Origin of the sequence: Methylosinus sp. RM1 (assembly GCF_011378635.1) — a bacterium.
In the GTDB taxonomy this organism is placed as follows: Bacteria; Pseudomonadota; Alphaproteobacteria; order Rhizobiales; family Beijerinckiaceae; genus Methylosinus; species Methylosinus sporium.
Window position 1 is genome coordinate 110,242 of record NZ_WOVC01000006.1, and the last position, 56,743, is coordinate 166,984.

General features: G+C 66.0%; 50 protein-coding genes (2 of these 50 running past the window's edge). 24 read left to right on the plus strand and 26 right to left on the minus strand.

The window, feature by feature from the left end; genetic code table 11:
- A protein-coding gene (locus FMZ75_RS05920) for a hypothetical protein (protein WP_246728795.1) crosses the window boundary here: on the minus strand, window positions 1-207 show its 5' portion. It extends 576 nt beyond the left edge of the window; only the first 207 of its 783 coding nucleotides appear in the window; the start codon lies at window positions 205-207; its stop codon lies off the left edge, out of view.
- Between the two features lie 422 nt (window positions 208-629).
- Between FMZ75_RS05920 and FMZ75_RS05925 the strand changes: the two genes are divergently transcribed.
- From FMZ75_RS05925 to mobA, 3 genes are all read left to right on the plus strand, one after another.
- Window positions 630-6,074, plus strand: coding sequence for a GH36-type glycosyl hydrolase domain-containing protein (locus FMZ75_RS05925; RefSeq protein WP_166141682.1), 5,445 nt, complete (start codon window positions 630-632; stop codon window positions 6,072-6,074).
- A gap of 124 nt (window positions 6,075-6,198) precedes the next feature.
- A complete protein-coding gene (locus FMZ75_RS05930) occupies window positions 6,199-7,065 on the plus strand; it encodes a hypothetical protein (RefSeq protein ID WP_166141683.1) in 867 nt (288 codons plus the stop codon).
- Window positions 7,066-7,088: 23 nt separating this feature from the next.
- Window positions 7,089-7,715 carry a molybdenum cofactor guanylyltransferase MobA gene (gene mobA / locus FMZ75_RS05935; RefSeq protein WP_166141684.1) on the plus strand — a complete coding sequence of 209 codons (627 nt, stop codon included), beginning with the start codon at window positions 7,089-7,091 and terminating at the stop codon, window positions 7,713-7,715.
- Here mobA and lepB read toward each other — a convergent pair.
- The 3 genes from lepB to FMZ75_RS05950 all read right to left on the minus strand — a co-directional run bounded on the left by lepB (window position 7,703) and on the right by FMZ75_RS05950 (window position 10,489).
- Complete coding sequence (lepB, locus tag FMZ75_RS05940; protein WP_166141685.1) at window positions 7,703-8,419, minus strand: signal peptidase I; 717 nt, start codon at window positions 8,417-8,419, stop codon at window positions 7,703-7,705. The genes mobA and lepB overlap by 13 nt on opposite strands.
- An 84-nt stretch (window positions 8,420-8,503) precedes the next feature.
- On the minus strand, window positions 8,504-9,535 hold the full coding sequence (locus FMZ75_RS05945) for a cysteine synthase A (protein WP_108917795.1): 1,032 nt from the start codon (window positions 9,533-9,535) through the stop codon (window positions 8,504-8,506).
- Window positions 9,536-9,598: 63 nt separating this feature from the next.
- The gene (locus tag FMZ75_RS05950; RefSeq protein WP_166141686.1) at window positions 9,599-10,489 is read right to left on the minus strand and encodes an aldose 1-epimerase family protein; all 891 of its coding nucleotides are present in this window, start codon (window positions 10,487-10,489) and stop codon (window positions 9,599-9,601) included.
- A gap of 213 nt (window positions 10,490-10,702) precedes the next feature.
- Between FMZ75_RS05950 and FMZ75_RS05955 the strand changes: the two genes are divergently transcribed.
- The 6 genes from FMZ75_RS05955 (at window position 10,703) to FMZ75_RS05980 (ending at window position 18,225) form a co-directional block, all read left to right on the plus strand.
- The gene (locus tag FMZ75_RS05955) at window positions 10,703-11,827 is read left to right on the plus strand and encodes a hypothetical protein (protein WP_166141687.1); all 1,125 of its coding nucleotides are present in this window, start codon (window positions 10,703-10,705) and stop codon (window positions 11,825-11,827) included.
- Window positions 11,828-12,060: 233 nt separating this feature from the next.
- Window positions 12,061-13,881, plus strand: a complete 1,821-nt coding sequence (gene recJ, locus FMZ75_RS05960; protein WP_207783305.1) for a single-stranded-DNA-specific exonuclease RecJ — start codon at window positions 12,061-12,063, stop codon at window positions 13,879-13,881.
- A gap of 272 nt (window positions 13,882-14,153) precedes the next feature.
- Entirely contained in the window at window positions 14,154-15,107 is a 954-nt protein-coding gene (locus FMZ75_RS05965; RefSeq protein WP_166141688.1) for a septal ring lytic transglycosylase RlpA family protein, read from the plus strand.
- Window positions 15,108-15,245: 138 nt separating this feature from the next.
- Entirely contained in the window at window positions 15,246-16,436 is a 1,191-nt protein-coding gene (locus FMZ75_RS05970) for a D-alanyl-D-alanine carboxypeptidase family protein (protein ID WP_216280408.1), read from the plus strand.
- Window positions 16,433-17,152, plus strand: coding sequence for a dTMP kinase (gene tmk / locus FMZ75_RS05975; RefSeq protein WP_166141689.1), 720 nt, complete (start codon window positions 16,433-16,435; stop codon window positions 17,150-17,152). The genes FMZ75_RS05970 and tmk overlap by 4 nt, the downstream gene beginning before the upstream one ends.
- Window positions 17,149-18,225, plus strand: a complete 1,077-nt coding sequence (locus tag FMZ75_RS05980; RefSeq protein WP_166141690.1) for a DNA polymerase III subunit delta' — start codon at window positions 17,149-17,151, stop codon at window positions 18,223-18,225. Before tmk ends, FMZ75_RS05980 begins: the two co-directional genes overlap by 4 nt.
- Window positions 18,226-18,295: 70 nt before the next feature.
- Here FMZ75_RS05980 and FMZ75_RS05985 read toward each other — a convergent pair whose 3' ends face one another.
- Window positions 18,296-18,877 carry a hypothetical protein gene (locus tag FMZ75_RS05985; RefSeq protein ID WP_166141691.1) on the minus strand — a complete coding sequence of 194 codons (582 nt, stop codon included), beginning with the start codon at window positions 18,875-18,877 and terminating at the stop codon, window positions 18,296-18,298.
- Between the two features lie 422 nt (window positions 18,878-19,299).
- Between FMZ75_RS05985 and FMZ75_RS05990 the strand changes: the two genes are divergently transcribed.
- The 7 genes from FMZ75_RS05990 to mazG all read left to right on the plus strand — a co-directional run bounded on the left by FMZ75_RS05990 (window position 19,300) and on the right by mazG (window position 25,896).
- Entirely contained in the window at window positions 19,300-19,857 is a 558-nt protein-coding gene (locus tag FMZ75_RS05990) for a DNA-deoxyinosine glycosylase (RefSeq protein ID WP_246659979.1), read from the plus strand.
- 68 nt (window positions 19,858-19,925) lie between these two features.
- Window positions 19,926-21,500 (plus strand): methionine--tRNA ligase, encoded by a 1,575-nt coding sequence (gene metG / locus FMZ75_RS05995; protein ID WP_255461788.1) that lies wholly within the window; start codon window positions 19,926-19,928, stop codon window positions 21,498-21,500.
- Window positions 21,501-21,542: 42 nt separating this feature from the next.
- Window positions 21,543-22,028: a hypothetical protein gene (locus tag FMZ75_RS06000; RefSeq protein ID WP_166141692.1), complete on the plus strand. Its 486-nt coding sequence runs from the start codon at window positions 21,543-21,545 to the stop codon at window positions 22,026-22,028.
- Between the two features lie 13 nt (window positions 22,029-22,041).
- The gene (locus tag FMZ75_RS06005; protein ID WP_166141693.1) at window positions 22,042-22,842 is read left to right on the plus strand and encodes a TatD family hydrolase; all 801 of its coding nucleotides are present in this window, start codon (window positions 22,042-22,044) and stop codon (window positions 22,840-22,842) included.
- Window positions 22,839-23,636 (plus strand): MBL fold metallo-hydrolase, encoded by a 798-nt coding sequence (locus tag FMZ75_RS06010; protein WP_166141694.1) that lies wholly within the window; start codon window positions 22,839-22,841, stop codon window positions 23,634-23,636. Before FMZ75_RS06005 ends, FMZ75_RS06010 begins: the two co-directional genes overlap by 4 nt.
- Before the next feature lie 487 nt (window positions 23,637-24,123).
- Window positions 24,124-24,780, plus strand: a complete 657-nt coding sequence (locus FMZ75_RS06015) for a cold-shock protein (protein WP_108917785.1) — start codon at window positions 24,124-24,126, stop codon at window positions 24,778-24,780.
- Window positions 24,781-25,077: 297 nt separating this feature from the next.
- Window positions 25,078-25,896: a nucleoside triphosphate pyrophosphohydrolase gene (mazG, locus tag FMZ75_RS06020; protein WP_166141695.1), complete on the plus strand. Its 819-nt coding sequence runs from the start codon at window positions 25,078-25,080 to the stop codon at window positions 25,894-25,896.
- Window positions 25,897-25,927: 31 nt separating this feature from the next.
- On the opposite strand, the gene FMZ75_RS06025 is transcribed toward mazG, so the two are convergent.
- The 11 genes from FMZ75_RS06025 to dusB all read right to left on the minus strand — a co-directional run bounded on the left by FMZ75_RS06025 (window position 25,928) and on the right by dusB (window position 37,044).
- Window positions 25,928-26,581, minus strand: coding sequence for a glutathione S-transferase family protein (locus FMZ75_RS06025; protein WP_166141696.1), 654 nt, complete (start codon window positions 26,579-26,581; stop codon window positions 25,928-25,930).
- A gap of 9 nt (window positions 26,582-26,590) precedes the next feature.
- Window positions 26,591-26,917, minus strand: a complete 327-nt coding sequence (locus FMZ75_RS06030) for a multidrug efflux SMR transporter (protein WP_142864242.1) — start codon at window positions 26,915-26,917, stop codon at window positions 26,591-26,593.
- Window positions 26,918-26,972: 55 nt separating this feature from the next.
- Window positions 26,973-28,367, minus strand: coding sequence for a GTPase HflX (gene hflX, locus FMZ75_RS06035; protein WP_207783306.1), 1,395 nt, complete (start codon window positions 28,365-28,367; stop codon window positions 26,973-26,975).
- A 93-nt stretch (window positions 28,368-28,460) separates the two neighbouring features.
- The gene (gene hfq, locus FMZ75_RS06040; protein WP_018265371.1) at window positions 28,461-28,730 is read right to left on the minus strand and encodes an RNA chaperone Hfq; all 270 of its coding nucleotides are present in this window, start codon (window positions 28,728-28,730) and stop codon (window positions 28,461-28,463) included.
- Between the two features lie 260 nt (window positions 28,731-28,990).
- The gene (locus FMZ75_RS06045) at window positions 28,991-30,355 is read right to left on the minus strand and encodes a sigma-54 dependent transcriptional regulator (protein ID WP_142864253.1); all 1,365 of its coding nucleotides are present in this window, start codon (window positions 30,353-30,355) and stop codon (window positions 28,991-28,993) included.
- A gap of 12 nt (window positions 30,356-30,367) precedes the next feature.
- Window positions 30,368-32,653 carry a PAS domain-containing sensor histidine kinase gene (locus FMZ75_RS06050; protein WP_166141697.1) on the minus strand — a complete coding sequence of 762 codons (2,286 nt, stop codon included), beginning with the start codon at window positions 32,651-32,653 and terminating at the stop codon, window positions 30,368-30,370.
- A 53-nt stretch (window positions 32,654-32,706) separates the two neighbouring features.
- Window positions 32,707-32,985: a type II toxin-antitoxin system RelE/ParE family toxin gene (locus tag FMZ75_RS06055; protein ID WP_166141698.1), complete on the minus strand. Its 279-nt coding sequence runs from the start codon at window positions 32,983-32,985 to the stop codon at window positions 32,707-32,709.
- Window positions 32,985-33,209, minus strand: coding sequence for a hypothetical protein (locus tag FMZ75_RS06060; protein WP_142861541.1), 225 nt, complete (start codon window positions 33,207-33,209; stop codon window positions 32,985-32,987). Before FMZ75_RS06060 ends, FMZ75_RS06055 begins: the two co-directional genes overlap by 1 nt.
- Window positions 33,210-33,233: 24 nt before the next feature.
- A complete protein-coding gene (ntrC, locus tag FMZ75_RS06065; RefSeq protein ID WP_108917927.1) occupies window positions 33,234-34,712 on the minus strand; it encodes a nitrogen regulation protein NR(I) in 1,479 nt (492 codons plus the stop codon).
- A 25-nt stretch (window positions 34,713-34,737) separates the two neighbouring features.
- On the minus strand, window positions 34,738-35,976 hold the full coding sequence (locus FMZ75_RS06070; protein WP_246728797.1) for a nitrogen regulation protein NR(II): 1,239 nt from the start codon (window positions 35,974-35,976) through the stop codon (window positions 34,738-34,740).
- Between the two features lie 63 nt (window positions 35,977-36,039).
- Window positions 36,040-37,044: a tRNA dihydrouridine synthase DusB gene (gene dusB, locus FMZ75_RS06075; RefSeq protein WP_166141699.1), complete on the minus strand. Its 1,005-nt coding sequence runs from the start codon at window positions 37,042-37,044 to the stop codon at window positions 36,040-36,042.
- Between the two features lie 146 nt (window positions 37,045-37,190).
- Between dusB and FMZ75_RS06080 the strand changes: the two genes are divergently transcribed.
- Window positions 37,191-38,396 carry a bifunctional 2-C-methyl-D-erythritol 4-phosphate cytidylyltransferase/2-C-methyl-D-erythritol 2,4-cyclodiphosphate synthase gene (locus FMZ75_RS06080; protein ID WP_166141700.1) on the plus strand — a complete coding sequence of 402 codons (1,206 nt, stop codon included), beginning with the start codon at window positions 37,191-37,193 and terminating at the stop codon, window positions 38,394-38,396.
- A gap of 48 nt (window positions 38,397-38,444) precedes the next feature.
- Here FMZ75_RS06080 and katG read toward each other — a convergent pair whose 3' ends face one another.
- Window positions 38,445-40,622, minus strand: coding sequence for a catalase/peroxidase HPI (gene katG, locus FMZ75_RS06085; protein WP_166141738.1), 2,178 nt, complete (start codon window positions 40,620-40,622; stop codon window positions 38,445-38,447).
- 189 nt (window positions 40,623-40,811) lie between these two features.
- Between katG and FMZ75_RS06090 the strand changes: the two genes are divergently transcribed.
- The 4 genes from FMZ75_RS06090 (at window position 40,812) to FMZ75_RS06105 (ending at window position 44,788) form a co-directional block, all read left to right on the plus strand.
- Complete coding sequence (locus FMZ75_RS06090) at window positions 40,812-41,711, plus strand: hydrogen peroxide-inducible genes activator (RefSeq protein WP_166141701.1); 900 nt, start codon at window positions 40,812-40,814, stop codon at window positions 41,709-41,711.
- 151 nt (window positions 41,712-41,862) lie between these two features.
- Window positions 41,863-43,668, plus strand: a complete 1,806-nt coding sequence (locus FMZ75_RS06095; RefSeq protein ID WP_246728798.1) for a methyl-accepting chemotaxis protein — start codon at window positions 41,863-41,865, stop codon at window positions 43,666-43,668.
- 48 nt (window positions 43,669-43,716) lie between these two features.
- Window positions 43,717-44,136: a hypothetical protein gene (locus tag FMZ75_RS06100; RefSeq protein WP_166141703.1), complete on the plus strand. Its 420-nt coding sequence runs from the start codon at window positions 43,717-43,719 to the stop codon at window positions 44,134-44,136.
- Between the two features lie 151 nt (window positions 44,137-44,287).
- Window positions 44,288-44,788 (plus strand): CinA family protein, encoded by a 501-nt coding sequence (locus FMZ75_RS06105; protein WP_166141704.1) that lies wholly within the window; start codon window positions 44,288-44,290, stop codon window positions 44,786-44,788.
- Here FMZ75_RS06105 and FMZ75_RS06110 read toward each other — a convergent pair.
- Window positions 44,773-45,243: a type II toxin-antitoxin system RatA family toxin gene (locus tag FMZ75_RS06110; RefSeq protein WP_018265360.1), complete on the minus strand. Its 471-nt coding sequence runs from the start codon at window positions 45,241-45,243 to the stop codon at window positions 44,773-44,775. The genes FMZ75_RS06105 and FMZ75_RS06110 overlap by 16 nt on opposite strands.
- A 114-nt stretch (window positions 45,244-45,357) precedes the next feature.
- Between FMZ75_RS06110 and FMZ75_RS06115 the strand changes: the two genes are divergently transcribed.
- The gene (locus tag FMZ75_RS06115) at window positions 45,358-45,762 is read left to right on the plus strand and encodes a DUF488 domain-containing protein (RefSeq protein WP_166141705.1); all 405 of its coding nucleotides are present in this window, start codon (window positions 45,358-45,360) and stop codon (window positions 45,760-45,762) included.
- Here the strand turns inward: FMZ75_RS06115 and lipA are convergent.
- From lipA to FMZ75_RS06135, 4 genes are all read right to left on the minus strand, one after another.
- The gene (lipA, locus tag FMZ75_RS06120; RefSeq protein ID WP_166141706.1) at window positions 45,689-46,663 is read right to left on the minus strand and encodes a lipoyl synthase; all 975 of its coding nucleotides are present in this window, start codon (window positions 46,661-46,663) and stop codon (window positions 45,689-45,691) included. The two genes, FMZ75_RS06115 and lipA, sit on opposite strands and share 74 nt — an antisense overlap.
- A gap of 9 nt (window positions 46,664-46,672) precedes the next feature.
- On the minus strand, window positions 46,673-46,981 hold the full coding sequence (locus FMZ75_RS06125) for a GlsB/YeaQ/YmgE family stress response membrane protein (protein WP_166141707.1): 309 nt from the start codon (window positions 46,979-46,981) through the stop codon (window positions 46,673-46,675).
- Window positions 46,982-47,184: 203 nt separating this feature from the next.
- Complete coding sequence (dnaE, locus tag FMZ75_RS06130) at window positions 47,185-50,652, minus strand: DNA polymerase III subunit alpha (protein ID WP_166141708.1); 3,468 nt, start codon at window positions 50,650-50,652, stop codon at window positions 47,185-47,187.
- A 212-nt stretch (window positions 50,653-50,864) separates the two neighbouring features.
- Entirely contained in the window at window positions 50,865-51,206 is a 342-nt protein-coding gene (locus tag FMZ75_RS06135) for a phasin family protein (protein ID WP_018265355.1), read from the minus strand.
- Window positions 51,207-51,472: 266 nt separating this feature from the next.
- On the opposite strand from FMZ75_RS06135, the gene FMZ75_RS06140 reads away from it, so the two are divergent.
- Complete coding sequence (locus FMZ75_RS06140) at window positions 51,473-53,170, plus strand: SPOR domain-containing protein (protein ID WP_166141709.1); 1,698 nt, start codon at window positions 51,473-51,475, stop codon at window positions 53,168-53,170.
- A gap of 56 nt (window positions 53,171-53,226) precedes the next feature.
- On the opposite strand, the gene FMZ75_RS06145 is transcribed toward FMZ75_RS06140, so the two are convergent.
- Complete coding sequence (locus FMZ75_RS06145) at window positions 53,227-53,952, minus strand: DnaJ domain-containing protein (RefSeq protein WP_166141710.1); 726 nt, start codon at window positions 53,950-53,952, stop codon at window positions 53,227-53,229.
- Window positions 53,953-53,964: 12 nt separating this feature from the next.
- Complete coding sequence (locus FMZ75_RS06150) at window positions 53,965-54,669, minus strand: VWA domain-containing protein (RefSeq protein ID WP_166141711.1); 705 nt, start codon at window positions 54,667-54,669, stop codon at window positions 53,965-53,967.
- 164 nt (window positions 54,670-54,833) lie between these two features.
- Between FMZ75_RS06150 and FMZ75_RS06155 the strand changes: the two genes are divergently transcribed.
- Complete coding sequence (locus FMZ75_RS06155; RefSeq protein WP_166141712.1) at window positions 54,834-55,388, plus strand: DUF2478 domain-containing protein; 555 nt, start codon at window positions 54,834-54,836, stop codon at window positions 55,386-55,388.
- Here FMZ75_RS06155 and FMZ75_RS06160 read toward each other — a convergent pair.
- On the minus strand, window positions 55,367-56,317 hold the full coding sequence (locus FMZ75_RS06160; protein ID WP_166141713.1) for a DUF817 domain-containing protein: 951 nt from the start codon (window positions 56,315-56,317) through the stop codon (window positions 55,367-55,369). The genes FMZ75_RS06155 and FMZ75_RS06160 overlap by 22 nt on opposite strands.
- Before the next feature lie 8 nt (window positions 56,318-56,325).
- Window positions 56,326-56,743: the final stretch of an amino acid ABC transporter substrate-binding protein gene (locus FMZ75_RS06165; RefSeq protein ID WP_108917928.1), read on the minus strand. The gene runs 593 nt beyond the window's last position; 418 of the gene's 1,011 nt are visible here — the last part of the coding sequence; its start codon lies off the right edge, out of view; it ends in the stop codon at window positions 56,326-56,328.

Sequence of the window (56,743 nt, forward strand, 5' to 3'; positions counted from 1 at the left end):
GGCACGCCGCATCGCTCCGGCCAGATTGGCGACGCGGGTTTCCTTGGTCTCCGTCGAGAGGGCGCGCTGGCCCGAGCCGCTCCGCTCGACGGCGGCGGCCCGCCTGTCGGTCACGAGGGCCGCAGCGGCGGACGCATCGCCGGTCGTCGCCGCTTGGCTGTCCCTTTTCGACTCGTCCATCTCACTCATTCGCACGAAAGACCGCATGGAGTTGCTCATTCATTATACCCTGTCGCGACCGAGATTCGACCGGAAAGCGCCGGGCGCCGTGACGCTTCGGCCGGCGTTCCTCATCTCCTGTATCGCACCATTATCGGCGGCGGCCTTCGCCTTGTTAGACCACAATGGCGGATAAAACATGACCGTCGTTACAGACCCGCCAATAGGGTATCGGGAATAATACTTATAATTCGACGTGAATATTACGCGATCCAGCCTCTGTACCACAGTGGCCTCCTCGTCATCCATCGATGCGAGCGGCGGCTCCGCCGACAGCAGAGCTTGCGGAAGAGTCGACATTTGCGCCGCCTTCCGGCAAATCTCCGGCCGACGAGAGAGCGGGCGCCCGCGATTCGTGCGCAGGAGGAGGCCGCCGCCCGCCGCAGGCCGCGCGCAAGCTGGAGACCCATATGGCGCCTCATGACGCCGGCCTGCCGACGGTGGGCGCACGCTTCGGACGGATCGCATTCGGCTCGATCTGCTCGCTCGTCTCGATCATGGAAGCCGCTGGCGGCAGGGAGCATATGCTCGTCGCCGGATTTTTCGCAGCGACCGCCATGCTCCTCATGCGGCCGGCGCCGGGGCGCATTCGCCAAGGAGTCGATTTCGCGCTCGATTTCTGCGCAATAGGCGGGCTCGCCCTCCTTTGCGATCCGTCCGGCGTGCTCTGGCGTGCGCCGGAGACGCTGTCCAGCCTTTTCACATTGACGCCGATCGGCGCGGGCTCCGCGGTCGGCCTCTATCTCCTCGGCGTCTCCATTCTTCCCGGATCGCCTTTCGCGCTGCGCGCGGCGCTGTTCCTTTTCCCCTTCCTGTTCAGCCTCCTGGTCGCGCTCGGCTCACGGGTCATCGGCGAATTGGGCGGACTGCTCTTCCTCGGCCTCGATGTTCCGCAGACGGCGCGCGTCGTCGCGGCGCGGACGCTCATTGTTTTTCTCTTGAACGAGGCGGTCATCGTCGGCGCGCCGCTGGCCCTCGGCCGCTATCTGCCGCAGCAATGGCGCCCGCATGGCGTGCTGTTCCTCGCCGCGCTGATCGCCGCCGTCACGCCGGAGATTGCCAGCCTCGGCGCGCATCCGCATGTCGCCTTTTTGCCGGCGCCGGTCGCCATCATCGTCGCAGCGCTGCTCGCCGCTGCCGCGCAGGCGGGCCTTTGGGGCGAGACCTATCTCGTCACCCAGGCCATGGCGGGAATGCTGCGCGGGACGCCGTCTCTGCCCGTCATCGTGCTCAATGATTGGAAGACGGGCGCCGCCAAGGGCGCCGTCTATGGCTTCGTCTTCATGGCGCTGCTGCTGGTCGCCGGGCTGATCGTGAGCTTCCCGCCGGCGCTCGGATTTCTCGTCGCGGCGGGGCCGGTCGGCGGCGCGCTCATCGGCGCCGCGACCTTCCCGCTGCTGCGCGCCATCGTCGAAAGCACGGATTCGACGCCGCCCTTCTACGCAAGGCTGCGGCATGAATATGAGCGGATCGCCAATTTCCCGCGCGGCCTCGTCGCCGGCGCGGCGGTCGGTCTCGCGCTGCTCTTCGGCCTGCCGGGCGAGGACGGCGGCGCGCGTTTCCTCTTCGGCGCCGGGGCGGGGATTCTCGCCTATGCCGGCGTCGACATGGGCTTCGATCTCTACGCGCTTCAGCAGAAGCGCCGCCAGCATTTGCGCAGCTGGCGCGTCTATGCGCTCGGCGCGCTCCTCGGCGGTCTCGTCGGCGGGGCGGTGGCCTGGTATCTCGACGCCGAGCAGCTCTCGACGATCACCAAGAAATTCTTCGCCTATATCTCGCTGAGCTACGCCGCCGACGGACGGCCGGTCGCCGATTATGTGATCCGCCCGCTGTTCTCCAAATGGGGCGCGACAAATCTCGGCTTCGTCGATGGCGGCGTTCGCCTCTTCTTCGACGAGTCGCTGTCGGGCGTCATTCAATGGGTGTTCGCCGCACCCTTGTTCTCGATCAATCTCTTTTTCCTGACGGCGCTGGTGCGCCGCAGCCTCGCGCCTTTGCGCCAGCTCGCGAGCTGGGAAGGTCTCGACATGCTGGTCGAGAATGCGGTGCGCGTGCTGCGCTGGGGCCTATGGATGGCGCCGGTCATCTATTCCTTCCTGAAGGCTTCGCCCGATCCCGCTTGGTACAATCAGGACGGCCTCATCCGCACCGGCGTCGCCATATGGATGAATCACGCGCTGCCGGACCAGGATTTCCGCGCCTGGAGCCTCGATATTTTCACGGCTCTGCTCGCCTATGACGCGATCCGCGTGCTGATCTGGTTCGACCATATGGGTCTGCGCGTCGCGACCTTGGTGAACCTCTCCTTCGTCGGCGGCGATGTCGCCGACGAGAAGGCCGCGCGCTTCATCGGCAAGGCGCAGAAGAGCCGCGCCATTCCGGAAGGCCTGCGCCGCTTCGCGACCTGGGCGCCGCTGCTGCTGCCCTTCTACATTCCGCGCGGCGCCGAATGGGATCAGGCCTGGAGCGCGGCCGAGCGCATGACGCATCTGAGGCCGCCGTCCTATTCCTATCTCATGGGCGGCTATATGGCCTATGCGGGCGCGCTCTCCATCGCGCTCGTGATCTTCCTGCTGATCCAGCTCGCCAAGGCCGGCAAGCTGCCGCTGGAAGGCATCACCGGCGCCGGCGGCGCGCCCGGCTCCAAGCCCTTCGAGCTGACCAATGGCCTCGTCACCAGCCAATGGTTCGAGGATGGCCAGGGCGCTATGCGCGTCGAGGGCGTCGCCCGCGGCGGCCCGCCGATCGATCTCACCCGCCGGCCGGACGATCACGCCCATCCGCGCGGACGCTTTCTGTTCTTCCGCGAGGAGGGCCGCGATCTCTGGTCGCTCGGCTCAGCGCCGACCTGCGTTCGCTGCGAGAAGGTCTCGCTGGAGAGCGAGGGCTGCACTTTCCTCTATTTCCTGACGGAGCAGGGCGGCTTCGCCATAGAAGCGAAGATTTTGCTCGCGCCCGACGAGGCCGTGGAGATCACGCGGCTGCGCCTCGTCGATCTCGAGCAGCGCCCGCGCAAGATCACGCTCGCGACGCTGCGCGAATGGGTGCTGAACGAGACCGGCGTCGAGCAGCGCGACGCCGCCTATAACGCCATTCACATCGGCACATGGTTCGTCGGCGGGCTGAATGCGATCATCGCGCAGAACCGCCTGCTGAAGGGCGGCGCGCGCCGCGACGTCGATCGGCGCCTCTCGCCCGAGGTCGGCTTCCATGCGATCGGCGCCAGCGAAGGAACGCGGCTTCGCCTCATCGGCTATGAGGATGTGAAGGCGCGTTTCTACGGCCTCGGCGCCGCCGGCGCGCCCGACAGTTTGCGCGACGGCGACAAGCCGCGCGATCCGTCCGACGAAGGCTTGCTGTTCGGCTTCGAGCCGATCGCCAGCCTGCGCGCTGAGCTGGAGATCGCGGCCGGCGGCGCGGCGGAGATCGTCATCGTCGACGGCTGGGCGCGCGACATTGGCGCGGCGACGCGCATGATCGCCGAGCATCTCTCCCGCGACTTCGATTTCGCGAGCGTGGAAACGGCGCTAGCGCGCAAGCGCGCGCTGCTGCACCCACCGGCGCCGGCCGAGCATCGCTACGCCTTCGCCGAGGACGGCCGCAGCCTGACGCTACGTCCCGACACGCCGCGGCTCTACGCCCATGTGATCGCCAATGCGGTGGGGCAGGGCGCGGTGCTCGGCAATCATGGCGACATTTATTCCTTCCACGGCAATTCGCGGCTCAACAGCCTGACCCCCTTCCGCATGGGCGAGGGCCGCATGACGCCGGCGGGCCAGGCCATTTATGTCTATGACCTCGCCCGTCAGGACGCGCATTCGGCGACCTTCGCCCCGCTGCGCCGACGCGACGCCGAGCATGAGGTCGAGTACGGCCTCGGCTATGCAATCTATCGCTCGAGCCGCGACGCTCTCGAGCTCGAGCTGACCGTCTTCGTCCCGCCGGACCAGCCGGTCGAAATCAAGCTGCTGCGCATTATCAACGGCCGCGATCACGAGCGTCTGCTGCAGATCACCCCGGCGATGGAGATCGTCCTCGCCGAGACGCCGAACGAAAGCCTCGGCCGCGTCGAGGCTGTCGCGGGCGAGAATGAGCGCGCGCTCTACTTCCGCAATCCCGATAATAATTTCGTCCAGGGCTGGGCCTTCGTCTCCACCTCGGTTCCGGCGGAATTCGCCGAGACCTCGCGGCGGCGCTTCCTCGGCCATGAGAGCCGCGATCCGGCGCTTCCCTATATGGTCGAGCACGGCCATCCCGACGCCGGCGCGCCGGAGCATCAGCGCAAGGTCGCGAGCTTTTCCGGCGCGATCGACGTTCCCGCCAATGGCGAGTCGCTCGTCGTCGTCGCCCTGGGGCAGACGCCGACGCTCGAAAGCTCCAAGATTCTCGCCACGCTCGCCAGCGATCCGGCTTACGCCACACGCGCGCTGGAAGAGACCAAGCGCGATTGGGAGCAGCGCCTCAGCGTGCTGCGCGTGAAGACCAATCGGCCGGAATTCGACCGGCTGGTGAACGACTGGCTACCCTATCAGCTGCTCGTCTCGCGGCTCTGGGGCCGCTCCGGCCCGGCGCAGCGCTCGGGCGCGACCGGCTATCGCGACCAGCTGCAAGACGTGCTGCCGCTCATCCATCTCGCGCCGGAGCTCGCCCGCGCGCAGATTTTGAAGCACGCCGCGCATCAGTTCATCGAGGGCGATGCGGTGAAATGGTGGCATGACGCGCCGGACGGCGGCTGCGGCATCGCCGACCGCACCCATGCCTCCGACCCGCATCTGTGGCTGCCTTATCTGACGGTCCGCTATGTGAAGGGAACCGGCGACGACGCCATTCTCGACGCGATCGAGCCTTTCCTCGAGGCGGAGCCGACGCCGCCCGACCGGGAAGGAAACGCCAGCGTGCCGCTGACCTCGCGCGACAAGGACACGTTGCTCGGCCATTGCGCGCGGGCCATCGACTATTCGCTGGATCGCTTCGGCGCCCATGGCCTGCCGTTGATGGGCACGGGCGATTGGGACGACGGCCTCAATCTGCTCGGTGCGCAGGGACGCGGCGAGAGCGTTTGGGTCGGCTTCTTCCTGCATGGAATTCTGGCCGATATCGCGCCTTTGTTCGAGGCGCGCGGCGACGCCGAAAGGGCGGCCCGCTATCGCGCGCGCGCCGAGGCGCTACGCGCCGCGCTCGATTCCTGCTGGCGCGGCGATCGCTTTCTGCGCGCCTATGCGGATGATGGAAGCGAGGTCGCGCCGATGAGCGCCATGACCGCCTCCTGGCCGATCCTCTCTGGCGCGGTGGATTTCGCGCGCGGCAAGGAGACGCTCGACAATGCGCTGGCGGCGCTCGCGCGGCCGGATCGCATATTGCTGGTGACGCCTTTCTTCGACGAGAACTCGCGTCCCTATCCAGGCCGCAGCGCCGAATATCCGCCGGGCGTGCGCGAGAATGGCGGCCAATATTCGCATGGCGTCTCCTGGCTGATCGACGCGCTGACGCGCCTCGCGCTGGAGGCCGCCGCGCGTGGCGATCACGCAGAATCCGACGCGCTGTTCGCGCGCGCGTGGGACGCATGGTTCGCCATCTCGCCGTTGTCGCGCCTCACGACGCCGAAGCAGGCCGATATTTACGGCCTCGCGCCGCATCAGCAGCCGGCCGACGTCTATGAGGGCGAGGGCTATGAAGGCCGCGGCGGCTGGAGCTGGTACACGGGCGCCGCCGCGCGAATGCTGTCCGCCGCCTATGGGCTGCTCGGCTTGGAGATGATCGACGGCGAGCTCAGGCTGCGTCCCGACGCCTTCGAGTCCAAGGGCGAGTTGAAGCTCGAGAGCGTCACTTGGCGCGGAAAGAGCTTCTCCGCCTGAAGCGTATCTTTTCACCATGAATCGGCGTCCGCGGCGCGGACGCTTGTGGACAAATTGATTTCATTTTAGCGTTTCGTAGCTCGATCGGCAGCTTGTGTTCGGGCCTCGATGCGGCGTTTTCTTCATGAGTTCATGGGCGCGTATCTGCTCCTGTGTCGCGGCGCTGTCGTTTCTACAATCGACGGCGTGCCGCGCCGGCGCGTTTCTGCAAAAGCCGGGCGAGGGGATCATCATCCTCTCGACGAGCTTCGCCGACGCCCATAAGGCCTATGACTCGCGCGGCAAGCTCGTCGCCGCGCCCTCCTATGCCAAATTCGAGACGCAGGCCTATGTCGAATATGGCCTCATCGACGAAATCACCTTCGTCGCAGAGTCGAGCTACATGCGCTTCCGCGGCGCGAACGAGCAGCGCCAGCTCGAGCAATTGCAATATCTGACGGCCGAAGCGATCGCCGGCGCGCCGCTCTATCTGCCGCCCGGCCTCGGCGGCGGCGCACGTTACGAGGGGCTCGGCGCAGGCTGGATCGGCGCCCGCCTGCGGCTGCTCGAATGGGGCGCGACCATTCTCTCCGTGCAAGGGAGCCTGCGCGCGGCGACGCCCGCCGCGCAGACCTATCTCGATATGAAGCGGCGATTGCAGGAGGATGTACGTCTGCAATTGGGCTGGCCTGTCGAGATTTTCGGTCTGTCCGGCTTCGGCGACATGCAGCTCGGCTATCGCTCTCTCGGCCAGAGCGGCGACGAGCTGCGCGGCGAGACGACCTTCGGCCTTCGGCCCGTCGATGGCGTGCTGCTGCTGGCGCAGAGCTTTCTCTCCTTTTCTCCCTGGAGCGGATCGGCGCCTTTCATGTCCTCGCAAAAAGCTCAGGTGAGCGCGGTTTGCGACGTCACAAGCGAGATCGCCGTGCAACTCGGCGTCCGCGCCTCGCTGCGCGGCGTCAATGATTCGGCCGAGCGCGGCCTGCTCGGCGCCCTATGGTATAGGTTCTGAGAGGAACCGCGGGCGAGGGGAAGATGACACGCTGTTTCGGACTCATTCTGGCCGGCGGCCAAGCGCGGCGCATGGGCGGCGTCGCCAAGCCACTGATCGAGGTCGGCGGCGCGCCCATCCTCGAGCATGTCGTGCGCCGGCTCGCGCCCCAATGCCTGCGCCTCGCGCTCAACGCCAATGGCGATCCGGCGCGCTATGCCGCCTTTCATCTGCCGATCGTGCCGGACGAGGTGGAGGGTTTCGCGGGGCCGCTCGCTGGGGTGCTCGCCGGGCTCGACCATGTCGCCGCCAATTTCCCGGATGTTCCGCTCATGCTGAGCGTTCCGGCGGATACGCCTTTCGTTCCGCTCGATCTCGCGGCGCGGCTCGCCAGCGCGCGCGCCGCGGCGAAGGCGGAGATCGCCGTCGCCAAATCGGCCGACCGCGTGCATCACGCCGTCGCTCTATGGCCGGTGGCGCTGCGCGAGCCGCTGCGTCATGCGCTGGTGAAGGAGGATTTGCGCAAGGTGTCGGGCTTCATCGAGCGCTACGCCAATACGCAGGTGGATTGGAGCGATGCGCCCTATGATCCGTTCTTCAACGTCAACCGGCCGGAGGATGTCGAGCAGGCCGAGCGCATAGTGGCGAGCCTGCCGCCTCAGCGCTCATAGTAAGTCTTGATGCGGCCGAGAATCCTGTCGATCGGCACGAAGCCGACGCCGCCTTCCATCCTCGTCTGCCGGGAATCGGCGGAGTTGTCGCGATTGTCGCCCATTACGAAAACATGACCCGGCGGGACGACATACTGCCGCGTCCGTCCCCAGGGCGTCTCGAGCGGCTCCCCCTGGCCATCGACCGCTTCGAAATGCCAAAAGTAACGTCCCTCGGGCAATTGCTCGGCGACCGCGACGAGGAGATAGCGGCTCGCTTCCGGATATATGCGCACCGGACGGCCGACGACTTGTCGCGGCACGATCGCGTCATTGATCCACAGCTCGTTGCGTTCGAGCCGCACGCGGTCGTCCGGCAGTCCGATAACCCGCGACATTCGCTCTTGTCCGCCATCGGTCAAGAACATCACCGCATCGCCTCGGATGGGCCGAAGGTTCGGCCATCTGCCCCATCGCGGCGCGTGATCCCAATCATGACTATAACGACTGATCCCGTAGGCGAGCCGCTCGAGCGTGACGAACCCGCCGCGCTGGACGCTCGGCTCCATGTTGCTATCACTCACATAGACCAAGCGAAAAACCTGCCCGATCCCGAGAATGCAAAGACTGATCGTCAGCAGCAATAGAAAACCGAAGCTCGCGGCGCCGATGAATAATCTACGGTCGGCTGCGTCGAGTGTCTTTTGTGTGTCGGCCTCGCTCATGCGCAAGCCCTCGAACGATCCGTGAAGAACATCCCATCATGCACGTCACGCTCGAAATTGCTCGATGAATCTCGTCGTGCTCCCTCACACAAACCCCGGATCGATCGTCCCCGTCCGCTCGAGCCAGGCCGGCGTCGGCAGATTCTGCCCGCGTAGGAAATCGAGATTATAGAGCTTGGAGGCGTAGCGCGTGCCGAGATCGGCGAGGATGGTCACGATCGTATGGCCCGGCCCCAGCTCCTTGGCGAGGCGGATCGCGCCCGCGACATTGACGCCCGAGGAGCCGCCGAGCAGCAGGCCTTCATTCTCGGCGAGATCGAAGAGAATGGGCAGCGCCTCCGTGTCCGGGATCTGATAGGCGAGATCGATCGGCGCGCCCTCGAGATTGGCGGTGATGCGGCCTTGGCCGATGCCCTCGGTGATGGAGGAGCCCGAGGCCTTCAGCTCGCCGGTCGTATAATAGGAATAGAGCGCCGCGCCGAGCGGGTCGGCGATGGCGATTTTCACGGAAGGCTTGCGCTCCTTCAGCGCAATGCCGATGCCGGCGAGCGTGCCGCCCGTGCCCACCGCGCAGACGAAACCGTCGATCTCACCCTCCGTCTCGGCGAAAATCTCCGGCCCGGTGCCGCGAATATGGGCGTCGCGATTGGCCACATTGTCGAATTGATTGGCCCAGATCGCCCCTTCCGGCGTCTCCTTCGCCAACCGCTCCGCGAGGCGGCCGGAGAGCTTCACATAATTATTGGGATTGGCGTAGGGGACGGCCGGCACCTCGACCAGCTGCGCGCCTTGAAGGCGCAGCGTGTCCTTCTTCTCCTGGCTCTGCGTCTCCGGGATGACGATGACGGTGCGGAAACCCAGCGCATTGGCGACCAGCGCGAGGCCGATGCCGGTATTGCCGGCCGTGCCCTCGACGATGGTTCCGCCCGGCTTCAGCGAGCCTTCCGCTATGGCGGCCTGGACGATGGAGAGTGCGGCGCGGTCCTTCACCGAGCCGCCCGGATTCATGAATTCGGCCTTGCCGAGAATGCGGCAGCCGGTGGCCTTGGACGCCGCCTTCAATTCGATGAGCGGAGTATTGCCGATCGCTTCGATGACATTGGCGGCGAATTTCATGTCGGACCCGTCCTTTGAGCGCTCAGAATTCGCGCTAGCCTATGGAGATAGAGGAAGCAAGGATTATTCCTCGCGAGGCGGCTCGCCACGCGAGAGGCGAAAGGTCGCGGCGTGGACGGCGCTCTCGCCGGGCGCGAGAATCCGCATCGACGGCTTCTCGTAGAGATCGCCGGAAAAATCCTCCGGGTCGCCATGGCCTGTCCAGGCCTCGATGCAGAGAAATGGCGCCGGCGGCAGCGACCAGAGCGCGATATGAGGAAAATCCTGGAGCTCGATCGCGAGAACGAGCCCGTCGCCATTGTCGTAAAGGAGACGGCGGCTCGCGGCGCCCAGAAAGCACAGCGCCTCTTTCTCGAGGAGCGCCGCCGAGAGCGGCAGCCTCTTTCCGGCGAGCGGAATCGCGCGACGTCGGTCCGAGAACAGCCCGCCCGGCGCGATGACCGGGACCTCGCGGTTTTCCTCCCGATCGAAATGGATGGCGTGCGGGAAGGGGGAGCCGTCGAGCGGCCAGCGGAAGCCCGGATGCAGCCCGCAGGCGTAGGGCAGGGGCCGCGCGTCCCGATTGGCGGCGGCGAGGGAGACGCGCAGCTCGCCCGGGCGCAGCGCGAAATGCGCCTCGAGGCGAAAGGCGAAAGGATAGAGAGAACGCGTGTCCTCGTCCTCCTCGAGGACGAGGCGCGCCTCGTCCGCGCTCCGCTCGAGAAGGGCGAAGCGCTTTCTCCGCGCGAAGCCGTGCAGGCCGAGCGGGAACGTCTCTCCGTCGACCCGCGCACGCCCGTCCCGCGTCCAGCCGACCACAGGAAAGAGCAGCGGCGCGGTCTGCGGCCAAACGGAGGGCTGCGGCGTCCAGATCGCCTCGACGCCGCCCGCGCTCCAGGAGCGGAGCTCGGAGCCGACCAATGAGATTTCGGCGACGTCGAGAGAGCCGGCCGTCAAGCGAATCGTATCCATCATTCGGGGATCGTAGCGAGCCGGGCCGTGGTCTGGGAGCGACTTCCCGGCGTCTTGCGAAATCCGGGGGGACGGCGCATTTTTCGCGTCATGGTTCGCGCGTGCGCGCGATGCAGACGAGCCGGGACATTTCCGGCTCGCCCGCCGCGAGCGGTCACGACGGGCCGTCGCGCTCGAAAGGTTTCCTCGCCTATGTATTTCAGCCGTTCATGGATTATGATCTCCGCGCTCGCGCTCTGCGCGCCGGCCGCCGCCGCGCCCACCCGCGAGCCCGCCTCCGCTCCGCGCCCAGACGGACCGCCGATGCGCGTGACCATCGTGCGCGGCGCCTATCCGGGCTGTGAGCCGAATTGTGAAGAATGGATCGCCGCGGAAGGGCGGATCGGGAAGCAGTCGCCGGCGCTGTTCCGCGCGGCGATCGACGCCGCCGAGCCGCGCAAGCCGCCGATCCTCATTCATTCGGGCGGCGGCGACGTCGATTCCGCCATAGCGATCGGCCGGCTCTTGCGCCAGAAAGGATTCCAGGTCGCGGTCGCGCGCACGGAATTCCTCGCCGAAGCCGCGCCGACGGCCGCCGAACCGGCGCGTGGAAAAATCAAAAAGCCCGAGCCGCCGCGCGCCAGGGGGTTCGCGCGCAGCCTCCAAGCGAGCTGCGCCTCCGCCTGCACGCTGATCCTCGCCGCCGGAACGCGGCGCTACGTCGGGCCGACCGCGCTCGTCGGACTTCATGAGATCGTCGTGCCGGAGACGACGGTCACCCAGACGATGCGCTATTACCGGATCCGCACGCTCACCAAGGGCGGACGCGTGGTCTCGAAAGAAAAAGTCTTCGTCGGCGAGAAGAATTTCGTTCGCCACATCGGCCGCTCGAAACCGACGCCCGAGACCTATCGGCGCGTGCGCCGCTATCTCGCGGAAATGGGCGAGACCAAGGAGGTCGTCGATCTGATGATGACCGCCCCGCCCGAGAGTATGCGCTGGCTGACCCGCGCCGAGCTCGTCTCGACGAAGCTCGCGACCGACGAGCGCGGCGGGGAATCGCTGGTCGCCTATGTCCCTCCGCCGCCGCCACCGCCGAAATTCGCTGTCCGGCCGATCTACGAGACCTTCGTCGCGCTGCAGCGGGAGACGGCCGCCTCTTCTCACGCGCCGCCGTCGTCGCCGCCGTCGCCGCCATCGATCCGGCCGCCGAGCTGGCTCGAGCTCAATCGCGATTGGGCGCTTCCCGCGGGCCTCTCCGGCGGCCTGCTGCTGCTGCTCATCCTATCGAGCCTCTTCAGAACCTTGCGCGGTCCCGAGCCGCAGCGATGGCGCCCGCCCGTCGCGGGCGACGCGCCCTGACGCCGAGGAGCGCGAATGGCGGGAGCGGCGTGGCGCGTGGCGGTCATCGGCAGCGGCGGCCTTTTCATCGGACGACCTCCGCACGGGACATCCCGGCCGATCGCTGAATGGCGAGGAGAGGGACACAGCGGATTTTCGGGGGATCGGCGGGCGCGGCGCGCCTTGTCTCATTGACCGGCCGCATGGCCGCGGCGATGCTCAGCAGACGATTCCCTCTCGTCTCCCGAGTCTCGATGCTGGACAAAATCGCCGGAAACGACCGGCCGCCTTTCCTCGGCGTCGAGCGCTCCGTTTCGGGGCGCGTCTGGCGCGCGCGGCTGCGGCCGCAGGAGGAGGCCCAGGCGAGCGCCATCGCCCAACTCCACGGCCATGGCGATCTTCTCTCCCGCGTGCTGGCCGGGCGGGGGATCACCCAGGAGACAGCGGCGACCTTTCTCGCCCCCACATTGCGCGAACTAATGCCCGATCCGCTCGTCCTGCAGGAAATGGATGCGGCGGTCGAGCGCCTCGCCCGCGCCGTCGAGGCGGGCGAGCAGATCGCCCTGTTCGGCGACTATGACGTCGACGGCGCGGCCTCTTCGGCCCTCTTCGCCGAATTTCTGGAGGCGGCCGGCTGCCCGCGACCCTTCCTGCACATTCCCGACCGCATTCTGGAAGGCTACGGCCCCAACGTCGAAGCGATCGCCGATCTACGGGCGAGGGGGGCGAACCTTCTGGTGACGCTCGACTGCGGCACGACGAGCCACGCCGCCCTCGCCTCGGCCCGCGCGTCGGGTCTCGACGTCATCGTCGTCGACCATCATCAGGCGCCCGAGCTGCTTCCCGAGGCGATCGTCGTCAACCCCAACCGCGCCGACGACCTCTCCGGTCTCGGCCATCTCTGCGCGGCCGGGGTCGCCTTCATGACGTTGGCGGCGCTGGCCCGCGAGCTACGCCGGCGCGGACATTGGACCGACGCCCGGCCGCAGCCCGATCTCCTCGCGGGGCTCGATCTCGTGGCCCTGGCCACGATCGCAGACGTCGCGCGTCTGCACGGCCTCAACCGCGCCTTTGTGGCGAAGGGCCTCGCGGTCATGCGGGGCCGCGCGCGCATCGGCCTTTCGGCGCTGCTGGACGCCGCCCGGGTGGACGGGCCGCCGCGCGCCTATCATCTCGGCTTCGTTCTGGGCCCTCGCATAAACGCCGGCGGACGCATCGGCGACGCGGCGCTGGGGGCGCGGCTGCTGACGCTGCGCGATCCCATCGAGGCGGCTCGCATCGCCGCCGAGCTCGACCGGCTGAATGTCGAGCGGCAGGCGCTGGAGAAGGCCACTCTGGAAGAGGCGGAGGCCGAGGCGGATCGACAAATGATGCGCTCCAACCATCTCTCCTGCCTCGTGGTCGCGGGTGAGGGATGGCATCCGGGCATCGTCGGAATCGTCGCCTCACGGCTCAAGGACAAGTTCAAGATTCCCGCCTTTGTCATTGCGAAGACAGGGGAAGTCTGCTCAGGCTCAGGCAGAGGCTCGAGCGGCGTCGATCTCGGCCGCACGGTGCGTATGGCCGTCGACGAGGGCCTTTTGCAAAAGGGCGGCGGTCACGCGATGGCGGCCGGCGTCACGCTGGCGCGCGATCGAATCGACTCCTTCCGCGCCTTTATGAACGACGCGCTCGAGGATGACGTCGCGCGCGCGCGCGACGTCGATGCGCTGCTCGTCGACGGCGCGCTGACGGCGCGCGGCGCGAGCGTCGATTTCATCCGCGGGCTCGAGCGGGCGGGGCCCTTCGGCGCCGGCAATCCCGAGCCGCTCTTCGTTTTTCCCGACCAGCGCATCGTCGATTCGGCGGTGGTCGGCTCCTCCCATGTGCGGGCGCGGCTGCAATCGGGCGACGGGGCGCGGCTCGACGCCATCGCCTTTCGCGCCGTGGGAACGCCGATCGGCGACGCTCTGCTCGACGGACGCGGTCGGCTTCTGCATGTCGCCGCCCGACTCGGAGCCAATGTGTTTCGCGGCTCCGAGCGCGTGGAGACGCGGATAGCCGATCTCGCCCGGCCGGATCGCGAAACATGGTGAACACCGCGCTACGCCTGGAGATCGCAGGACAATTGCGGCGTCGAACGCCGCATATGCCGCAATTTGGTCGCAATCTGCCTCTCTCATTGCAAAGCTCGAGGATGCGGGAGAGGGAGCGCGCGACGCGTTAACTCTCGAGTAAGTCGGGCGCGAGACATTGAGGCGTGCGGTCGCGCCAATTCGAGGTTTTCGGAGCCCGCCGCCGGCGTCGTTCCGCAGGTCGAGCGTTGGAAGCGAGCCGTCCCCCCATTTCGAGCGAATGCGCGCCTGACATGAGATCGAGACTGCCGGACTTTCGCATTTCCATCGCGCTTCTCGGCCTTTGCGCGCTGGCCGGGTGCTCTTCCGCCCCGCCCGCCGTTCAGAAGGTCGCGCGCGCGCAGATCGACCCGCGCTATGGCGTGGCGCCGAGCCCGCGCGTCGTCGCCGATGGCGAGGAGGTGCCGCGCGGCGGCGGCTATTATATGGTCGGCAAGCCCTATCAGATCGCCGGCAAGACCTATTATCCGAGCGAGAAGGCCTATTCGGCGACCGGCCTCGCCTCCTGGTACGGGTCCGATTTCCACGGACGCAAGACGGCGAATGGCGAAGTGTTCGACAGCGCCTCGATCAGCGCCGCCCATCCCACTCTGCCGCTGCCGAGCTATGCGCGCATCACCAATCTGCGCAATCACCGCTCCATGATCGTGCGCGTCAACGATCGCGGCCCCTATCATGGCGGGCGCGTGATGGATGTGTCGCGGCGAGTCGCCGAGGCGCTGGAATTCTACCGCGTCGGCACGGCGCATGTGAAGGTCGATTATGTCGGCCGCGCCGCACTCGCCGGATCGGACGACGCCAAGCTGCTCGCCACGCTGCGCGAGGACGGCCGGCCGGCGACGCTGCCGGGCGGCGCGCCGATCATGGTCGCGACCAATCTGCGCGAGCCGCCGGCCCGCGTCGCTCGGCTCGAGCGCGCGGAGGAGACGCAGCCGGAGCGCGCGACCCTGTCCCGCGCCGAACCGCGAGAAGAAGAGATCGCCACTCGCGCCGAGGCGATCGACATCGAGAGCCCACGGCGCGCCGAGCCGCGCGCCGTCGAGAAGGAGCCGGTCTCGACCATTCCGACTCCTATTTCTTCCAAAGCCTTGGCCATGGCCAAGAGCGCGCCCTTGCCGCCGTCGCGTCCCTTCGATCTCGGGACCGCTTCCTCGCGCAATGTCCGGCTGAGGCAAGCGCTCAATTAACCTCGATGCCGCGGGCGCCGTCCGAGCGTCGCGCGAGGCCGTTGCTTTCTGCCGCCCGACGCGCCACATTTTAGCGGAACTCATTGCGTGGGGCCGTCGACGCGCTCCGACGGCGTTTCGAACGAAGGCGAAAGACGCGTGCCTGTCTCCCTTCCCAAATCCCTCATCCGCCTCGGCTTTGTCGCGGCGGCTCTCGCCATCGCGCCGGCGGCGGCCTTGGCTCAAGGCTTCCAGACCAGCGCCCCGCACGCCATTCTCGTCGATGCGGGAACCAGAACAGTGCTGCTCGAAAAGGGCGCCGACGACTATGTGACGCCGGCCTCCACTGTGAAGATCATGACCGCCGAAATCGTGTTCCGCGAGATCGCCGAGGGGCGGCTGAAGCTCGACGACGAATTCTCCGTCTCGGAGCACGCCTGGCGCAGCGGCGGCGCGCCCGCCGGCGGCTCGGCCATGTTCCTCGCGGTCAACAGCCGGCCGCGAGTCGAGGATCTGATCCGCGGTCTCGTGATCGACTCCGGCAATGACGCCGCGATCACGCTCGCCGAGGGCGTCGCGGGATCGGAAGAGGCGTTCGTCGGCCGCATGAACAAGCGCGCCTCCGAACTCGGCCTGACGAAGTCCGTTTTCGGCAATCCATGGGGGAAGGCCGGGCCCGACCAGAAGGTGACGCCGCGCGAGATGGTTCAGCTCTCGGCGCATGTCATCAAGACCTATCCCGACCTCTATCGCTATTTCGGCGAGAAAGAGTTCACCTGGAACAAGATCAAGCAGCAGAACCGCAATCCGCTGCTCACCATGAGCCTCGGCGCGGATGGGCTCAAGACCGGCAATATAGACGATTCCGGATTCGGCATGGTGGGCTCCGCCGTGCAGGACGATCGCCGTCTCATCGTCGCCGTCTATGGGCTGCGCACGGCCAAGGACCGCGCCGAAGAAGCACGCAAGCTGCTGCAATGGGGCTTCCGCAATTTCGAGGAGAAAGCGCTGTTCAAGGCGGGCGAGACCGTCGGCACGGCGCAGGTCTATGGCGGGACGGCCGGGACCGTGCCGCTGACCTCTCCGAACGACATCAAGGTGCTGCTGCAGCGCGGCGGCTCTGAGAAGCTCTCCGGCAAGATCGTCTATGAGGGGCCGCTGATCGCGCCGATCGAGGCGGGGACCAAGGTCGCCAAGCTCGAGGTCCGCCGCGGCTCGACGGTCGTGCTGGAGCAGCCGCTTGAGGCCGCAGAGACCGTCGAAAAAGGTTCGCTGGCGAGCCGCGCCTTCGACGCGGCCTATGAATATGCCGCGGGCGCCATTCACAACAAGCTGTCGAAGAAGCAATGAGCGCAGAGCCGCCGCTCGGCCCGGCGCGTGGGCAGGACAAGGGCCGCCCCGGCAAGTTCATCACGCTCGAGGGCGGCGAGGGGGCCGGCAAGTCGACGCAGATGCGCCGCTTGCAGGAACGCCTCGCGCAAAGGGGCGTGGAGGCGATCGCGACGCGCGAGCCCGGCGGCTCGCCCCATGCCGAAGTGCTGCGCGAGGCGCTGCTCGGCGGCAAGGCGGCTTCGCTCGGCCCGCTCGGCGAGGCGATCTTGTTCTCCGCCGCGCGCATCGATCATCTCGATCGGCTGATCAAGCCGGCGCTGGCCCGCGGCGCCTGGGTCATTTGCGACCGTTTCGCCGATTCGACGCGCGCCTATCAGGGCGCGCGCGGCGGCGTCGATCCCCGGCTGATCGCTCTGCTCGAGCGCGTCGCGCTGATGGGCTCCGTTCCCGATTTGACGGTGATCCTCGATCTGCCGCCCGAGATCGGCCTCGAGCGCGCGCATCGGCGGCGCGCGCCGGACGTGGCGGCGGACCGTTTCGAGCGCGAGGGGCTGGAGTTTCATCGCGGACTGCGCCAAGCCTATCTCGACATAGCCGCGAGCGAGCCCGGCCGCTGCTGCGTCGTCGACGCGCTGGCGCCGGAGCAGGAAGTGGCCGAGGCCATTTGGCATGTCATCGAAGCGCGCTTTTTTCGGCCCGAGATCGTCATTCCGTTGAAGAGCGTGGTGGCGTGAAGCGCGACGTCGAGGCTCCGCCCGAAAGCGATCGTTTCGCCGATCTCCCGCATCCACGCGAGACCTTCGCGCTATTCGGCCACGAAGCCGCCGAGAGCGAGCTGCTCGACGGCTTTCGGCGCGGCAAGCTGCCTCAGGCCATACTCATCGGCGGGCCGGAAGGGATCGGCAAGGCGACGCTGGCCTGGCGCCTCGCGCGCTTTCTGCTCGCCCACCCCGACGCTTCGAGGCCGGAAGCCGCGAGCGCAGAATCGCTCTTCATCGCCGAGGAGGCGAGCGTCAGCCGGCGCATGGCGGCGCTGGCGCTGCCCGATCTTTTTTTGCTGCGGCGCGAGTGGAACGAGAAGACCAAGAAGCATTTCACGGAAATCCGCATCGAGGATGTCCGCAGGCTCATTCATCTCTTCCAGCAGAGTTCGGGCGAAGGCGGCTGGCGCGTCGCCATCGTGGACAGCGTCGACGATCTCAACCGCTCCAGCGCCAATGCGCTGCTCAAGCTGATCGAAGAGCCGCCGGCGCGCTCGCTGTTCCTGCTCGTCGCGCATCAGCCGGGCCGCGTGCTGCCGACCATCCGCTCGCGCTGCCGCAAGCTCAATCTCGCGCCTCTGGCCGAGGCCGACGTCATCGCCGCGATAAGGGCGCTGGGCGCGCCCTGGGCCGAGGCGAAACAGGAGACGCTCGCCGGCGCGGCGGCGGGGGCCGAAGGCTCCGTGCGTGAGGCGCTGCGCCTCTTGGACGGCGACGGGGTCGCCTTCGACACGGCGCTGCGGGCGATGTTCGCACGCCTGCCGCAAGTGGATTGGCTCGCCGTTCATTCGCTCGCCGACCGGCTCGCCGGACGCGACAATGAGCAGGCCTATGAGACCTTCATGAGCGGGCTCTATCGCTTCCTCGATTCCACAGTGCGGACCAAGGCGGGCGAAGGCGCGAGCGCGACGAGCCTCGCCCCTTACGCGCGCGCCTGGGAACGCATAGGCGAAGCGGCGCGCGAGACGGAAGTGTTCAATTTCGATAAGCGCGGGCTCATTCTGCAGGTGTTCGCCGATCTCGAAGAAGCGGCGAAAGGCGCTTGAGGCTTTTCGGCCGACGCGAGCGCCGGCGCGACGCTCGAAGGCGCGTCGAAGCAAAAGCAAGGAGTGATTTTCATCGCAGCATGCCGCTCAACGGAACGGAGCGTATATTCCTGTTCGACTCGATCGATGGACGCAGCTCGACTCGTGGGTCACATTTGCGCTGCGCGTCCATTGCACGGCTCTGAGGCCAGTCAGTCGTCGACAATCCGTTCTTCGAGACTTTGATCTCGGCCGGGTTCTTCAAAATCCAAATGCCCAATTCAGTGAAAGGAAGTCGATAGAGCGACGCCCAGCGCCGTAGCGCTGAGCAGAATCGACGGTTGCGATCGGCGCTGGCCGCTGCAGCGTAATCGCCGGAACTGGTTGTTTCGCCGTGTCCGAAGGCTTCGGATTTAAATCCCGCGAGCAGACCCGCAGGCGCGTTCTCGACATCGAAAGAGGCGGGCGCCTCTATCGCCAACTTGCCCTTTTGGCTGGCGTCGACATTGCGCAAGCTCCAAATGGTCGGGCCTTCTCCGATCAGCAGAACTGCTGCATCGCCAGCGTTCTTCAGATCGAGCGTGATGCGCGGCGTCGGTGAACCGATCGGAGCGGGAGGAGCGTCGATGATAGCGACATGAAGGGCGTGATTATAGCGCGCAGGCTCGGACACAGCGGCGACGGAGGCGCTCAGACGGCCGAGAACTTTCGATAGGCTCAACGCGTCGCCGCCAATTGCAAGATCCGCGGGCGTCGCCGAGGTCGCTACCGCGAGGAGAGCGGGGTCGGGCGCGGACGGGCGCTTTTGCTGCGCGTCCGGGTGATCGATTTCGACGGTCGTCGAGAATGGCGTCGCGACGACCCTTACGCGTGGACGTGGCGCAAGCTGCACGGAAATGCAGCTTACCAGAATGAGGACAGCGGCCGCACCGACGACGACGCGCCCGACGGGGTGGCTCCAAATCGCTGAAAGTGATTGAAACATGCATAAATCCGGATGCTAACGTGTTTTCTCGCCGAAGCTGACGCCGTTCCGGTGTTTGGAGGCGCCTTTAGAATGAAAGCTATAGAGTGATCTCGAGGATGATCGACCATATGACGAAGATGTTACTGAATTCTCTAGCTGAAGCTTGCATCGGGAACGATCTACCGACATCGAAAGGCTTCCCGCCGGTCTCCCGCGCCGACGCGCGCGTGCTGATCCTCGGCTCGCTGCCTGGGCAGGTCTCGCTGGCGCGCGTCCAATATTACGCGCAGCCGCGCAACGCCTTCTGGCCGATCATGGGGCTGCTCTTCGGCGCCGCGCCGGAGCTTCCCTATGAGGAGCGTCTCGCGCGGCTGACCGAGAGGGGCGTCGCTTTGTGGGACGTCTGCGCGCAAGGGCGGCGGCCGGGCAGCCTCGACCAGAAAATCGACACCGCCAGCGTCGTCGTCAATGACATAGCCGGCTTTCTGGTCACGCATCCGCAGACGGCCCTCGTCTGCCTCAATGGCTGCAAGGCGGGCGATCTCTATCGCCGGATGGTCGCGCCGGCGCTCGCTGCATCAGCGCCGCCCAGCATGGTCTTGCCTTCGACCAGCCCGGCCCATGCGGCCATGAGCTTCGATCGCAAGCTCGAACATTGGCGGGCCGCGCTCGCGCAATCGATCTAGTCAGGAATTTTGCTGCGCCGCACGCCTTCCGCTTCCCCGCCGCGGCAAAGCGCGCTAGACCCTTGCCCATGGCTGAACGTCCGACCTTCATGATCACCACCGCCATTCCCTACGCGAATGGCGCCCCGCATATCGGTCATGCATATGAACGCATCGCGACCGACGCTTTCGCGCGCTTCAAGCGGCTCGACGGCTTCGACGTGCTGTTCGTGACCGGAATGGACGAGCACGGCCAGAAGATGCAACGCACCGCCGAGCGCGAGGGGCTGACCCCGCAGCAGCTCGCCGACCGCACCGCCGGCCAGTTCCAGACCATGGGCGAGACGCTGAACGCGCTCGCCGACGATGTCGTGCGCACGACGCAGCCGCGCCACGCCGAGGCGGCGCTCGAGATATGGAAGCGCATGGAGGCGGCGGGCGAAATCTACCTCGCCAAATATTCCGGCTGGTATTCGGTTCGCGACGAGGCCTATTACGACGAGAGCGAGATCAGCGAGGTCGAGGGCAAGAAGCTCGCGCCCACGGGCACGCCGGTCGAATGGGTGGAGGAGGAGAGCTGGTTCTTCAAACTCTCGGCCTATCAGGAGAGACTGCTCGCCCATTATGAGGCGCATCCCGATTTCATCACGCCAGAGAAATACAGAAACGAGATCGTCTCCTTCGTGAAGCGCGGCCTCACCGATCTCTCGATCAGCCGCACCACTTTCGACTGGGGAATTCCCGTGCCGGCGAAGCCGGAGACCAATTCGCCGCATGTGATGTATGTGTGGGTGGACGCGCTCACCAATTACATCACCGCGACCGGCTTTTTGACCGGGGAGGGGGATCGAGCCCGCTTCTGGCCCGCGAACGCCCATGTGATCGGCAAGGACATCACGCGCTTTCACGCGATCTATTGGCCGGCCTTTCTGATGTCGGCCGGCGTTCCGCTGCCCGAGCAGATCGTCGTGCACGGCTTTCTGTTCAGCCGCGGCGAGAAAATGTCGAAATCGGTCGGCAATGTCGTCGATCCGATCGATCTCGCGCAGCGCTATGGCGTCGATCAACTGCGCTATTTCTTTCTGCGCGAGATTCCCTTCGGCCAGGACGGCAATTATTCACATGAGGCGATCGTCAACCGCATCAACGCCGATCTCGCCAATGACCTCGGCAATTTGGCGCAGCGTTCACTGTCGATGATCGCCAAGAATTGCGGCGGCGTCGTCCCGACGCCGGGCGAATTGACCGAGGCCGACCGCGCGCTGCTCGCCGACGCCTCCGCCGCGCTGGGCAAGGCGCGCGAGGCGATGGACGTCTATGCGCCGCATCTGGCGCTGGCGGAGCTGTTTCGCGTCGTCGGCGACGCCAATCGCTATTTCGCCGGCGAGGAGCCCTGGGCGAAGAAGAAGACCGACCCTAAGCGCATGGAGACGATCCTCTATGTGACGGCGGAAGCGCTGCGGCGGCTGGCCATTCCGCTGCAGCCTTTCATTCCGGCCGCGGCCTCGGGCCTGCTCGATCTGCTCGGCGTCGCGCCCGGCGCGCGCGATTTCGTCCATGCGGGCGAAAAGGACGCGCTCACGGCCGGCGCGCCGCTTCCTGCGCCTGCGCCCGTCTTTCCGCGTTATGTGGAGGAGGGTGAGGCGCAAGGCGCCAAAAACTGACGGGAGCAGCAGATGAAACGATCGCGAGCGAGCCTTCTTCGAATGACGGCGACGGTCGCGGCTCTGCTCTGCGCCGGCTCGTCCCTCCATGCCGAAGGCTGGCGCCTTTATCGCAACGCCCGTTTCGGAACGACAGCTGTCGTGCCGAAGGACTGGACGATCGGCGCGCCGCCGGAGAATGACGATGGACGCGTCTTCACCTCGCCGGACCGAAGATCGGAAATCACCGTTTATGGCGGCTATCGTAGCTTTCAAAAGGAACAGGAGATCGCCGATCGGCTCGCGCCCGGCGAGGGCGAGACCGTCACCTATCGCAAGCAGGCCAAGGACTGGCTCGCGGTCTCGGGAACGAAAGGAGACCGCATCTTCTATCGAAAGTCGATACTGTCCTGCCGCGGAGCGATCTGGAATACTGTCTCCATCGAATATCCGGCTTCGGACAAGAAGAAATTCGACGCGCTGGTGACGCGCGTCTCGCATTCGCTGCGCCCGGGACGGGCCGACGAAGCGCCGACCGATTGCCGCTGACGAGGCGAAATAAATGCTCATCGACACACATTGCCATCTCGACTTCCCCGATTTCGCTCCCGAGCAGGAGGAGGTCGTGGCGCGCGCCCGCGCGCAGGGCGTCGCGCGTTTCATCACCATCTCGACCCATGTCGAGAAATTCGCCACGATCGCCGCCATAGCCGAGCGTTACGAGGATGTGTTCTGCACGGTCGGCACACATCCCAACCACGCCCATGAGGAGCGAGAGGCGAGCGCGGCCGAGCTCGTCGCGCTGGCGCGCCACGAGAAATGTGTCGGCATAGGCGAGGCGGGACTCGACTACCACTATGACAAAGCCCCGCGTGAGCTGGCGCATCGCGTTTTCCGCGCCCATATCGCCGCCGCGCGCGAGAGCGGGCTGCCGCTCGTCATTCACTCGCGCGACGCCGACGCCGATTGCGCCGAAATTCTGCGCGAGGAAATGGGGAAGGGGGCTTTCAAGGCCCTGCTCCATTGCTTCACCAGCTCGCGCGCGCTGGCCGAGACGGCTATGGAGCTCGGGCTCTACATCTCCTTTTCCGGCGTGGTGACGTTCAAAAACTCCGGCGAATTGCGCGAGATCGCGCGCGACGTGCCGCTGGAGCGTCTGCTGGTGGAGACCGACGCGCCATTCCTGGCGCCCGTACCGCATCGCGGCAAGCGCAATGAGCCGGCCTATGTCGCCGATACGGCGCGCACGCTCGCCGCGGCCAAGGGCGTCTCCTTCGAGGAGATGGCGGCGCAGACGACGGCCAATGCGCTGGCGCTGTTCTCCAAAATGACGCCGATCGAAACACGGCGAGCCGCCGAATGAGCCTTTCCGTCACAATTTTGGGCTGCGGCTCCTCCGGCGGCGTTCCGCGCGTCGGCCAGGGCTGGGGCGCCTGCGATCCCGCCAATCCGCGGAATCGCCGCCGGCGCTGCTCCATATTGGCGACGCGGACCGCGGGAGACGCGCGGACCAATGTGCTCATCGACACTTCGCCGGATCTGCGCGAGCAATTGATCGACGCGAAGGTCGATCATCTCGACGCAATCCTCTTCACCCATCCGCACGCCGATCACACCCATGGCGTCGACGATGTGCGCGGCCTGGTGCTGGAGAGCGGCCGCCGCATTCCGGCCTATCTGGACGAGCCGACGGCGAAAATGCTGACGGATCGCTTCGACTATATCTTCAAGACGCCGGCGGGCAGCTATTATCCGCCGCTGCTCGACGAGCATCGCATCCATCTCGGGCGAGAAGTGACGGTGGACGGCCCGGGCGGCGCCATCGCGGCCATGCCGTTCCGGCTCGACCATGGCGATATGGACGCGCTCGGCTTTCGCATCGGCGGCCTGGCCTATACGCCAGACCTCAATTCCGTGCCGCAGGAGAGCTTCCGCCATCTCGAAGGGCTCGACGTCTGGATCATCGACGCGCTGCGCCACAAGCGTCACAGCACGCATCTCTCCGTCGGCGAGGCGCTGGAATGGGTCGCTCATTTCAAGCCGCGCCGCGCGATTCTGACCGATCTGCATGTCGATCTCGACTATGACGCGCTGGCCGCGACTCTGCCGGAGAATGTGACGCCGGCCTTCGACGGAATGCAGATCGCTCTGGCCTAGCCGGCGATCCGAAGAGCCGCATTATCCATGACCCGAGCGATCGGCGCTGTGCCGACCGATTTAAGTTCCATAATATCGATTATGCGATTTTTGTTTCGCAAACTCTCCGGATTTCAGGAGCTTGCTCGGCGGAGCCCGCCCCTCGCCTTCGTCGTCTCCTTGCGGCGACGTCATTTGCCGCGCTCGCGCCACTTTTGAGGATTTCGATCAAAGAGTTCATGCGGGCGATTCGTCGCGCGGCGAACAGCGGAGCCGGGATTTTTCGATCTCGCTGGCGAATTCATCTAGCCAGAACCGGCCGCTTCCTGGTAAAAAGGCGATTGCGCGGGACTATATGGCATTCAACTGGCACACTTACGAACGCACCGGAACCGGCTCTCCGCGAGATGCCGGCAGACGCGCGCGTCGTGGCGCATTGCGCTCGGCGAGAGGCCGTGCATGTGGCTATAGCGGTCTTTTGGCGGATGGCGGAGACGAGTACTAAGACATGAGCAGCAAAGGTCGAGACTTCCGGGGACCCAGAAAGCGTGGGTTCGACGACGACCCCCCGTATGGCTATGACAGCCCGCGGCCGAGCCGGCCGCCGCGGTCGCCCTTCGGCGGAGGAGGCGGATTTTCCGATTCGCCGCCCCCGTCTTCGAACGAGCCCGCCGTCGACGCGGTCGTCAAATGGTTCAAGCCCGAGAAAGGCTTCGGCTTCGTCGAGCTGGGCAATGGCACAGGCGACGCCTTCCTGCATGTGGGCGCGGTTCAGGCTGCGGGCTATGAAGCCCTGCCGCCCGGAGCCAAGCTGAAAGTGCAGGTATCGAGCTCCGTCAAGGGCCAGCAGGTCTCGCGCGTGCTCGAGGTCGATCTTTCGACCGCGGCCGCCGAGCGCCCGCGCAGCAGCGGCTTCGACCGTCCGCCACGGCGTCAGGCTCCCGATCCGTCGACGGCCGTGCCGGTCTCCGGCAAGGTCAAATGGTTCGACGAGACCAAGGGCTTCGGCTTCGTGCAGTCGAACGACGGCGGCAAGGACGTCTTCGTCCATATCTCGATCCTCGGTCCCTCCGGCGTCAATCATCTCGCCGAAGGCCAGCCCGTGACGATGCAGGTCGTCGACACGGCCAAGGGTCGCGAAGCGCTGTCGATCACGCTCGACTGAGACGCTGAATCAGCGAGCCGCAAGTCGTTTCTCGGCTTGCGGCGACGCGCGCCTCATGGCTGCGATAATCAAGCCCCTCGGATGCGCAAGTCGGGTCCGAGGCGCTGTCGTTTGCAAGGCGTACTACGGCCCCGGACCCTCGGATCGACTGCGGAGGGCGGTAGACCAAGGGCGCAGTCGAGATCCGGCACTCATGTTAGAGCAAAGCGTCTCGAATTCCTCGCCTTTTTTCCCGCGCCCTGCTGCGTCAAAACAACGCGTCGCTCGCGCTTTCGGGCCGCTTTTCGAGGCGCATCGATGACGCAGGAGCGCATCACGCGCCTTCTCGGCATTATGGCGGCGCTGCGCACGCCCGGGACCGGCTGTCCCTGGGACCTCGAGCAGAACTTCGCCAGCATCGCTCCCTATACGCTCGAAGAAGCCTATGAGGTCGTCGACGCGATCGAGCGCGGCGATCTCGGCGATCTGCGAGACGAACTCGGCGACCTGCTTTTGCAGGTCGTCTTCCACGCCCGGCTGGCCGAGGAGAGCGGCGCTTTCGTCTTCGCGGATGTCGTCGAGGCGATAAGCGACAAGCTCATCCGCCGCCATCCTCATGTGTTCGGCGATCTCTCGGCTGCCTCGGCCGCAGATGTCGCCGTGCAATGGGCGGAAATCAAAGCGCAGGAGAAGAAGGCTCGCGCCGAGCGGCGCGGAATGGAGGAGCCCGCCAGCCTGCTGGACGGCGTTCCGCCCGCCCTGCCCGCTCTGACGCGCGCCGTGAAGCTGCAGGAGAAGGCGAGCAAGATCGGCTTCGATTGGGCCGACGCCCGGCTCGTGCTGGAAAAAATCCGCGAGGAGACGCTGGAAGTCGAAGCGGAGCTCGGCGAAGCCGGCGCGCCGCCCTCGCCCGCCGTGGCCGAAGAAATCGGCGATCTTCTTTTCGCGGTCGCCAATCTGGCGCGCCATGTCGGCGCCGATCCCGAGCAGGCGCTGCGCGGCGCCAACGCCAAATTCGAGCGGCGCTTCGGCTTCATCGAACGCGCGCTGGCGGCAAAGGGAACGAGCCCGCGAGAATCGACGCTCGACGAGATGGAAGCGCTGTGGCAGGCGGCGAAAGCCGCGGAACGGAAATAGGTCCGGCCTCTCGCACGATCATCGCAGCGACTCACTTTTCGAATTTATCGAGCGTCCAAGGTTCCGCGCGTCCGCTTTCCACCCATTCCCGATAGGCCGGCAGAGCCTCGATCGCGCGCATATAATCCTGCGCCTGCGGCGAAACGTCGAGCAGATAGGTCGAGAAGCGGCAGACGACCGGCGCGAACATGGCGTCCGCCGCAGAGAATTCGCCGAACAGAAACGGTCCATGCGCGCCGAAGCGCTCACGCGCATCGCGCCAAGCGGCGTCGATGCGGGCGATGTCGGCCGCCGCCGCCGGACTCGGCGACGCGATCGCGCGCGGGGCCCGGCGGAAATTGGTGGGGTATTCGCCGCGCAGCGCGGTGAAGCCGGAATGCATCTCCGCCGAAAGCGAGCGCGCCAGAGCGCGCGCCGCCGGATCCCGCGGCCAGATCGCGAGATCAGAAAAGCGCTCGGCGATGAATTCGACTATGGCGAGCGATTCCCAGACGAGAATTTCGTCGCAGCGCAGCGCCGGAACCTTTCCCGCGGGCGAAAAGGCGAGGAGCTTTTCTTTCGACTCGGGCCCATAGAGCGGGACGAGGCTTTCCTCGAAAGCAATGTCGAACTGTTTCAGCAGCAGCCAAGCCCGCAGCGACCAGGACGAATAGGCCTTGTTGCCAATGAGCAGATTGAGAGTCATGGAAAATCCTCAATGCGCGGTCTGGGAAAAGAGGCTCAACACGACGACCCCGGCGATGATGAGGCCCATGCCGGCCATTTCGCCGGCGTTGAGCCGCTGATGAAAGGCGAACCAGGCGACGACCGCGATCAGCGCCTGGCCGACGCCGGACCATATCGCATAGGCCACGGCGACCGGAATGCTGCGCAGCGCCAGCGACAGCAGAAAAAAGGACACGCCATAGCCGAGGACGACGATGACCGACGGCAAAGGCTTGGAAAAAGCCTCGCTCGCCTTGAGCGCCGAGGTGCCGACGACTTCGGAGAGAATAGCGACAATCAGATAAATGCGATCCATTGATGCGTTCCGCCGGTTCGAAGGCCTCGGGGCGCGAGGCGCTCCGAGAGGGATTTTAGCGCGCGCGCCGCCTGGATGAAGCTTCCGCCCGCACTTCGGCTTGCGGATAGCGTCGCGTCACCCCGTCGAAACGCTCCGGCGCGACGCGCACCACGAGCCGCGCGCGGCCGTCCGCCAGCGTCTGGCGGTCGAGAACCTCGGTATGGGCGTGCAGCCATGCGATGCCCGCGCCGTCGGCGGGGTCGAGCTCGACCTCGAGCCGAATGCGGCCCTCGGCGAGGCGCGTCTCTATCCGCTCGAGCAGAGCGTCGAGCCCCTCCCCCGTCAGGGCCGAGACGAGCGAGGGACGATCCGCGCTCTTGCGGCCGCGCGCGGCGATGCGCAAAGCTGCGAGCCGATCGTCGTCCAGCGCGTCGATCTTGTTCCACACCTGCAGAATGCGCGTCCCCGCCTCGCCGGACAGGCCGAGTTCGCCGAGAATGGATTCGACGTCGGCAGCCTGCGCCTCCCAATCGGGATGCGAGACGTCCCGCACATGCAGGATCACATCGGCGAGCGTCACTTCTTCGAGCGTGGCGCGGAAGGCCGAGATCAGCATGGTCGGCAGATCGGAAATGAAGCCGACCGTGTCCGAGAGCAGTATCTTGGCGCCATGCGGCAAGCGGATTTGGCGCAAGGTCGGATCGAGCGTCGCGAACAGCATGTCCTCCGCCAGCACGCCGGCTTTGGTCAGGCGGTTGAACAGCGTCGATTTGCCGGCGTTGGTGTAGCCGACCAGCGCGACGACCGGATAGGGAACCTCGCGGCGCTTCTTGCGATGCAGGCCGCGCGTGCGCTTGACCTGATCGAGGTCGCGCTCGATGCGCGCCATGCGCTCCTCGATCAAGCGGCGGTCCGTCTCGATCTGCGTCTCGCCGGGGCCGCCGAGAAAGCCGAAGCCGCCGCGCTGGCGCTCGAGATGGGTCCAGCTGCGCACGAGCCGCGATTTCTGATAGGCGAGATGGGCGAGCTCGACCTGCAGCGCGCCCTCCTTCGTGCGGGCGCGGCGGCCGAAAATCTCGAGGATCAGCCCGGTGCGGTCGATGACCTTGGCGCCGAAGGCTTTCTCGAGATTGCGCTGCTGCACGGGCGAGAGCTGGCAATCCATGGTGACGAGTTCCGCCTCGGCGGCTTTCACCGTCTCGGCGATCTCCTCCACCTTGCCTTTGCCGAGATAGGTGGCGGGCCGCACATCATGCAGCGAGACGCCGATCTCGCCCACAATGTCGAGATCGATCGCCTCGGCGAGGCCGACGGCCTCCGCCAGACGAGCGACCGGATCGCGCTCTGCCCCCTGCCCCGCTCCGCTCTCCGATGGCCGCGCCCGCGTCGAATAGGGACCGACCACGAGCGCTTTCGTGGCCGCGCCGGCCGTCGTCTGATCCTTCGGCGCTGATGTTTTCTCGTTCAACACGACCTCGGCCCGCCGAGCGAGGCGCCTCGCCAGCGTCTTTTGATTTATGCGGGACTCTTCAAAAAAGCGCCGCCCTTTCGCAAATCCCGCTCAGCGATGGCGTTCCGGCGGGCTCTGCTCGCCTTCTTCGCCCGGCTCGAACATATGGATCGGATGGCCGGGCATGATCGTCGAGATCGCATGTTTATAGACGAGCTGGGAGTGCCCGTCGCGTCGCAGCAAGAGGCAGAAATTGTCGAACCAGGTCACAATTCCCTGCAATTTGACGCCATTGACCAGAAAAATCGTGAGCGGAACCTTGTTCTTCCTCACGTAATTCAAAAACGTATCCTGGAGATTCTGCGCGCGTTCGGAGGACATCGGCTATCCTGTTCTGTTTTTCGTTATCGGGGCGATTGTGTCGCTCTTATCGGTCATAGCCATCCGATCGCATATTAGAGCCCGCGCCGGCGCGATGCGCAAGGCGCAAACCCTTCCTGCGGCGAAAGGCCTCCACTTACGGTTCTGTAACCCGCTGTTTCGACGAGTTTACGACGAGACGAAACGCATCAACTAGAGCCAAACCGCCGCAGAGCCAATAGGAATTTTTCACAACGCTTTGTATCGCCGAGATTTGTTGCTCATTCTATGGCCAGCGATTTCAACTTGCGATGGAGCGCCGATCGCTCCATTCCGATGAATTCCGCGGTTCGGGAAATATTGTTGCTGAAGCGATTGAGCTGCGCGATCAGATATTCTCGCTCGAACACTTCGCGCGCCTCGCGCAGCGGCAGGCTCATCAGCTTCTCGCCGCGCACGCCGGCCGGCGTCGAGGGCACGAGCTGGCCGATCTCGGACGGGAGCATGTCGGCCGAAACCTCCGCGGTCGCGTCGCCGGCGGTCAGAATCATCAGCCGCTCCACATTGTTGCGCAGCTGGCGGATATTGCCGGGCCAATCATGCAATTGCATCACGGCGAGCGCGTCCTCGCTGATCTTGCGGCGCGGCATTCCGGATGTCGCCGAGACCTGCTCCATGAAATATTCGATGAGTTCGGGGATATCCTCGCGCCGCTCGGCGAGCGAAGGGATGCGAATCGGCACCACCGAGAGGCGGTGGAAGAGGTCTTCACGCAGAGCGCCCTCCTCGATCGCGGAGGTCAGATCGCGCGCCGATGAGGAGATGATGCGCACATCGACCTCGACTCGCGCGGAGCCGCCGACGCGCTGAAAATTCTGCTCGACCAGAACGCGCAGAATTTTCGCCTGCGTGTCCTTGGGCATGTCGGCGATCTCGTCGAGGAAGAGCGTGCCGCCATGGGCCTCCTCGAGCGCGCCGATCTTGCGCGGAGCGTCGCCGCCCTCGCTGCCGAACAGCTCTATCTCCATATTTTCCGGCGTGATCGTCGCCGCATTGATGACGACGAACGGGCCGGCGGCGCGCTGCGACGCGGCATGGATGCAGCGCGCGGCGAGCTCCTTGCCGGAGCCCGGCTGGCCGGTGATGAGCACGCGCGAATTGACCGGCGCGACGCGGGCGATGACCTGTTGCAGCTGATGCGCCGGAAAGGAGCTGCCGACGATGCGATCCGAGGCGCCGGCGCGCTGGCGCAGCGCGCTCAATTCGCGGCGCAGATGCGAGGCCTCGAGCGCGCGCTCGGCGACCAGCACGAGGCGATCCGCCTTGAAGGGTTTTTCAATGAAATCATAGGCGCCGAGCTTTATCGCGCTCACCGCGGTCTCGATATTGCCGTGGCCGGAGATCATCACCACCGGCAGGTCTTTATGCTGCTTCTGGACGATCTCCAGCACCTGCATTCCATCGAGGCGCGAGCCCTGCAGCCAAATGTCGAGGAAGACGAGATGCGGGCGGCGCTGCTCGATCGCCGCCAGCGCGCCATCGGCGTCCTTGGCGGTGCGCACGCCATGGCCCTCGTCGCCGAGAATGCCGGCCACCAGCTCTCTGATGTCTTCTTCATCGTCGACGATGAGAATGTCGCTGACCATATTCCTCACCATTCACGAAGTCCGCGCCCGTCCCTCGCCCGCCGCCGAGCCGGCCTCGCCGAGCGGAATGAACAGACGCACGCAGGCGCCGATCCCTGAAGGGGCGTCGAGCAATTCGAGTCGTCCGCCATGGTCCTCGATGATCTTGGCGACAATAGGCAGGCCGAGACCCGTGCCTTCGGCGCGCGTCGTCATATAGGGTTCGAGCAGACGCTGCCGGTTGAAGGCCGGAAAGCCTTTGCCATTGTCCACCACATCGATCTCCGCCATGCCGTCCCGCACCCCGAGGCTGATGTCGATTCGCTTGACGTCGATCCGCTTGGCGTCGAGCGCAGCGGCGTCCTCGCGCGCCGCTATGCCCTCGGCGGCGTTCTTCACTATGTTGGTCAGCGCCTGCGACAGCAGCCGGCGATCGAACACCGCGAAGACCGGCGCCTCCGGCAGATTGAGAGTCATCTCGACATCGTTATGAGCGACGCGCGTCAGAAAAAAGGCCTGACGCATACAGTCGCAGAGATCGTCGCGCACCGGCCGCGCCTTTGGCATTCGGGCGAAAGAGGCGAATTCGTCGACCATGCGCTTGATGTCGTCGACCTGACGCACGATCGTGTCGGTGCATTGGTCGAAGACATCGCGCTCGAAAGTGATGTGCTTGCCATATTTGCGCTTCAGCCGCTCGGCGGAGAGCTGAATCGGCGTCAGCGGATTTTTGATCTCATGGGCGATGCGCCGCGCCACATCGGCCCAGGCGGAAGTGCGCTGCGCGGTGACGAGATCGGTGATGTCGTCGAGCGTCACGACGAAATCCGAGCCGCCCTGCTGCGTGCTCGCCGAAGTGACGCGCACGGCGAGGGTAAGTTCCTTGGTGCCGCGCCTTATGTTGATCTGAGTCTGAATGGCGCGCGGAAAGGCCTCGACAGCGTCGGCGAGAATGGGCGCGATCTCGGGAAGCGCCTCCGCCGCGCGCGCCCCGATCGCCGCCGCGGCGCCGTCCTTCCCCGCTCCGTCTTTTCCCGCCTCCTCCTGCCCCGCCCCGCCGACGAGAAGCTCCTCGGCCGAGCGGTTGAGAACATTGATTCGTCCCTCGGCGTCGACGCCGATGACGGCGGCCGGCACGCCGGAGAGCACCGCCTCGGTGAAGAGGCGGCGCTCCTCGTTTTGGCGATTGGCGGCGAGCAGCCGGCTCTGCTGCTGCTCGATCTCGCTGGTCATATTGTTGAACACGGCGCCGAGCCGCGCGAGATCGCCATGCGAACGCTCGACATCGACGCGCACATCGAGATTGCCGGCCGAAACCTGATCGGTGGCCGCGATGAGGGCGCGGATCGGCGCCACCAGCCGGTCGACGAAATCGAGCCCGACCCATACGGCCGACAGCAGCATTATGGTGGCGAGCAGCGCATACATCACGGTGAAGGCCTTCTTCACCGCGCCGCGATAGGCCTCGAAACTGTCATAGGTGGCGATGAGATTCGCCGCCTGCTCGGGAAATTGCACGCCGAAAGGATCGACCGGACGCGTCACATAGAGGAATGTATCCGGGAAGGTCGACAGCGGCCGCAACGCGACGAAGGTGCGCCCGTCGTCTATGACGAGGCAGAGCGGCTCGCCCTTGCGCGCATCCTCGAAATCGGCGGCCGGCGGCGCGATGACGATGGCCGAGCCGTCGGCCGTCACATCGACGCGCTCCAATATCTGTCCGTCGGTCTTGACGATCGCCGCCACCGAAAAGCCGAGGAAGCGCGCCCGCGAGACGAAGAACTCGTGGAACAGGCCGCGATCGGCGTTGAACATGGCGCGCGCGCGATCGAGGTCCGAGGCGGAGAGCTGCGCCTCCTGCAGCAGCGAGCGGCATTGCGTCTCGCGGAACACGCGCGCGGCCTCCGCCGTGCTGTGGACGGAGGTCTTCACCATGGCCAGGAACTGCGGATTGAGCGCTCGCTCCAGCGTCACCGAGCCGACAATGGCGAGGATGATCGCCGGCGTCAGCGCCAAGGCGGAAAAGAAAGCGAGAATGCGAATATGCAGCCCGGCCGCCGCGGCGCCGCGCCGCCAGGAGCCGATGAGCGTGCCCGCCTTGACGAGCACCAAGGCGACTAGAAGAACCAGCGCGACGGCGTCGGCGAAGAACAGCGGATAGACGACGTCGCTGGTCGGCGCGACCGGCGCGAGCTCGGCCATGACGAAAAAAGTGGCGAGCGCGCAGGCGACGGCGGCGACCACCGCGATCGGCCCGAACCAAAGGCGCCAGGACCGCTTCCTGAGCGCGGGCGCCGGAATCTCTCCCGCCTTGGACATGCGCCTGTATAGGTCGTGGCGCCGGTTGAGGCAATGCGGGCCAGCAGCTCGCCTCAGCCGATCGGCGAACGTGCAGCGTGTCGGAAACGCAGAATCACGATCTCCACGCCGTTCGCCTGATAATCCACGAGGTAAGGATAAGGCGACGCGGAAATGCGCCGTACCGGCGGGACGCTGGTCCGACGGCCTGCGAGTGGACGCTCTTGCAGCAACGCCAGAACCGTCTGCAGCCTAATTCGGATATTGCGCGCGCCTCGAGGAGAGCGCTCCGCCACAAAGGCGAGCACAGCGTCGATATGCTGCGCCGCCCGCGCGGTGTAGCGGAGCCGCATCACTCATATTTGGCCCAGATAGCGCGGATCGTCTCGTCGGAGGCGAACTCCCCCCGTTCGACCTCCGCCAGCGCTTCCGTCAGATCGCTTTCCTCCTCCGACGTCAGCGTGACGCATTGGGTCTCGCCGTCGGCGATCTCGAGGAGAAGCCGCGCGAGATCGTCCTGCACAGGATCGGGCAGCTTGCGAATGGTTTCGAAGGCCTGTTCCAGCAGACGAGTCATGGGCGAAGCTCCTGAAGCAGGATCCTACCGCGGCGAGCGCATCAGGCGGATGTCGAGATCGTTGACCTTCTTGCGGAGCGTGTTGCGGTTGAGGCCCAGAAGCTCCGCCGCCTTGATCTGATTGCCCCGCGTCGCCGCGAGAGCGGCGGAGATCAGCGGCACTTCTATCTCGCGGATGACGCGATGATAGAGGCCGGGCGGCGGCAGCCGCTCGCCATGGTCGCGAAACAGCTTGGCGAGATATTGCTCGACCGTGGTGGAGAGCGCCACCTCCTTGTCGGAGGCCGTATCCGCCAAACTCGCCGTCGCCGATTGCAGCCGATCGCCGGGCGAGGCCTGACGCATCTCGTGCTCGAGCTCGAGCTCGACCACCGCCTCGGTGATGACCTCCTGCGGATGCAGGGCGGCGAGGCGACGAATGAGATTCTCCAGCTCGCGAATATTGCCCGGCCAGCGATAGCGCTTCATGCGGTCGAGCGCCGCCTGCTCGATGTATTTCTGTGGCAGGCCCTCGCTCGCCGCCACTTTGAAGAAGTGATGCACGAGGTCGGCGATATCCTCCGAGCGCTCGCGCAAAGGCGGCAGGCGCAGCGGCACGACGTTGAGGCGGAAATAGAGGTCCTCGCGGAAGAGGCCTTGCTGGATCAGCGCGCGCAGATCCTTATTGGTCGCGGCGATGATGCGGACATTGGTCTTGATCGGCGTGCGGCCGCCGACGGTCGTATATTCGCCCTGCTGCAGCACGCGCAACAGCCGCGTCTGCGCCTCCATCGGCATATCGCCGATCTCGTCCAGGAACAGCGTGCCGCCTTCGGCCTGCTCGAAACGGCCGATAGAGCGCTGATTGGCGCCGGTGAAGGAGCCCTTCTCATGGCCGAACAGCTCGCTCTCGATGAGATCGCGCGGAATGGCGGCCATGTTGATGGCGACGAAGGGGCCCTTCTTGCGCTTGCCATAATCGTGCAGCGCGCGGGCGACCAGCTCCTTGCCGGTGCCGGACTCGCCATTGATCATGACGGTCAGATCGGTCTGCATCAGACGCGCCAGCGAGCGATAAATCTCCTGCATCGCTTGCGAGCGGCCGACGAGAGGCATTCCCTCCATATCGTCGGGACCGTCGATCTCGTTCTTCTTGCGCGGCTCGGCCATGGCGCGGCCGACGATGCCGACCAGTTCCTTCAGATCGAAGGGCTTGGGCAAATAGTCATAGGCGCCGCGCTCGGAGGCGCGGATCGCGGTCATGAAAGTGTTCTGCGCGCTCATCACGATGATGGGCAGATCGGGGCGCAATTTCTTGATGCGCGGCAACAGCTCGAAAGCGTTTTCGTCGGGCATCACCACATCGGTGACGACGAGATCGCCCTCGCCCGATTGCACCCAGCGCCATAAGGTCGCGGCGGTTCCGGTGGTGCGCACCTCATAGCCTGCGCGCGACAGCGCTTGCGCCACCACAGTCCTGATCGCGGCGTCGTCGTCGGCGACCAGAATCTCGCCGTGGGTCATCGGAATTCTCTCCAGCAGATCGTGCTCACGAGCGGCGCTCTGTCGGCGCAGGCTCTGTTTCCTCGGCGGCGGGATGGTGTCGTCTGGCGCGTCGCTCGTCTGCTCGCTTCTCCTCGTCCTTGTTGCGGTACATCGGCATCAAAATACGGAAAGTGGTACGCCTCGGGTGAGATTCGCATTCGACGATGCCGCCGTGGTCATTGACGATCTTGGCCACCAGTGCAAGTCCGAGGCCAGTTCCGGAAGTCTTCGTGGTGACGAAGGGATCGAACAAATGCGCGGCTATGTCCTCGGGCACGCCGCGGCCATTGTCGCGCACACAGAATTCCAGCGGCAGCCCCACCGGGCGCTTGTCGCCGGCGGTGCGCAGGCTGACCCCCGGCCGGAAGGCGGTAGACAGCTCGATCTCGCCGTCTATCGAGTCGCCGATCGCCTCGGCGGCGTTCTTGACCAGATTGAGGAAGACCTGCACCAGCTGATCGCGATTGGCGGCGACCGGCGGCAGCGAGGGGTCGTAATTCTCGATGAAGCGAATGTGACGGGCGAAGCCGCTGCGGGCGACGCGCTTCACATGGTCCAGCACCACATGAATATTGACCTTCTCGCGCTCCAGCGGCCGCGAGTCGGAAAATACTTCCATGCGGTCGACGAGGCGGACGATGCGGTCGGTCTCCTCGCAGATCAGCCGAGTCAGCGCCCGATCGGCGTCTCCCACCGAGCTTTCCAGCAATTGCGCGGCGCCGCGAATGCCCGACAGCGGGTTCTTGATCTCATGGGCGAGCATCGCTGCGAGCCCAGAAACCGTGCGCGCCGCCCCCCTATGGGTCAGCTGCCTGTCTATTTTATCGGCAATTGTGCGCTCCTGCAGCACGACCAGAACGCCGCCTTCGCTGTCCGGCAGCGGCGCGCAATGCACATCGACGCGCCGCTCGCCCTCCGCCCCGGGGCGGCCGAGGTCGATGCGATATTCATTGATCGCCGAGCCACGCTCGCGCACCTGCTCGATCAGCGCCAGAATGGGCGAGCCGAAGGGCACGAGACGGCTCAGCTCCTGGCCGATGAGGATCGGCTTGCCGATCTCGAAAAACGACTCGGCCGCGGCATTGGCGTCGACGATCACGCCATCGGGCCGGATCGCCAGGATCACATTGGGCAATGCTTCGAGAATGCAGGCGCGATTATCGTCGGCGATGACGCGCAGCCTCGCGCCGACGGGCGTGGCGAGCGCGCTCTTGCGCCGGTGCGGGTTGGATTCGGCGGACATCTCGATACCTCGAACTCGTTTTCCGGCGCGGCGCGCGCCGATCCTCTATCGGACTTGAACGCGTCAACAATAGGCCGAAGCCGGCTCCCCATGCGCCGGCTCGAGCGAGAACAAGCGGCGAAGAAGTCCGCGCGCTTCCGCCGCCGAGTCGGCGGCGACCAGCGCCCGTCTGAGCCGTGCGCGCTCTTGGGCGTCTCCCTCCGCCTGCTCGGCATAGGCGGAGAGGTGTTTGCGCGCGTGGCGCAGGCCCATATTCGCCCCCATGGCGATCAGCAGACCGTCCAAATGCTCGAGCGCGGCCTCCAGCCGCGCCATGGCGGAGGGCTCGGCGCGGCGGCGGCCGGTCGCCAGAAAATGCGCGATGTCGCCGACGAGCCACGGCCGCCCCTGCGCCGCGCGGCCCACCATCACCGCATCGGCGCCGGAGGCCGCGAGCATTGCGGCGGCGTCCTGCGGCGAGGCGCAATCGCCATTGGCGACGACCGGAATTTTCACGGCGGACTTGACCGCGGCGATCGCCCGCCAATCCGCTTTGCCCTCGTAGAATTGCGCGCGGGTGCGGCCATGCACCGTCACCATGACGGCGCCCTCGGCCTCGACCAGCCGCGCCAGCTCGGCGGCGTTGCGGGAGGACTCATCCCAGCCGAGCCGCATTTTGACGCTCACCGGAACCGAGACCGCCCCCACGGCGGCGCGGACCAGTTCGGCGGCGAGCGCCGGCTCGCGCATCAGCGCCGCGCCGGCGAGGCCGCCGGTCACGCGTTTGCAGGGACAGCCCATGTTGATGTCGATCAGCCTCGCTCCCGCGGCCTCGGCCTGCCGCGCCGTCTCGGCGACGCCCGCCGGATCGCGCGCCGCGATCTGCACGATATGGGCGTCTATGCCGGAACCGTCCAGGCGCTGGCGGGCCTCGACGTCGCCACGCGCCAGCGCGCTCGCCCCGACCATTTCGCCGACCGCCGCGGAGGCGCCGAAACGCAATGCGATCCGCCGCATGGCGAGATCGGTCACGCCGGCCATAGGCGCCAGAAAGGCGCGCCCTTCTAGATGAAGCGAACCGATGCGCAAAGGCGTGGCTCCTATGGTCTCGCCTATAAATTCATCAGTTGTCATCGTGCCTACACTATATGCAGATGGTCATACGTACGCAATGCGTACATCCCCGAGAATGGTGAAAATTGACGCGAGGCCGAAAAAGCGGGAGAGGTGCCCCCATGAGCTCATCCTCGACCATTGCGATCCTCACCGTCGCCGGCGGCCGCGGCGTGCGGGCGGGCGACGGCCTTCCGAAACAATATCGTTCGCTTCTCGGCAAGTCTCTTCTGGCGCGCACGCTCGAAGCGATGCATCGGGCGGCGCCGCAGGCGCGGCTGATCGTCGCCATCCACGCCGATGACGCCGCGCTCTATCGCGCCAGCGTCGCCGAGCTTTCGGACGGCGCGCGGGCGCAGCTGCTGGAGCCGGCGATCGGCGGCGCGACGCGCCAGCAGAGCGTGCGCAATGGGCTCGAGGCGCTGGCCGTCCTCTCCCCCGCCCCGGAGATCGTGCTGATCCAGGACGCCGCGCGGCCCTTCGCCGATCCGGCTCTCGTCGCCAGGGCGATAGAGGCGGCCCGCGTATATGGCGCGGCGGTGCCCGGCCTGCCGCTCGCCGATACGGTGAAGCAGATCGACGCGGAGAGCGTCGTCATCGCCACTCCCGACCGCGCGAGCCTGCGCTTCGTGCAGACGCCGCAGTCTTTCGCCTTTCCGCTGATTCTCGCCGCGCATCGCAAGGTCGCGAGCGGCTGCGCCGAGCTCACCGACGACGGCATGGTCGCCGAGGCCGCCGGCCACAAGGTCCATGTGTTTCCGGGCGACGCCGCCAATTTCAAGCTCACCACGCCGGAGGATTTCTTGCGCGCGCAAAACGCTCTGCTGGGCGACCTCTCCGACATTCGCACCGGCCAGGGCTATGACGTCCACGCTTTCGGCGAGGGCGACAAGGTCTGGCTCGGCGGCGTTCCGGTGCCGCACAGCCACGGCCTCGCCGGCCATTCCGACGCCGATGTGCTCGCCCACGCCATCACCGACGCTCTGCTCGGCGCCCTGGCCGATGGCGACATCGGCAAGCATTTCCCGCCCTCGGACCAGCAATGGAGAGGCGCGCCCTCCTCCATCTTCCTGGCTTTTGCGGCCAAGCGCGTGCGCGAGCGCGGCGGGATCATCTCCCATGTCGACGCGACCATCGTCTGCGAGGCGCCGAAGATCGGCCCGCATCGCGACGCCATTCGCGAGAGCCTCGCGAAAATCATGGAGGTCGAAATCGGCCGCGTGGCCGTGAAGGCCACGACCTCCGAGCGCCTCGGCTTCACCGGCCGTCAGGAAGGCATGGCGGCGCTGGTGCTGGCGACGGTGCGGCTGCCAATGTCCGCCGCGTGAACGAATTTCGCCGGCCGGACTCTCCGAAGGGTCCGGCCGGCGCTTCTATTAGGACTTGCGCAAGTCGAAACGGTCTAAATTCATCACCTTGACCCATGCTGCGACGAAGTCGCGCACGAACTTCTCTTTCGCATCGTCAGAGGCGTAGACTTCCGCCACCGCCCTCAGCTCGGAATTGGAGCCGAAGAGCAGATCGACGGCGCTCCCCGTCCATTTGAGCGCGCCGCTCTGGCGGTCGCGGCCTTCGTAGACGCCTTCCGTCTCGGCCGACTTTTTCCATTGCGTGGACATGTCGAGCAGATTGACGAAAAACTCGTTGCTCAGCACGCCCGGCCGTGAGGTGAAGACGCCGAGCCGCGAATTCCCCTCATTCGCGCCGAGGACCCGCATTCCGCCGACGAGAACGGTGGTCTCGGGGACGGTGAGGTCCAACATGCTCGCGCGATCGACCAGCGCCTCGGTCGGCGATTTCTCGCCGCCTTTGGCGAAGTAGTTGCGGAAGCCGTCGGCCTTCGGCTCGAGAACCGCGAAGGATTCGACATCGGTCTGCGCCTGCGTCGCGTCCGCGCGCCCTGTCGAGACCGGAACCTCGATCGTGACGCCGGCTTTTTTGGCGGCGTCCTCGATCGCGGCGGAGCCGCCGAGCACGATGAGATCGGCGATCGACACGCGCTTGCCATCGGCGCGGCCCTTGTCGAAGCCGACCTTCACCTCCTCCAACGTCTTCACGACCTTCGCCAGCTCGGCGGGGTCGTTGACCGCCCAATCCTTTTCCGGCGCGAGGCGAATGCGCGCGCCATTGGCGCCGCCGCGCTTATCGGTGCCGCGGAAGGAGGCCGCCGAGGCCCAGGCCGTGCGGATCAGCTCGGCGTCGGTGAGGTTTGAAGCGAGGATTTTCGACTTCAATCCGGCGATATCCGCGGCCTCGATCGGCTTGTAGTCGATCGCGGGAACGGGATCCTGCCAGATCAGCTCTTCTTTCGGAACCTCGGCGCCCAAGAAACGCGCGCGCGGCCCCATGTCCCTGTGCATCAGCTTGAACCAGACTTTCGCGAACGCCCGCTTGAACTCCTCCGGATGCTCGTGAAATCGCTGGGAGATCTTGCTGTATTCGGGGTCGAGCTTCAGCGCCAGATCGGTCGTGAGCATCATCAGCGGATGTGTCTTCGTCGGATCATGCGCGTCCGGCACGATGTTTTCGGCGTCCTTCGGTTTCCACTGGATCGCGCCGGCCGGGCTCTTGGTCTTGACCCAGTCGTGGCCGAACAGATTGTCGAAGAACTGTGTGGTGAAGGAAACCGGATCGACCGACCAGGCTCCTTCCAGCCCGCTGGTGATCGTATCCGCGCCCTTGCCGGAGCCGCAGCGATTGGCCCAGCCGAATCCCTGCGCCTCGATCTTCTCCCCAGCCGGCGCCGGGCCGACGCATTTGGCCGGCGATTTGGCGCCATGCGCCTTGCCGAAAGTGTGGCCGCCTGCGATGAGCGCGACGGTTTCCTCGTCGTTCATCGCCATGCGCCCGAAGGTTTCTCTAATGTCCTTGGCGGCGGCCAGCGGGTCCGGCACGCCGTTCGGCCCTTCGGGATTGACATAGATCAGCCCCATCTGAGTCGCGGCGAGCGGTTTCTGGAGATTGCCTTTCTTGTCATTATTGCTCGCCAGAAATTTGGACGCGCCCCAATAGACGAGATCGGGCTCCCAATCGTCGCTGCGGCCGCCGCCGAAGCCGAAAGTCTCAAAGCCCATTTTCTCGAGCGCAACATTGCCGGTCAGCACCATGAGATCGCCCCAGGAGAGCTTCTGGCCGTATTTCTTCTTCACCGGCCACAGCAGCCGACGCGCCTTGTCGAGATTGGCGTTGTCCGGCCAGCTGTTGAGCGGCTCGAAGCGCTGCTGCGCCCCGCTCGCGCCGCCGCGGCCGTCGTGGATGCGATAGGTTCCGGCGCCGTGCCAGGCCATGCGGATGAAGAATGGGCCGTAATTGCCATAGTCGGCCGGCCACCAGTCCTGCGAGGTGGTCAGGACGGCGGCGATATCCTTCTTCACCGCGGCGAGATCGAGCGTCTGAAACGCCTTCGCATAGTCGAAATCCTTGCCTAGCGGGTTCGACTCCGCGGCGTTGCGGCGCAAGGGCGAGAGATCGAGCTGGTCCGGCCACCAGAATTGATTGGAATGCGGCGCGCCCTCGGCCGAGGCGGCCAGAGTCGCGCCGACGACGATCGCCATCGCCGCGGCCGTCGTCCGCAGAAATCGCAGCAAGCCCGCGCGCGAGCGTGACTTTTCGGCGCTCGCCATCATCTTTTCCATTGCAATCGACATTGCTTTCCTCCTCGTCGCGCCCCCGCCGAGCTTGCTATAGGACGCGAAATCGATTAGGTAAAATTCGAAATTCTTCGTCATCGATCAGGAAAACTGATGATCACGACCAAGCAGCTCCGCTATTTCGAGGCCCTCGCCCGCACCGAGCATTTCGGCAAAGCGGCCGATCTCTGCGCCGTGACGCAGCCGGCGCTCTCCATGCAGATCAAGGAGCTGGAGGCCGAGGTCGGCGCGCAATTGGTCGAGCGGCGCGGCAAATTGGTCACACTGACGGCCGCCGGCAGTGAGATCGCCAAGGTCGCCCGCCGAATCCTCGCCGATATTTCGGAGCTGGAGACGATGGCGGATCAGAATTTCTGTCCGCTTCGCCTCGGCGTCATCCCGACCGTCGCGCCCTATATTCTGCCCACCTTGTTCGACGCGCTCGGCGGCGGCGCGGCGGATCTGCGACCTCTGCATATTCGCGAGGCGCAGACGGCCACATTGCTGGCCGAGCTGGACGACGGCCTTCTGGATCTCGTCATGCTGGCGACGCCCGTCGATCCAGAGCTCGAATCCCTGCCGCTCTTCGAGGACCGCTTCTTTCTCGTCGCTCCTTTGGGCGGATTGCCGGAGGAAGCCGGCTCCGTCAGCGCGGAAACGCTGAAAGCGCAAAGGCTTCTGCTGCTCGAAGACGGCCATTGCCTGCGCGATCAGGCGCTCAGCTATTGCGAGAGCCGCAATGTGCTGAACATCGACACTTTCGGCATGACCAATCTGACGACGCTGGTTCAGATGGTCTCGGCGGGCATGGGTTGCACGTTGCTGCCCGAAATGAGCCTGCCGATCGAGACGGCGCGCGGCTCCATCCGCGTGCTTCGCATCGAGTCGCCGGAACCGCGCCGGACCATCGGACTCGTCTGGCGCAAATCTTCGCGCCGCGGCGATGAGTTTCGCGCCCTCGGCCGAATGATCGCGGCGTCGCGACGAAACCATCCCGAGAGGGAGATGTCATAAAAACGTCATTCAAAATAATGGCTTGAACGAATTCATCTTAGCTTTTTCGAAACTTGCGCAGCGGATGATGCCGCCACTCTCGGCATTGTCTCAACGCGTTTCCAACGCCGAGCCGGCGGCTGGAAACGCTCGCGCGCGGCGTCCAATGAAAATGAAATCGAGCATCGCAGGCAAGCTCGGCGCGGTCATCGCGCTGCTCGGCGCTCTCGCCCTCGGCCTTTCCCTTTTCGCCTTCTGGCAATCGCGCCACGACGCCGGCCGGATGGATGCGCTCGAGGCGAGCTACGCATTCGCCCTGCAGGCGCGCGGGCTCGCGCAATCCGTCCAGCATTCGGCGATCGTCGCCAACTCCGTCTTCGTATCCGACAGCAAGGCCGAGATCGAAGGAAAGCTCGGAACGCTGCGGCGAACGCTCGACGATGTGCGCGCGGCGAGCGAGGCGCTGCTCGCTCGGGCCGGCGGCCGCATCCCGGACGAGCGCAAGACGCGCATCGCGCTCGCCGTGCAGGAATTCGTCTCCTATCAGAACGACACTGTGGAGCTCGGCCTCTCCATTTCTCCCAAGGCGGCGCTTCTGCAGGCCAATGACGAGGCGACCATCGCCAATCGCGAGAAAATGGTCGCGGAGATGGAAGCCTTCGTGCGCGGAACCCTCGACGGTCTCGCCGCCGAGCGCCACGCGCGCGAAAGCGTTCGCGGCCGCGACGAGGCGCTGACGCTCGCCGTGCCCGCCGCGGTGACGAGCATCGCTCTCGTCGCCGCCATATGGATCGTCGCGACGCAGATCCGCCGCCCGCTGGCGACGATCGCGCGCGCCATGAAGCGCGCCGCCGACGGAGATTTCGACGCGACCGTGCCTCATGTCGAGCGGCGGGACGAGATCGGCGACATGGCGCGGGCGCTGCTCGCCTTCGAGGCCGCGGCGCGGGACAAGCGCCGGCTCGAGCAGGAGGCCGAGGCGCAGCGCCGAGCGGCGGCCGAGCTGCGGGAAATGGCGGAGGCGGAGCGTCGCCGCGCGGCGGAGAGCCAGGCCGCGGTCGTCGCCGCTCTCGCCCGCGGGCTGGAAAATCTCTCCCATGGCGAGCTGACCTATCGGATCGACGAGGCTTTCGCCGCCGAATACGAGGCGCTGCGCCAGAATTTCAACATAGCGGTGGAGAAGCTGCGCCGCGCCATAGCGGCGGTGGCGGCCAATTCGCGCTCGGTTCTCGAGGGGACGGCGGAGGCCGCCGACGTGGCCGGCCGCCTCGCCGACCGCAGCGAAAGGCAAGCCGTCGATCTCGAGAAGGCGACCGCCGATCTCGACCGCTCGACGGTCGCGATCGGCCACACCGCCGAAACGACCGCCGAGGTTCGCGATCTCGTGCTGCGCGCCAGCGGCAGCGCGCGGCGCGGCGGCGACGTCCTGCGCGAGTCGATCGGCGCGATGAGCGCGATAGAGACATCGTCCCGGCAGATCGGCCAAATCGTCGACATCATCGACGAGATCGCTTTTCAGACCAATCTTCTCGCGCTCAACGCCGGCGTCGAGGCGGCGCGCAGCGGCGAGGCCGGCCGCGGCTTCGCCGTGGTCGCCTCGGAAGTGCGCTCGCTCGCACAGCGCTCCTTGCAGGCGGCGAAGGAGATCGGCCAGCTCGTCTCCACCGCTCAGGCGCAAGTGAAGCGCGGCGTCGGCCTCGTGAACGAGACTAGCCGCGCCTTGACGGAAGTCGTCGAGCTGACCGCGGCTTCCGACGCTCTGGTGGCGGAGGTCGCCGCTGCGGCGAAGGAGCAGGCCGCGAGCCTCGGCGGCGTCTGTCTCGCGATCGGCGAGATCGATCGGGCGACGCGCGAGAACGCCGCGATCGCGACGCGTTCCTCGGGCGCCAGCGCCGATCTCACGGCGCGCACGCGCGAATTGATCGATCTGGTCGCCCGCTTGCGGGTGGCGGCGACGCGGGACGCGCGCGCTGCGTGAGGGTCGGGGGTGATTTGCGCGCTCGACAATCTGAGCGATAGTCGTCCTATGACCGATTGGATCGAACATTTTCGAGCGGCGGCGCGTGGACTGATCGTCGCGCATGTCTGGCGCGGATACGGCTCGACGCTGTTCCTCGAACTGGGTGAGCTGACGCCGAGTCGTCGTCGTGACGAAAGTCCGGCTGCTCCTCGAGGCGAAATCGGATTAATGATCGAATGGAGTTGGCGGATCGAGGATCAGCGGTCCGTTTTATGCGGCAGCTTCAGCGACGAGGAGTTCTGGGCACTGACGTTTGGTCGCCTCGTGGGTCGCGAGGTCATCGGACTTTCGACATTCGGCCGTCTGCCGGAGATTTTGCTCTCGCTCCGAGACGGTCTCGATGTCGCGTCCTTCATGACGACGGAGGGCGATCCAGCATGGACGATGTTCGACCGGCGCGCGCCCGAGTGTATTGCGCTCTGCTGAAGAAATGGTCTGTTCCATATCGAGCGAGATTGACCGACCGCCCTCCGCGCCTCGTGGACCCTCGACAAGCCCTCGCCGAACGGCGACGCTTTGAAGGCGCGGAGGGCGGGAATATGGTCGCCTTCCAAGCCGCTCGAGACACGATCGCCTCATGCCCTCCCCCGATCTCTCCCGCCTCGCCCGACATCTGCTCGACCTCTGCCGCGCGCAGTCTCTACGCCTCGCGACGGCCGAATCCTGCACCGGCGGGCTCGTCGCCGGGGCGATCACCGATATCGCCGGCTCCTCGGAGTCCTTCGATCGCGGCTTCGTGACCTATTCCAACGCCGCCAAGGAGGAGATGCTCGGCGTCAGCCACGAGATTCTCGAGCGTTATGGCGCCGTCAGCGCCGAGACGGCGCGGGCCATGGCGAGCGGCGCCGTCGAGCGGTCCTTCGCCGATATCGCCGTCTCGATCACCGGCATAGCCGGCCCGGGCGGCGGCAGCGTGGAGAAGCCCGTGGGCCTCGTCCATTTCGCCTGCCTGCGCAAGGGGTTCGGGGTGGAGCATATCGAGCGCCGCTTCGGCCCGGAAACGCGCGAGGCGATAAGGGAGGCCTCGGTCGCCCAAGCGCTGGAGCTGATGATCGCGGCCGCTCAGCGGCGGCCGTAGACCTCGCCGGCACGCTTGACGAAAGCGTCCGAATATTTGTGGAAGGCGGAGTCGAACATCGCCCCCATCACCAGCCCGAGCGTGCGGCTGCGGAACTCGTAATTAATGTAGAAATCGACGACCGAGCGCGCGCCGCCATCCGGCCCGGCCGGCTCGTCGGCGAAGGTCCAGCGATTTTCGAGCTTTTTGAACGGGCCGTCGACATATTCGACGAGTATCTCACGCTTGTTCGGATCGCAGGTCACGCGGCTGGTGAAGCGCTCGCACACCGCCTTGAAGCCCACCTGCATCTCCGCGAGGATGACCTCCACCCCCTCCTCGGTCGTGCTGCGGCGGCGCACGCGCAGCGCCTCGCAGAGCGGCACGAATTTGGGGTAGGATTCGACATCCTTGACCAGGGCGAACATGTCGTCGGCGCGGAAGTTCACGCGGCGGCGGTTGCGGAAGCTCTTCATGGGCGAAGCTATTACCACTATTGCGGAAGGCGCGAAAACGGCCTTTTCGTCCGCGCGACGCGAGCGCCTCGCGCCCTATGTCGCTCCCCGGGGGCTTCGACCCTGAGGAAAAGCATGTTCAAGATCAAGCGCGCCTATGAGCCGGCGAGCGCAGAGGACGGTAAGCGCATCCTCGTCGACCGCCTGTGGCCGCGCGGACTCTCAAAAGCGAAGGCCGCGCTCGACGAATGGGATCGCCTCGTCGCGCCGAGCGACGCTCTGCGCCGCTGGTACGCCCATTCGCCCCAACGCTGGCGGGAGTTCAAAACGCGCTACGCCAGCGAGCTGCACGAGACCTGTCCGCAGGAGCTGAAGCGCCTGCGCGCGCTCGGCCGCGGCAATGTGGTGACGCTGCTCTTCGCCTCCCGCGCGCCGGAGCTGAACAACGCCGCCGCGCTGAAGGAGATCATCGAGACGCGGCGAGCCTCTTCTCCCGCAGCCGCTCGAAATCCGCGCCCGCATGATGCGAGGAGCGGGTGAGCGGCGAGGCGGAGACCATCGAGAAGCCCTTGGCGTAGGCGATGGTGGAAAGCGCCTCGAATTCCTGCGGCGTCACGAAGCGGACGACCTCGTGATGCTTGCGGGTCGGCTGCAGATATTGGCCGATGGTGAGGAAATCCACATCGGCGACGCGCAGATCGTCCATCACCTGGAGAATCTCGTTTCGCGCCTCGCCGAGCCCGACCATCAGTCCGGATTTGGTGAAGATGGCGGGATCGAGCTCCTTGACCCGCTGCAGCAGCCGCAGCGAATGGAAATAGCGCGCGCCCGGCCGCACCGTCACATAGAGCGACGGCACGGTCTCGAGATTATGGTTGAACACATCCGGACGCGCGGCGACGACTTTTTCCAGCGCGCCATCCTTGCGCAGAAAATCGGGCGTCAGAACCTCGATCGTCGTCGTCGGACAGGCGGCGCGTATGGCGCGGATCGTCTCCGCTATATGCCCCGCCCCGCCGTCCTCGAGATCGTCGCGGTCGACCGACGTGACCACCACATGGGAGAGGCCGAGCTTGGCGGTCGCCTCCGCCACGCGCTCCGGCTCGGTGGAATCGAGCGCCGACGGCAGGCCGGTCGCGACATTGCAGAAAGCGCAGGCGCGCGTGCACACCGACCCCATGACGAGGAAGGTCGCGTGCTTTTTCTCCCAGCACTCGCCGATATTCGGGCAGGAGGCCTCCTGGCAGACGGTGGAGAGTCCGCCGCCGCGCAGGATCGCCCCGGTCTCGCGCCAGGCCGCCGAGCCCGGCGCCTTGACGCGTATCCAGTCCGGCTTGCGCGCCAGCGGCGTATCCGGCCGATGCGCCTTTTCCGGATGGCGGACGGCGGCCGTTTCACGCTTGCGCGGGTCGTCGTTGAGGAGATCGAGAAGGACGGTCATGGGTTGCGCCTAATGTCTCGGCCTTTCGCCCGGCCGTAGAGGAGTCGCGCCGTCGACGCGCGCCCAGAGCGAGACGCTGATTATGGACCCGAGCAGGCCAGCGAGGAAATGGCCGAGCGAGGCGTCGAGAGCAAGCCCGCAGAACTCGGCGAATTTCGCTCCGAGCCACGCGCCGACGACGCCGATCGCCATATCGGCGAAGAGCTGATCGGAGCCGCGCAGCAGGGCGCCGACGAGCCAGCCGCCGAGCGCGCCGATGACGACGAGGGGCAGAAAGCCCGCGTCGAGCCTTCCGAGAAAAGCGATCGCAGCGTCCATTTCCGCCATCCCGATCGACCGGGCGCCGCATCACGCGGTCCCTGCTCCAAGATAGGAGCCTCGCCCGCCGACAAGAAGAGGCGCGGCGTCGCAGGCTGCGGCCAGATCGCCGAGGTGAGGTTTCACATAAGAAAAATTACTTAGTTATCTCAGTAAATAAGCACTAATATCTAATGTCGTAGATGATCTGTGAATCCCACGCCTCACACATGCTCCACGGCGAGCACGCCGGGGATCGTCTTCAGCGCCCCGGCGACATCGGCCGAGACCGAATATCCGCCCGGCAGCTTGATCTCCACCTCGCTCGCCATGCGCTCCAACGCTACGACGATCGACACTTCGCCCTCGCCGCGCGTCGCCAGCCGCGACTTCAGCGCGTCGAGCGGCGCGGCGTCCTGAAGGAAGATGCGCAGCCCTTTTTGCGCCTTCGCCGCGGCGGCGGCGAGCGGCTGCACCTCGGTGATGCGCGCCCGCACATCCTCGCCCTCGAGTGCGGCGGAGAGCGTCACCAGCACGGTCGCGCCCTTTTCCAAAAGGTCGCGATACTGGTTGAGCCCCTCCTGAAACAGGATCGCCTCATACTGCCCGCTGTCGTCCGAGAGCTGGACCACGCCCATTTTCGAGCCGGATTTTGTGCGCCGCTCGGCGCGGTCGAGCACCACCGCCGCGAGCCGCCCGGCGCTCGCGCCGCGCTTCACCGCTATGATGAACTCCGCCCAGCGCGTCAGCCGCAGCCGGCCGAGCACGCTCGCATAGGCGTCGAGCGGATGGCCGGAGAGGAAGAAGCCGGCAGCGTCGAATTCGCGCTTCAGCTTTTCCGAGGCCGTCCAGGGCTGGCTCTTGGGCAGGACCAGATCCTCCTCCGCCTCCGCGCCGCCGAACAGCGCATTCTGCCCGGCCTGCCGATCCTCGGCGCAGCGATTGGCGCAGGCGAGCACAGTCTCGATCGCGCCAACGACGCGGGCGCGATCGGCGTCCAGCTCGTCGAAGGCGCCGCAGCAGGCGAGATTTTCGAGAACCTTCTTATTGACCTCGCGCGGATTGATCCGCCGCGCGAACTCCGAGAGGCTGCGGAAAGGCGCAGCGCCGCGCGTCCGCACAATCGCCTCCGCCTGCCCCTCGCCGACGCCTTTGACGGCAGAGAGCGCGTAGCGAATGGCGAGCTTGCCGTCGGCGCCGGGCGCGACGTCGAAATCGACGCCCGAGCGGCGGATGGAAGGCGGCTCCACCGCAATGCCGAGCCGCCGCGCCTCATTGCGGAATTCGGCGAGCTTGTCGGTGTTGCCCTTGTCCAGCGTCATGGAGGCGGCCAAAAACTCCACCGGATAATGCGCCTTGAACCACGCGGTCTGATAGGCGATCAGCGCATAGGCCGCCGCATGGCTCTTGTTGAAGCCGTAATCGGCGAATTTCGCCAGCAGGTCGAAGATATCGCTGGCCTTTTGCGCCGTGAGGCCGCGCTCCACCGCGCCGGTGACGAAGCGCTCGCGCTGGGCGTCCATCTCGGCCTTGATCTTCTTGCCCATGGCGCGGCGGAGCAGATCGGCCTCGCCCAGCGAATAGCCGGAGAGGACCTGAGCGATCTGCATCACCTGCTCCTGGTAGATGATGACGCCGAATGTCTCCTTCAGGATGTGCTCGATCTTGGGGTGGATGTAATCGGGCTCCTCGTCGCCGAGCTTCACGGCGCAATAGGTCGGGATATTGGCCATAGGACCCGGCCGGTAGAGGGCGACGAGAGCGATGATGTCCTCGAAATGGTCGGCGTGCATCTCGACCAGCGCCTTGCGCATACCCGCGCTTTCCAGCTGGAACACGCCCACCGTCTCGCCGCGCCCGAGCATTTGGTAAGTCTCGGCATCGTCGAGCGGGATGGCCGCGAGATCGAAATCCGCTACGCGCCGGCGCACCAGATCGACGGCGGTGGCCAGCACGGTCAGCGTCTTGAGGCCGAGGAAGTCGAATTTGATGAGGCCGGCCGGCTCCACCCATTTCATATTGAACTGGGTGGCCGGCATATCGGATTTCGGATCGCGATAGAGCGGCACCAGCGCATCCAGCGGCCGGTCGCCGATGACGACACCCGCGGCATGGGTCGAGGCGTTGGAATAGAGCCCTTCGAGCGACGCCGCTATTTTGAACAGGCGGGCGACCTTTCCGTCCTCGTCGATCGCCTCGCGCAATTTCTGTTCGCCAGCGACGGCCTCGGCCAAAGTCACCGGCTTGGCGGGGTTCTGCGGCACCAGCTTGGCGAGCTTGTCCACCTGCCCCAGCGGCATTTCCAGCACACGGCCGACGCTGCGCAGCACGCCGCGGGCCAGAAACGAGCCGAAGGTGATGATCTGCGCCACTTTCTCGGCACCATAGCGCTCGCGGACATAATCGATGACCTCGCCGCGTCGCGTCTGGCAGAAGTCGATGTCAAAATCCGGCATCGACATGCGCTCGGGATTGAGGAAGCGCTCGAAGAAGAGGCCGAAGCGCAGAGGATCGAGATCGGTGATGGTCAGCGCATAGGCGACCAGCGATCCCGCGCCCGAGCCGCGCCCCGGCCCGACCGGAATCCCTTGCGATTTCGCATATTTGATAAAGTCCGAGACGATCAGGAAGTAGCCCGGAAAGCGCATCTTCTCGATCGTGTCGAGCTCGAATTCGAGGCGCGCGTCATAGGTCTCGCGCGTCTGCCCCGGCGCGGGCGGCTGCACGAGGAGGCGCGCCTCGAGGCCTTCCTTCGCCTGCCGGCGCAATTCGCGCGCTTCTATATCCTCGAGGGATTCCCTGCCCCCTTCCCCGTCCAGCATGAAGCGCGGCATGATGGGCTTGCGCGTCAGCGGGCGAAAGGCGACCCGCCGCGCGATCTCGACCGTCGAATCCGTCGCCTCGAGGAGATCGGCGAAGAGCTCGAGCATCTCCTTACGCGTCTTGAAATAATGCTGCGGCGAGAGCCGCCGTCGCTCGGCGACGCTGGTCACTGTGCCCTCGGCGATGCAGAGCAGCGCGTCATGCGCCTCGAAATCCGCCGCCGTGGCGAAAAAGGGCTCGTTGGTGGCGACCAGAGGCAGGCCGCGCCGATAGGCGAGATCGAGCAATTGCGGCTCGACGCGCCGCTGCTGATCGAGGCCGTGGCGTTGAATCTCGACATAGAGCCGGCCGTCGAAGTGCGGCAGCAGCGCCTCGAGACGGGCGAGCGCCTGCTCCGCCCGGCCCTTGGCGAAGAGCGTGTCGAGCCCGCCCTCCGAGCCGCCGGTGAGGGCGATCAGCCCCTCGCAACTTTCGGCGAGGCTCGTCAGCGAGACATGGGAGGCCTCCCCCTGCGCCGGCTCGAGATAGGCGCGCGAGGCGAGCCGCATCAGATTGGAATAGCCCTGCTCCGATTGCGCGATCAAGACGATATGGCCGCGCCCATCGGCGGCGCCGAGGGCGCTCTGCGTCCCGTCGCCGAAATCGACAGTGAGCTGAACGGCTGGAATCGGCTGCACGCCGACCTTGGCGGCCTTTTCGGAAAACTCCAGCGCGCCGAAGAGATTATCCGTATCGGTGACGGCGAGCGCCGGCATCTGGTCCTTCTGGGCCAGATCGATGACGCGGGTGAGGGTCAGCGCGCCTTCGCGCAGCGAGAAAGCGGTGTGAACATGTAGATGAACGAAGCCGACATCGTCGATCGCGCTCATTGGACCGCCTCCTGCGACGCCTCATGCGCCTCCGGCGATCTTATCGCGCCGCAGCGCGGGGATTCGCAACGCGCGCGTCGCGTCTCCTGGATTTTACGCACAGGCTAGGTAATTTTACTGCGGCGCCGCAGAGACGATAAACGAAAAGCCGAGCGGAGGAGGCTCCGCCCGCCTTTTCCGAGACTCTTGTCGAGGACGTATCTCGCCGGCGATCACTCGCCCGCGGAATAGACTTTCGTCGCCGCCGCTTCGACCGGCTTGAACGCTTCCTTGGCGAGGCTGGAATAGAGCTCGCCGAGCTTGGTCGCCTCGGCGATGAAGTCCTCGTACGCGCCCTTGGCGTAATCCGACTGCAACTGGAGGGCTTCGTCGATCTTCTTGACGCCGATCAGCTTTTCCGCGAGGAGGCGGCTCTTTTCGAAGGATTTCTTCGAATAGTCGGTCGTCTCCGCCGCAATGGTCTGCCAGCCCTTGGTGAGGGCTGCCGCGGCCGCGGACGCCGCTTCGAATTGCTCCTTGCCCAGCTGCTGAACGCTTTCGAAAGTGGCAACCATCGGTTTCGTCCTCGTATCGAGCGCTTTCCGGCCTTCGCCCCTTGGCGGACTCCTTGCGCTCAGTTGACAAGATCAACTTATATGCATTGCACAATCGAAGTCAATAACAATGTTGCGATGCAAAACCACAATCCCGAACAGCTTTCGCCTTAACCAGGGGGTAACCTCGCATCGGTAAGATTGTAATCATGTGGCTTTTCGGCAACGCCCGGGCGGACCGGACCGCCGCGGGCGCATGACGGGGCAAGTGAACGGGATCTGGATAGATGACGAAGCGTGGCGTCGCCGATGGGCTCGAGCGTTGGAAATGGGTGGTGGCGTTGGTCGCGGCGATCGCGGCCTTGTCGGCGCTATTCGTCGCCCCCGCCGAGGCGAGGCGCCATCACCATTCCGGCCGGGCCTATCACGCGCGTCACAGCTTCATTCACCATGCCGCGCATCATCGGCGCGGCGGCGCCCATCTGTCCCATGCGGCGCGGCGCGGCGCTTCGACCGCGAGCGGCGGCGGTCCGGCCTTTGCAGCGATCGTCGTCGACGCCAATAGCGGCCGCACGCTCTATGCGCGCAACGAGCACGAGCTGCGCCACCCCGCCTCCGTCACCAAGGTGATGACGCTCTATCTTTTGTTCGAGCAACTCGAGAAGGGCCGGCTGCGCCTCGATTCGCCGCTCGTCATCTCTTCCCACGCAGCGGCGCAGGCGCCGACCAAGCTCGGCCTCGCGCCCGGCCAGACCATCGACGTCGACAGCGCCATCAAGGCCGTCGTCACCAAATCGGCGAACGATATCGCCGCAGCCATCGCCGAGAACATCGCCGGCGACGAGGAGACCTTCGCCGATATGATGACCCGAAAGGCGCATCAGCTCGGCATGAGCCGCACCCATTACGCCAACGCCTCGGGCCTGCCCAATGACGAGCAGATCACCACGGCGCATGATCTCTCCGTGCTCGGCCGCGCGATCCAGGACCGCTTCCCCCGCTATTATCGCTATTTCTCCACCCACGCCTTCGTCTGGCGCGGCCAGTCGCATCGCAATCACAATCATCTGCTCGGGCAGATTCGCGGCGTCGACGGCATCAAGACCGGCTATACCCACGCCTCCGGCTTCAATCTCTTGACCTCGGTGCGGCGCGACGGCCATCACATCGTCGCCGTCGTCATGGGCGGCCGCACCGCCGCCGCCCGCGACCGCGTCATGGCCGGGCTCATCGCCGAGCATATCGGCGACGGCGCCGCGGTCCGCACCGCGCGCGCCATCTCGGAAGGCGAGCCCGCTCCGGCTCCGGTCGCCAGAGCCGAAGAGGAGAAAGAAGAGACGCCCATCGTCGCCGCAGCCGTTACGGCCCCCGCCGCGCCGGCTCCTGCTGCTGCTGGTCCCGCTCTTGCGCCGCGCGTTATGGCGCTCGCCTCGGCGCCGCCGCTTCTCGCGGTTCCGACGCCCGAGCGCGCAGACAAAATTCGTCCGGCTTTCGTCGCCGGCGGACATAAGGCCGCAGAGCCCGCTCCCGTGCAAGCCGGCCGCCGCCAGCTGGAGCCCGCGCGTCGCGACAGCGCCCGCGCGACGACGGACGGCTCCACCGCCGCCAAAGCCGGACATGCGACCAAGCTGGCCGCCGTGACGACGCCGAATGCGCTGCCCGCCCGCATGACGGATACGGATCGCACGCTCGTCGCCCGTAGCGACCGTGGCGAGCCGTCCAAGGCCGAGCAGGCGCGGCCGAATCATTCCGGCTGGATGATTCAGATCGGCGCCACCGACGATGCGGAAAAGGCCCAGCAACTGCTCTCCCGCGCCCGCGCCAAAGGCGTGCCGGCCACCGCCAAGGCCTTCACCGAAAAAGTGCAGAAGGGCCGGGAAACGCTCTATCGCGCCCGTTTCGCCGGGCTCGAGGAGAAGAGCGCTGAGACCGCCTGTCGCGCGCTGAAGCGCTCCGGCTTCTCCTGTTTCACGACGAAAAATTGATTCACCGACCTATTTTTCAAAAAGAGCGACGAGCGTCGAGCGAACAAGGTCGAGCTTCAATGATGATGACGACGCATGAGGACATCTTTGGCTTCGTTGACCCGGGCCGCGAGATCGGTCGTCCCGCCATGGTCCGGATGAAGCTTCTTCATCAGATCGCGGTGCGCCCGCGCAATGTCCTGGCGCGCCGCTCCCTTTTTGAGGCCCAGAATTTCATAGGCCTCATCTTCCGAAATCGTGCCGCCGCGGCGGCTTGGTCCGACGCCGCCCGCATCGGCGCCCCCCGCGTCGCGTCGACCGTCTCCTGTCTGACGCCAGCCGGCAAACCGGCGGTCCATATACACCTCTAGGAGACGCGCGCCTTCCGGGTCGACGTTGCGGCAATGGCGGTAGAGCTCCATCACCGCCGATCGCGTCAGCGCGTCGAGCCGCTTGCCCTCGTCCTTGCCGGCGAGGATCGTGCCGCGGATGGAGCCGCTCGCATGGTCGAGCTCCATCTCGATCATGGCGGAGCGCACGCGCGACACGCCGCCGCCGGCGCTCGCATGGCCGAAGCGCTTGACCCCGCGCGAGAAGGCGCCGAAGAGCCACATGCCGGCCGAGGCCAGCAGCAGGCCGATGTCTATGCGCCCGCGCAAAATGAAGAACAGGCCGAGCGCGATCGTCGCCGCGCCGCCGCCCTTGCGTATCGTGCGGGCCATGGCCGCGGGCGAAGCGCGCGTGAACATGCGCAAGCCGTAGAGCGCGAGGATCAATGCGAGAAATCCGATCAGAACCGGCATGAAGCGGGCTCCTCACCCCATCTGTGACAGAAGAAGACGCGCAGCGTCCTCGCCTTTTGTAGCGCGCCGTTCGAGCTCGGCCAGTCCGCCGGCCGCATAAGCCGCGGCGGCCGACAAAAGTTCGGCGAGGCGGCGCGGCGCCGAGGCGTCGAAAGCGGCATAGGCGCCGCCGCTCAGCCGCGCGATCTCGCGAAAAGCGTCCCCGGCCTGCGCATCGACGCCCTCATGGAACATGAAGGCCTTGACGCCGAGAAGGCCGAGCCGGCCGGCGAGCTCGCAGAGTTCGTCGACATTCTCCTCCATCGCATCGCCGACGAAAACGAGAGCGCCGATGCGGCGCGCGCTCGTTTCCTCGAGCGTATGACGAAACACTTTGGCGATCTGCGTGCGGCCGCCGCGACAGGAGATTTTCGCCATCAGCGCCGCGAGCCCCTGCCCGCCGCCGACGAAGTTCGACGCGCGGCATTCGCCGAAGCCACGAAAATACACGAGCTGCACATCGAGCCCGCCGAGCGCCGCCGTCTCCTCGAACATGCGGCCCTGCAGCGATTGCGCGAGATCCCATGTCGGCTGACGGCTCATGGTGGCGTCGAGCGCGAAGATCAGCCGGCCCCGCTCGGCCGCTGCGCCGACGCGCCGCGCCTCCCGAATGAACGCTTCCACCGCCTGCGCCCGCGCAGAGGGAGAAAGCGGCGCATTGCCTCGTTCATCGCTCACGGCTGTTCACGTCGCGTCCCTGACCGTTTATATCAGATCGGTCGCCGCCCCGGAATGACAAGAGGCGCGAGCCTCGCCGAGCAAGGCCGGCCGCCTATCGACCATGCGAGGATAGGCGAGTCCGCCACGTCTTTCGACCGAAATCGCGACGTGAGAGACATGAGATGACCCTTTACGCTTCCTTGCCTGCAACGGCGCCGATCGCCGCCCTTCCCGGCGAGCCGAGCGCTCAGGCGCAGGCGCTGATCGCCGATTTCGCCCAGCGTCTCGCCGAGAGCGGAGCGCGCGTCGCCGGCGTCACTCAGGCGCGCATCCTCGACGAAGCGACCGGCCGCAGCCGCATCGTGCTGCGTGACGTCGCCGATGGCGCGCTCTATGCGATCTCGCAGGATTTGGGGGCCGGCTCGGTCGCCTGCAATCTCGACTCGAGCGAATTGGCGCTCGCTTGCGCCTCGATAGAGCGGCGCGTCGCCGAGGGCGTCGATCTCGTCGTCATCAGCAAGTTCAGCAAGCAGGAGGCCTCGCGCGGCGGCCTCGCCGACGCATTCCGCGCTTCCATGCTGGCCAAGGTTCCCGTGGTGACGGCGGTGTCGCCGCATTACGTCGAGGAGTGGCGCCAATTCGCCGGCCCGCTGGCGGAATTCCTCGCGCATGATCTCGACGCGCTCCTCGCCTGGTGGCAGCGCGCGCAAAAGGCTCAGCTCACGGGCGCGGAATGATCCGCCAAGCGGCGGCGATGACGCTCGCGTGAGAGTTCCAGCGGCTGGGCGTCCGGCGCGCGCGGCCGCTTGACCGCTATGACCAGCGCATAGCTCACGATCTGCAGCAGGAACCATGAGCCGAGCTTGGCCGCGCCCACGGGCGACCAAACCGCGAGCTGGCTCGGATAGAGCCAGGTGCGGGTGAAGGTTCCGACATTCTCGGCGAGAAAGATGAAGCTCGCGGCGAGCAGCGCCGCCAGCAGCAGCGGCATCGACCGCCAGGAATGATGCACGCGGTAGAAAATCCAGGTGCGCGCGAACAGCGCCGCCGTCGCCGCGAACAGCGCGATCCGCAAATCCCACAGGTAATGGTGCAGGAAGAAATTGCCGTAGATCGCCGCGGCGAGCGCGGCGACCATCCAAATCGGCGGATGGCGGATGAAGCGGAAGTCGAACACCACCCAGGCGCGCATCATATAGCTGCCGATCGCCGCATACATGAAGCCAGTGAAGAGCGGAACGCCGCCGATGCGGAAAAAGGCCGGATCGGGGTAGATCCAGGAGCCGACCGCGGTCTTGAACACCTCCATCGCCGTGCCGACGAGATGAAACAGCAGGATCACCTTGGCTTCCTGCAGGCTCTCGAACCGCGTCGCGAGCAGCAGCGCCTGGATGGCGAGCGCGACGAGGAAGAGAAAATCATAGCGCGCGAGGAAAAATTCGCGCGGATAGACGAAATGCGTCGCGATCAGCAGCCCAACCATCAGAAAACCGAACAGGCACGACCACGCCTGCTTCACGCCGAAGCGTAGAAACTCGTAACTGAGGCGTCGCAATGGCCGCTGCGACGCCCAGCGCGCGAGGCGCGCCTCGGCGATGGCGAAGCGCGCCAATGGCGCCCATTGCGCCGCCGCGCTCGCGCGAGGATCGAAGAATCCCGGCTCCATATCCCCGCTCACCGCACCGGCGGCGCATACATCAGCCCGCCCTTGGTCCATAGCGCGTTGAGCCGGCGCTCCAGGCCGATGGGCGAGCCGGCGCCGAGATTGCGCTCGAAGGCCTCGCCGTAATTGCCGACGTGCTTGACGATGCGATAGACCCAATCGGCCTCGAGCCCCAGCCCATCCACGCGGCCGCCGTCGACGCCGAGCAGGCGCCGCACGCGCGGATCGGCCGATTTCAGCTGCTCGTCGGCGTTGGCGGAGGTCACGCCCAGCTCTTCCGCATCGACCATGGCGAAATGCGTCCAGCGCACGATGTCGAACCATTGGTCGTCGCTCTGCCGCACGATGGGGCCGAGCGGCTCCTTGTCGATGAGCTCGGGCAGAATCGCATGTTCGGCCGGCGCGGCCAGCTCTTGCCGCTTGGCGGCG

Excerpts from the sequence above, each read along its gene's own strand:
- FMZ75_RS05925 (WP_166141682.1), top strand. The coding sequence starts at position 630 with ATGGCGCCTCATGACGCCGGCCTGCCGACGGTGGGCGCACGCTTCGGA.
- FMZ75_RS05930 (WP_166141683.1), top strand. The coding sequence starts at position 6,199 with ATGAGTTCATGGGCGCGTATCTGCTCCTGTGTCGCGGCGCTGTCGTTT.
- mobA (WP_166141684.1), top strand. The coding sequence starts at position 7,089 with ATGACACGCTGTTTCGGACTCATTCTGGCCGGCGGCCAAGCGCGGCGC.
- lepB (WP_166141685.1), bottom strand. The coding sequence starts at position 8,419 with ATGAGCGAGGCCGACACACAAAAGACACTCGACGCAGCCGACCGTAGA.
- FMZ75_RS05945 (WP_108917795.1), bottom strand. The coding sequence starts at position 9,535 with ATGAAATTCGCCGCCAATGTCATCGAAGCGATCGGCAATACTCCGCTC.
- FMZ75_RS05950 (WP_166141686.1), bottom strand. The coding sequence starts at position 10,489 with ATGATGGATACGATTCGCTTGACGGCCGGCTCTCTCGACGTCGCCGAA.
- FMZ75_RS05955 (WP_166141687.1), top strand. The coding sequence starts at position 10,703 with ATGATCTCCGCGCTCGCGCTCTGCGCGCCGGCCGCCGCCGCGCCCACC.
- recJ (WP_207783305.1), top strand. The coding sequence starts at position 12,061 with ATGCTGGACAAAATCGCCGGAAACGACCGGCCGCCTTTCCTCGGCGTC.
- FMZ75_RS05965 (WP_166141688.1), top strand. The coding sequence starts at position 14,154 with ATGAGATCGAGACTGCCGGACTTTCGCATTTCCATCGCGCTTCTCGGC.
- tmk (WP_166141689.1), top strand. The coding sequence starts at position 16,433 with ATGAGCGCAGAGCCGCCGCTCGGCCCGGCGCGTGGGCAGGACAAGGGC.
- FMZ75_RS05990 (WP_246659979.1), top strand. The coding sequence starts at position 19,300 with ATGACGAAGATGTTACTGAATTCTCTAGCTGAAGCTTGCATCGGGAAC.
- metG (WP_255461788.1), top strand. The coding sequence starts at position 19,926 with ATGGCTGAACGTCCGACCTTCATGATCACCACCGCCATTCCCTACGCG.
- FMZ75_RS06000 (WP_166141692.1), top strand. The coding sequence starts at position 21,543 with ATGACGGCGACGGTCGCGGCTCTGCTCTGCGCCGGCTCGTCCCTCCAT.
- FMZ75_RS06005 (WP_166141693.1), top strand. The coding sequence starts at position 22,042 with ATGCTCATCGACACACATTGCCATCTCGACTTCCCCGATTTCGCTCCC.
- FMZ75_RS06010 (WP_166141694.1), top strand. The coding sequence starts at position 22,839 with ATGAGCCTTTCCGTCACAATTTTGGGCTGCGGCTCCTCCGGCGGCGTT.
- FMZ75_RS06015 (WP_108917785.1), top strand. The coding sequence starts at position 24,124 with ATGAGCAGCAAAGGTCGAGACTTCCGGGGACCCAGAAAGCGTGGGTTC.
- mazG (WP_166141695.1), top strand. The coding sequence starts at position 25,078 with ATGACGCAGGAGCGCATCACGCGCCTTCTCGGCATTATGGCGGCGCTG.
- FMZ75_RS06025 (WP_166141696.1), bottom strand. The coding sequence starts at position 26,581 with ATGACTCTCAATCTGCTCATTGGCAACAAGGCCTATTCGTCCTGGTCG.
- FMZ75_RS06030 (WP_142864242.1), bottom strand. The coding sequence starts at position 26,917 with ATGGATCGCATTTATCTGATTGTCGCTATTCTCTCCGAAGTCGTCGGC.
- hfq (WP_018265371.1), bottom strand. The coding sequence starts at position 28,730 with ATGTCCTCCGAACGCGCGCAGAATCTCCAGGATACGTTTTTGAATTAC.
- FMZ75_RS06045 (WP_142864253.1), bottom strand. The coding sequence starts at position 30,355 with ATGGTCAGCGACATTCTCATCGTCGACGATGAAGAAGACATCAGAGAG.
- FMZ75_RS06050 (WP_166141697.1), bottom strand. The coding sequence starts at position 32,653 with ATGTCCAAGGCGGGAGAGATTCCGGCGCCCGCGCTCAGGAAGCGGTCC.
- FMZ75_RS06055 (WP_166141698.1), bottom strand. The coding sequence starts at position 32,985 with ATGCGGCTCCGCTACACCGCGCGGGCGGCGCAGCATATCGACGCTGTG.
- FMZ75_RS06060 (WP_142861541.1), bottom strand. The coding sequence starts at position 33,209 with ATGACTCGTCTGCTGGAACAGGCCTTCGAAACCATTCGCAAGCTGCCC.
- ntrC (WP_108917927.1), bottom strand. The coding sequence starts at position 34,712 with ATGACCCACGGCGAGATTCTGGTCGCCGACGACGACGCCGCGATCAGG.
- FMZ75_RS06070 (WP_246728797.1), bottom strand. The coding sequence starts at position 35,976 with ATGTCCGCCGAATCCAACCCGCACCGGCGCAAGAGCGCGCTCGCCACG.
- FMZ75_RS06080 (WP_166141700.1), top strand. The coding sequence starts at position 37,191 with ATGAGCTCATCCTCGACCATTGCGATCCTCACCGTCGCCGGCGGCCGC.
- katG (WP_166141738.1), bottom strand. The coding sequence starts at position 40,622 with ATGGCGATCGTCGTCGGCGCGACTCTGGCCGCCTCGGCCGAGGGCGCG.
- FMZ75_RS06090 (WP_166141701.1), top strand. The coding sequence starts at position 40,812 with ATGATCACGACCAAGCAGCTCCGCTATTTCGAGGCCCTCGCCCGCACC.
- FMZ75_RS06095 (WP_246728798.1), top strand. The coding sequence starts at position 41,863 with ATGAAATCGAGCATCGCAGGCAAGCTCGGCGCGGTCATCGCGCTGCTC.
- FMZ75_RS06100 (WP_166141703.1), top strand. The coding sequence starts at position 43,717 with ATGACCGATTGGATCGAACATTTTCGAGCGGCGGCGCGTGGACTGATC.
- FMZ75_RS06105 (WP_166141704.1), top strand. The coding sequence starts at position 44,288 with ATGCCCTCCCCCGATCTCTCCCGCCTCGCCCGACATCTGCTCGACCTC.
- FMZ75_RS06110 (WP_018265360.1), bottom strand. The coding sequence starts at position 45,243 with ATGAAGAGCTTCCGCAACCGCCGCCGCGTGAACTTCCGCGCCGACGAC.
- FMZ75_RS06115 (WP_166141705.1), top strand. The coding sequence starts at position 45,358 with ATGTTCAAGATCAAGCGCGCCTATGAGCCGGCGAGCGCAGAGGACGGT.
- lipA (WP_166141706.1), bottom strand. The coding sequence starts at position 46,663 with ATGACCGTCCTTCTCGATCTCCTCAACGACGACCCGCGCAAGCGTGAA.
- FMZ75_RS06125 (WP_166141707.1), bottom strand. The coding sequence starts at position 46,981 with ATGGACGCTGCGATCGCTTTTCTCGGAAGGCTCGACGCGGGCTTTCTG.
- dnaE (WP_166141708.1), bottom strand. The coding sequence starts at position 50,652 with ATGAGCGCGATCGACGATGTCGGCTTCGTTCATCTACATGTTCACACC.
- FMZ75_RS06135 (WP_018265355.1), bottom strand. The coding sequence starts at position 51,206 with ATGGTTGCCACTTTCGAAAGCGTTCAGCAGCTGGGCAAGGAGCAATTC.
- FMZ75_RS06140 (WP_166141709.1), top strand. The coding sequence starts at position 51,473 with ATGACGAAGCGTGGCGTCGCCGATGGGCTCGAGCGTTGGAAATGGGTG.
- FMZ75_RS06145 (WP_166141710.1), bottom strand. The coding sequence starts at position 53,952 with ATGCCGGTTCTGATCGGATTTCTCGCATTGATCCTCGCGCTCTACGGC.
- FMZ75_RS06155 (WP_166141712.1), top strand. The coding sequence starts at position 54,834 with ATGACCCTTTACGCTTCCTTGCCTGCAACGGCGCCGATCGCCGCCCTT.
- FMZ75_RS06160 (WP_166141713.1), bottom strand. The coding sequence starts at position 56,317 with ATGGAGCCGGGATTCTTCGATCCTCGCGCGAGCGCGGCGGCGCAATGG.